Genomic DNA, 56412 nt, shown 5'->3' on the forward strand with positions numbered 1-56412 from the left:
CGGGCTGGGTGGCACCGCCGAAGTCCCAGGCCCGCGCGAGGAGTTCGTGCTCACCGGCCGGAAGTTCGAGCGTCACCCGCCACATCCGCCACGACCAGGGAGAGACCTGAGGATCCAGCTCCGCCTGTACCCAGGTGCCGCCACCGTCGGCTGACACGTCGACCCGGGCGACACCTCCGCCATATCCTGCAAACGCGTAGCCCGCGACCTCGGCGTGGCCGCTGGGACACCGGGTGCCGGCGTCCGGGCTGAGGAAGTCGCAGTTCAGGGGGACGGGACCCAGCGAGATACCGGCGCCCGGCCCGGCCTGGTCGAGATCGGTGTCCGCCGGCAGCATGCGGTACGCCGTGGCCTGGAAGTAGTTGTCGGACGGATCCGCTTGGACGCTGATCCGGTGGAGCCACTTGACGCTGCGGGCACCGATCCAGCCGGGTACGACCACGCGAACGGGCGCACCGTGCACGGCGGGAAGCGGCTCACCGTTCATCTCCCAGGCGAGCAGCACCTCCTCCGAGAGCGCCTTGGCCAACGGGACCGAGCCGCCGAAGGGCTGCGCCGGCCGGGCGCGTTGGGACACGTCGGTGGCCGCGAACGCGACATGGGCGGCTCCTTCGCCGATCCCGGCCGCGTCCAGCACGTCGCGCAGGCGTACCCCGCCCCAGCGCGCAGTGGAGATGGCTCCCGGGCCCCACGGCGCCTCGCCCGGAATGTCGCGTACGGCCATGAGTTCGGCGCGCCGGTTGCCGGCACACTGCAGGGTCGCGGTCACCTCCGCCGGCTCGAACCGGTCACGCAACTGCGCCGGAGACCAGGCGGCGGGCCGTTCGACGAGGCCGTCGACCCGCAGGCGCCAGGTGTCGAGGTCGATCCGGGGCACCGGCCCGTGGCTGCGTACGTAGAAGGCGTCCAGTGGTGTGCACGGCGCCTGCGCCAGAACCTGCCGGGGCGGCTCCGCGTTGTAGGGGTCCTCCTCGTGCACCACCATGTCGCGCCGCTTGCCCCACAGACCCATGAGTGGGGCATACCCGTCCCTCACACGAAATCACGTGGCCTTCCGCCGTCGGCCACGTGCACATCCGTCCACTCCGGGTAGAAGCCGGACTCGGGGCCGCCACGCCCGAACCGGCATCAATCAGTGCGACCAATCAGTGCGGTCGGTTCCGGCGCAGGAACTCCTGGACGAGTTCGGCCCCGGCCACGGCCCCAGCCCCGGAGCCGAAGGCGGCGCCGAGCGCCAGGGCTCGGTCGCGCGCGGACGGCTCGGACAGTGTGCGCTCGACGGCGGCGCGAAGTTCGCCGGCCGGGACAGGCCGACGGGACAGATGCTGCCGCAGCACGACGGCCGCGCCACGCTCGGCGATGGTCCGGCCGATGACCAGCTGTTCCACCTGCTGCGGAACGACCACCAGCGGCACGCCGTACGCCAGTGCCTCCAGTGCGCTGTTCATCCCGCCGTGGGTGACGAACGCGGCCGTCCTGCGCAGAATCTCCAACTGGGGAACGGTTGTGCGGACCAGCGTGTTGGCCGGGGGCCTGCCGAGACGGGCAGGGTCGGTGGAGTGGCCGACGGCCAGGACGACCCGCGCCGGCAGGTCGGCGAGCGCGGTGAAGCACGTACGGAAGAACTCACCGGTGCCGGCGTGCAACGTGCCCAGCGAGACCAGGACCACGGGATCGGCACCGTCCACGTGGGCGGAGAGCTCGGCATCCAACTCGGTGTCGCGCAAGGCGTTGTTGACAGGACTGACGGGGTCGACCGGATCGACGGTGGGTCCGACGAAGTGACAGCTCTCGTCCAGGCGGGAGTTGCTGGGTTGGATCTCGCGCGGGATCGGGAACAACGTCAGGTCGCCGAACATCGGCAGCATCGGCGTACTCGGCACGACCTCCCTGCCGAACCGGCCGAGCACCCGGCGCCGGGCGCGGACCGCCCGGGGAAAGTCCGGCAGCATCAGCCGTAGCGTGTACGCCCACTCCCGGGCCGTGAGGCCCCTGAAGTCCGCCGGGCCGAGCAGCATGGTGGTCATGAACGAGATCGTCGGCAGGCCGAGACCCGCGGCGGTCACCCGCCCCCACAGGGCGTTGGAGTCGTACGCCACCGCGTCCGGGCGTTCCCGCGCGAACTCCTCCCGCAGGAACGGCACCAGCGACATCGTCGCCTCCAGCACCTTCGCGACCACCCGGACGGAGCTTCCGGACTGGGTGGCTGCGGCAATGTCGCGAGAGCCGATCGCGCCCTCCGGATAGGCCCGGAACTTCGCACCGGCACGCTCCACCGCATGCGCGAACTCACCGGTGGAGTAGTACGTCACGTCGACGCCACGGCCGACGAGTTCGCGGACCAACGGCAGGCTGGGGTTGACGTGCCCGGAGGCGGGCATCCCCGTCATCACGACCCGTCGGGAGACGCCCGCAGAGCGCCCCGGTGCGTCCCCGGTCGCCGGGCCGTCGTCGTGCTGGGCGTCGGACATGGCGGATCACCCTCCTGTGCTCACGATTCGGATGCGCGGCGTTCTCAGGTGTGCTCGGAAGGGTTCTCCCAGTAGTACGCCTCCGGGTCGTAGACGGCCGGCGTCGGGTGGGACCACGTGTTGGCCAGTCCGCCGTAGGCGAGCTCGTCCCGGCTGGGCACGTTGCGAAGGTCCTGGTGCACGACGAGCGGCGTCGGGAAGTTGGCCACCGAGCACTGGAAGAACGGCCCTTCCTCCACGTGGATCCTGATCATGTCCCACACCGTCCTGGTGCGCCGCAGCGCCTCCGGCTCCGCCAGCGCCTTCGCCAGCCCCTGCCACAGCCGATCGACCGGGCCGCCCTTGTCGGGTTCGAGCCGAGGCGGTGTGCGTTTCCACGGGCTGACGTCGGCCTCGGCGTGTTCGGCCGGCGTACCCCGTACCTTCCACCACTGTGCCTGCAGCGGTGCCCACACGCTGGGCTCGGTCGAGCAGAACCAGTAGTACAGCACGAGATGGTCGTGCAGGGTGGTGAGTCCCCAGCCGCCCTGCGACATCAGCTCGCCGCGTTCCCACTGCTCGCCGAACACCGTCGGCGGCCGCGGGTCGAGCTTGACCGAGACGCCGATCTTCTCCCAGTCCCGCTTGAGAAGCTGGTTGTACTTGACGCTCTCCTCGGTGCTGTCCGCGGAGTAGCTGATGACCACCGACAGCTTCTCGCCGTTGGGCAGGTTGCGCAGCCCGTCGCCGTCGGAGTCGACCACCCCGAGCTTGTCCAGCATCCGTTTCGCCTTCTCGGGGTCGTAGGCCGAGTAACTGTCCTTCCAGGACTTGTAGATCTTCGGCCCCTCCGGCGGTGTGTGGTACTCGATGGACTGCGTGCTGTGCGTTCCGGTGGTGATCTGCCCGGTGTTGAAGTACAACGTCTTGCGTACGTCCTCGCGGTTGTGTGCGTGCGAGAGCGCCTGGCGGAACGCAGGCGTACGGATCAGCTTCCGCATCGCCTCGTTCTCGTAGTCGTGGTTGAAGAAGAACGCCGGTGTGCCGCCGGTTCCGGTGTTCCACAGCAGGACGCGCGTCCTGCTCTTCGCCGCCGACCGCTTCAGCCCGCTGACATCGGCGAGACCGAGCGGCACGGAGGCACCCCAGGACCCGGCGTAGTCCGCCTGGCCGTTCTGCACCTGCAGCTTGCCGACCTGCGGGTCCTGGAACAACGGCATGCTGAGCACGTCGATGTACGGAAGCTGGTTGCCTTCGGGGTCGACGCACCAGTAGTAGGGGTTGCGTTCCCAGGTGACCCGTACACCCTCCCGGTAGGAACGCAGCTTCCATCCGGTCAGGGTCGGGCAGTCCGGATTCTGCGCGTAGTTCATCTTCTCGGCGTGCTGGTTGGCCCAGTCCTCGCCCGCCTTGGAGTTGTAGGTGAGGTGAAACTGCTTCAGATAGTGCCTGGGCTGGAACCACACGTCCCACTGGACGTATCGCGCCAACTGGAAGATGACGACGGGGCTCGGCGCGTCGAAGTCCATGACGAGGGTGTACGCGTCCGGCGCGGACAGCCGCATCGGCGTTCCCTTGCTCGAACGGCCACTGTCCGGCGCCTCCGCCGGATAGTCGCCGTTCAGCACAAGGTCCTTCCACCAGTACATCGCGTCGGCTGAGGTCAGCGGCGCGCCGTCGGACCAGCGCACACCCTCGCGCATGTGGAGGGTCCACTGTGACGCGTCGTCGTTGGACTCCCAGGACTCCACCAGGCCGGGCCCGAGGTCCTGGGAGTCGTTGAGCCAGCGCAGGGGTGCGTGCCCGTACATCAGGGTGGTCGGTGAGAACGTCGTGGATGCCGACGCCGGCATGCGCAGCGTTCCGCCGTACTTTCCGGTCCGCAGCCAGCGGTGCGGAACGACGTACGGCCGGCCGGGAACGCGTTTGCCGACCGCCGGCAGCTCACCGGCCCTGACTCGCTTGGCGAGGGCGGGCGCCTCGTGCAGTTGCCTGGGTGCCGCCAGTGGTTTCGCCGGAGAGCCCTTGCGGTTGGCGCGCTTCGGACTTCCCGAAGGCCTTCCGCCGGCGTTCGTCGAGGATCCGGAGCAGGCGGCGATCGTGGTGGTCACCGCCGCAAGTGCGGAACCGATCAGGAGCCGACGCCTGCTGACGTTGCCACTGCGCTCATCGAGTGTGTCCACGGTCGGCCCTTCGCCAGATTGGAAACGCAACGTAGTTGGACAAGTCGCGAACAGTCAACGAGATCGGCGAAGCCTCGAATCCGCTGGCACCATCCGGCCACGCGCATCGTTGCTTGAAGCCGGCCCCGCGCCGGCGCCCGTAGGGTGTGTCGCGGAGAAGAGGTGATCGCGTGTCCGAGCGGCCGAACATCGTTTTGATCGTGGGTGAGGACATCGGCCGGATCGCCGGCTGCTACGGCGACGACTACGTGCGTACGCCCAACCTCGACCGGCTGGCCGCACGCGGGTGTCGTTACGACGAGGCGTACTCCACTTATCCGGTCTGCGCTCCGTCCCGCTCGACGATGGTGACCGGCCAGTACCCGATGAAGATCGGCACTCATCAGATGCGGTCCACGCTGCTGCATCCGCCGCGGTTGTTCACCCACGAGCTGCGCGACGCGGGCTACCACGTGAGCTGGCCGACCAAGCTGGACTTCAACTTCGAGCCGACGAGCGGCTGGCGCGACGACAACCTGGCATGGGTCGACAGGCTGCGGGCCGGTGCCATGCCGGGCCGGCCCTGGTTCGCGTACGTCAACCTCGCGATCACGCACGAGTCGTCCATGTGGCCGGACGCGGGCGAGTACGCCGACCGCGAAGGGCTGGAGCACTGGGACACCGGCAAGCCACGTCCGCCGCGGGTCACCGACCCGGCTGACGTGCCGGTGCCGTCGTATCTCCCGGACACGCGGGTCGTACGCGGCGACATAGCCCGGCACGCCGACAACATCGCCGAGCTCGACCGGCAGGTCGGGCAGGTCCTCGACGCACTGGATTCCTCCGGGCAGGCCGGCAACAGGGTCGTGGTGTTCCTGGCCGATCACGGCCGCGGCCTGCCGCGGGAGAAGCGCTGGCCCTACAGCGCAGGGATCCACATGCCGCTGCTGGTCAGCTGGCCCGGTGTCATCGAGCCCGGGAGCGTCAGCGACCGGCTGGTGTCCTGGGTTGACCTCGCGCCGACGTTCTGCTCGATCGCGGGGGCACCGATCCCTGCCGACCACGACGGAGCGGCGTTTCTCGGAGCGGCCGAGGCGGCACCGCGCGAGCACATGTTCGCCGGGCGCGACCGGATGGACGAGTCGTTCGACCGGGTTCGGGTCGTACGCGATCGGCGCTACCACTACGTGCGCAACTTCTTTCCCCGGATTCCGTACTGTCAACGGAACCTTTACATGGAGAACATGCCCACCATGCAGGAGCTTCGCCGCCTCAACGCCGCCGGCGAGCTTCACGGCACCGCGGCGAGCTTCATGCCGCCGCGCAAACCCGCCGAGGAGTTGTACGACGTGCAGGCGGATCCGGAGTGCGTGCACGACCTGGCGGGCGATCCGCAGTACGCCGGCGTACGCGTCCGGATGGCTGCGGAGCTGGACCGCTTCCTTGCCGAAATCGACGACCTGGGCGCGTATCCCGAGCGCGACCTGGTGGCGAAGGGACTGGTCGCCGACCGGATCGAGGAGTTCCGCGCCCGGCTCGCCCCGCTGCCGCCGGAGTACCAGCGGGGCTATCCGCTCGCGATCTTCGAGCCTGCCGACCTCCTCAGCTGAGGGTCCGCTTCAGCGGCCCCGTCGCGACGTAAAGATCACGAAGCGTGGTGTCGAGCGCACTGGCCTGACCTGGACGGCCGGTGTTCCGCACGCTCGCATGCGGACGCTGAGAAAGCTGTCATTCACCTCCAGTGCTACCGCGACCGTGAAAACCTCCGATTGCTCTCGATCGCAGGCCAAAAAGCTGCCGTGGGATACAGCGGTTCCGTCAGGCGTAAGGGTTATGTCAATCAGGTCGAAATGCTCCGCTGCCAGGTTCGCCAACCGCGCTCGTACACGGCCCACGGCAGCCGATCGCAACAGGGCAGGTCTGATGCGATGAGCCCGTCGAGAGTGCTGATCGACGCGTCGAACATTCATCACGGCGGCGGACTTCAGGTGGCGACGTCGTTTCTCAGCGAGTTGGCTGCGCTTCGCGCCGACCCCGGCGAGGTCGCCGCCCGTCCGTGGCTGAGAGATGTCGACATCGACGTGTCCCCTGCCGTGTCGGCGAACCTGACCGACGCCGGCGTGGAGTTGCCGCTACGTGTGGTGCGCCCTCGCGGTCCCGCCCACGTGTCCAGTTGGGTGCCGAACCGCTCTCGGGCCGAGGTGTCGTTCGTCGTACTGGGGCCGGAGTACTTCGCGGCCCGCGCGCGCCGCCGGATCGTGGGGTACGCCGACGTGACGTCCGTCTACCCCCGGCCGGCAGGCGTTCCTCCACACTCACGCGGGAGCAGGATCAAGTGGGTCGCGCGCGGGATCGTCTCGCGGCTACTGCTGAAGCGCGCCGATCGGGTCGTTGTGGAGACCGAGGCCTTCGCCGACGCCACGCGCAGGCGCATTCCGGCCTTGTCGGCGCCTGTCGACGTGGTGCCGAACTGTGTCAACCGGACGCTGCTCGAGCAGTGTCCGGTGCCACGCAGCACCACGGGTGTTCGAACCCGACTGCTGTATGTCGCCCGGGTCTACGCACACAAGAACCACGAACTGCTGGGCCAGGTGGGCGAGGAGCTCACCCGTCGCGGCCACGATGTCGAGTTCGCCGTGACCCTGAGCGAAGAGGAGTGGAAGGCGCGGACCGCCAGGTTCCGCCGACACTGCGTCAACCTGGGCCCGGTGCCCGTCTCGGGACTGGCGAAGGCGTACGCCCAAGCTGATGCCGTGGTGTTTCCCAGTCTGCTCGAGGCGTTCTCGGCCGCTCCGGTCGAGGGAGTCGCCGCCGGCAGGGTGGTGTTCGCCTCGGACCGCGACTTCGTTCGTACGACGTGCGGCGACGCGGTGGTCTACGCCGATCCCCTCGACCCCGACGACTGGGCGGACCGGATCGAGGAATGGTTGCGCGGTCCCGAGGCCGTGGAGGCGACGATCCGTGAGGCGGCGCAGGCCATGCTCGCCTCCCTGTCCGGCCCAGGCGAGCGGGCTCGCGAATACGTGCGAATCATCGACGAGGAGTTCCGTCGTGCCCGGTGATCGCCTTCTCGTCGTGAACAACCCACCCGCTTACGACAGGATCCACTGCAGGCACGTCTTCGTCGACGTCGAACCGAACGACGCTCGTGGTCGTTCGTGCTCTCCAACGGGTCCGGGCGCGTGAAACTCACCAGACTGACCAGGTCCTCCGCCGCCCGAGCGGTGGCCGGCACGGGCGCGGTCAACATGCTGTCGATGCTCCTCGGGATCGTGAGTGGCGTCATCACCGCCCGGGGACTCGGTCCCGAGGACCGTGGGGTGCTCATATCCCTTCTGGTGTGGTCCGCCACGGTGGGATCGCTGTCACTGACCGGCATCGACGAGGCGGTGATCTTCCACGCGGGTGGTTCGTCGAGTCGTGCGTGGGCGCTCAGGTCGGCGGTGGCGCGCGATGCCGCCGTACAGAGTGCTCTCGGGTGCTTGGTGCTGCTCGGGTCCGCCTGCTACATCGTGCGGCCACACGGCGTGGCCACCTGGTTGTCGGTCGTCGCGACGACGGCAGTCGTTCCGCTGAACACGTTCACCCTCCTCAGCATCGTCCCCCTGCGTGCCGGTCAGCGTATGAAGGCGTGGAACTCGGTGCGTCTCACGCAGCCGGTTGTCTATGCCTTCGGCGCTGCGGTGCTTTGGGCAGCCGGTCAGCTCACCATCCTGTCCGCGCTCGCCGCGAACCTGATCGGTGGACTTCTGCTGTCGGTGTTCCTTGTGGCGCTGGCCCGGCGCGGTGGTCGAGCTCGACTCGCGCCGGGCGAGCGACGCGCGACGACCTCCTACGGGCGAAGACTCGTCCTCGCGACGCTGCCGCAGCGGATAGGTCCACGCCTTGACCAGTTACTGCTTGGCCTGCTCTTCGCTCCGGCCGTCCTCGGCGTCTATTCGGTCGCGACCTCCATTGCGGCGGTCGTGCTCATGATCGGCACCAGCCTCGACCAGGTGCTCTTTCCCCGGTTCAGCGCGGGGCACTTCTCCCGACCGGACCTGGCGAACGCCGTCGTGGCCGGCATGGGTGCCGGGCTCGCGGTATCCCTTGCCATGGCCGCCATGGCGCGCCCCATGATCGAGCTCCTGTACGGCCGGGACTTCCTCGGGGCGGCGGAGCCACTGACGATCCTGCTTCTCGCAGCGGTCGTGCGAGTCGGGGCAAACTGCCTTGGCGCGGCCCTGAAGGCGTCGGGCACGCTGCGCGCGTATGCCTGGGCGCAGATTGCCGGCGTTCTCACGCTCGCAGGCGTCTTCCCCCTGGCTGTCGGCCTCGGGGGAGTCGGAGCAGCCATCGCGTCTCTGGCAGGAGCGTTGGTCACGTTCCTGGTGTCGTGGGGCGCGGTCGCGACGATCCAGAGCACCGGCCCAGCCCTCCGTGCACCCGTAGAGACGGACTACGTATGAGCTTCTCGCTGTCAACAGCTCTGCTGGTCGATTCCGCCGTGGTCGCCGCGTGCGGCGCGGCCTTCTTCAGGAATCGCCATCGCAGGCATTCCCATCCGGCATTCATCTACCTGATCTTCCATGTAATGCTCTTCACCTTTCGCGGTTGGGCCATCCGTCAGGGCAGCCCCACCTTCTTGGGGCTGAGCGAAGCCGAAGTCGTACGCGCGTTGCTCGCAGCGGACGTCTTCTTGTTGTCGGCCGCCTTCGGATGGCTGATGCCGACGCCTGCGAAGTGGACCGAAACACCTACATCGCCTCGCGAACTCCGACCGGCGGTCGTCACCGGCGTCGCTGTGTTCCTGATGCCGATCGGCCTGTACTTCCTGGCCACCCGCACGTACACCTCGGGCAGCGGAACGGAGAACGTTGCGCTCTCGACGTCATACGAAATTTTCGCGGTGACCTGGCCAGGACTGCTTCTGCTGGGTCTCGTGTACGTCAAGGGGTTTCGCTGGTACCTGCTCTGCCCGCTGGCGATGTACCTGTGCTTCATGGGGCTGCAAAGTCAGGACAGGTTCCGGGTCATTCTGCCGCTGATTCTGCTCGGTCAGATCTGGCTGGATCGCAAGGGACGCAGGTGGCCGACCACACTGATTGTCGCCGGGATGGTGGCCGTGTTCCCGGTCTTCGTCGCCATGGACGCCATCGGCGCCGCCTACCGCACGGGTTCCCTCACACCACAGGTCGTCAGTCAGGAGGTGAGCCGCGGGATCGGGGAGAGCTTCAGCGGTGGGTCGAACGATCAGCTTGGGCTGGATGCACTGGGTGTGGCGATGGCGCAGAGCGACCGTTACGGAGTGCCTCTTTACGGTAAAGACTATGTGAACGTGCTGTTCCTGCCCATCCCGCGGCCACTGTGGCCCGACAAACCGGTGCTGAACGAGGCAGTCGTGAAGCTCTCGACGTCGGATCGCCCGCTCAGTGCACAGGGCGCCGTCCTCACCATGCCGGGCAGTCTCTACGTCGACTTCCGCTGGGTGGGGCTCACCTTGGTCGCCTTCCTCCTGGCGCGGGCCGGTCTTTGGGTGTACTGCCGTGCCTACGCCCACGGGATGGGGACGGCTTTCCACTTCGCCTACCTACTTGTCGCCGCGTCGCTGATCCAGATCTATCGCGACAGCCTCACATCGTTGGTCACCTTCCTGTTGGTGAACAGTGCCCCCCTGGTGGTGATCCTCGTGGTGAACATGCTGCACAAGCCCCCACACCGGATCCTCGTTGCCGAGGCACAGATCAAAGGCTGAGAGAAGAGGGCGCGAACCATGATGTGGAAGGAAGCTGTACGTCGTACCTACAACGCCGGCCTCGCCCTGGGCGAGTCCGTACTGCGTCCGGCCGCGTTGTCCGACGTGCTCTTCCTGGTCGGGTCGGGACGCAGCGGCACGACTGCCCTGATGGAAGCGCTGATCGCGGGACTGGGTGCACAGCCCATCTTCGAACCGCTGCACCCCAGGATGTCGCCTGCCGCCAATCCCATCCTTCCAGTGCACGGGTATCCAAGGATCTCGCCGACTGAGGACGCTCCGGCCATGCGTGCCCTGATGAGTGGACTGTTCGAAGGCCGGCACCTGTCGAAATGGACCACCGCGCAGACTTCTTTTCGTGATCTTCGACAGACCAAGCGCCTGGTGGTCAAGGAGGTGCGTGCTGCCCGGATGCTCGGCTGGGTCGAGAATCAGTTTCCCGACGTCGCAGTGCGATACATGGTGCGGCACCCTGCGGCCGTGGTTTCGTCCATGCTGAAGGCCGACTGGGGTTCATGGCCATGGGCGCATGTCGTTCCACCCGCCGCGGCAGCACTGGGCGTGGATGCCGACGACGTGGCTCCCCGGTCCAGCCCGCACAGTCGATGGTTGACCTTGTTGTGGATCGCCGACAACGCCCTCGCAACTCGTGAACTGGCCCACGAGACGCTGAGAACCACCGTGTACTACGAAGAACTCGTGACCGAACCCGAGCGGGCACTGGCGACCGCGGCCGCGGCGTACCCCCACTTCGATCTCGGCCGTGCCGTCCGGAACCTGGACAGGCCGAGCCAGATGGCGAGTCCCGAGTACGGTCACAAGAAGCGCGACCACCGGATCCCGGCGCCGGAGAGACGAGACATGAGCAGCATGCTCCGCGATTTCGGAGTCGACATCTACGCGATGGAGGAACCCCTCCCGACGCGTCGTCTCGGTCTGTGAGGAGACGCGGCGGGCCCGCCGGGCAGGCGTCGGTCGATCCGGCTCACAAGCGTCACCGCCCACCGGTCGGGGGTGAACCTTCGTGCCAGCAATGCGCTGTTGTCCCCCATGCGCCGACGTTCGACGTCTGGCAGACAGTGCATCCTGAGCATCGCCTCGCACAGGCTCTGGGCAGAGCCCGGCTCGATCAGGTAGCCGTTCCAGTGGTCCTCGACCAGGGCGGCCGCGGCACCACACGCTGGTGTGCAGATGACCGGCAGGCCCGCCGCGCAGGCTTCATGGATGACCACACCCCAGGGCTCGAACGTACTGGGCGTGACGAATGCACCTGAGCCCCGGACTATGTCCGGCAGGTTCGACGGCTGGACGAAACCGAGGTGGCGCACTCCCGGCAGCTGCTCAAAGACCTTCTGCATGGGTCCAGTACCGCAAACGGTGAGATCCCAGGGATCGGGTACGAGGGAGGAGTATCTGCGGAACGCCTCCGCGAGCACCCCCACACCTTTGTAGTCATGGAGGCGACCCACGTAGAGGAATTCCCGACGTGAAGCTGGGACCTGCCCTGGACGCGCGGCAAACGCGTGGTAATCACCGGAAAGGCCCCCACGCCAGATGTCGTCTTCGCGGAAACCCAGCAGCCGGGCGAAGTGCGCCTGCCGTTCGCCCGGCACAAGGGCGACGTCGTAGGCCGGCCCCAAGTACCACCGGCTGGCGATGATGCCGGCGCGTTGTTTTGCCGTCCCCAGCCACTGGTTGTCCATGTAGAGAATCCGCAGCGCACGTGATCTTCTGGCGAGCCGCCGGTAGGCGGACGTGGACCAGCCGCACACGATCAACGCGTCCGGATCGATGTCGTCGCGGATCGCACCCACATCGAGATCGTCGGTGAACGTGTAGTAGCTGGCTTTCCCGGGACGGGACTCCGAAGCACTGAAGGGCGCATCGGTAGCGGATGGAAACGCCACGACGTGCAGCTCCACCTCGGGCTGCTCTGCCAGGCACTCGAGCGTGGCCTTCATGTAGCCGGTCAGCTGGTTCCACAAGACGAGTACTCGCATGTAAAGCCCTTCCCCACCGAGATCTCTGTCGCGGTGAGCGCCTTGAAGGAGCCACGGCGGGCTCACGTTCTCCGCGCCGATGTGGGCAGTCCGAACCGAAGTGCGCGGGTCCATCGCGGGCGGACGCCTACCCAGGTGACGAACTGCGGAAACACCCTGTTTGCGACATGCCGGACTTGGGAACGAGTGGAACTACGGTCTGCCATGAGTCGGCATCGCGACGGCAGGTGGATCGGCCGATGAGAAGCCGCTACAGGCCAGAGGTCGAGAATGAGAGTGAACATAGGATGTGGCTCGTCACCCACTCCCGGCTGGAAGAACTTCGACAACTCCCTCAGCCTGCGGCTCGCCAAAGTACCTTTCCTGGCGCGCCTGCTCCTGGCGACCGGCCTCACAGACAAACACCAGAACGAGTTCGTCGAATTCTGCAAGAAGGCTCACATAGAGTATGCCGACGCGACCCGCAGAATACCGCTACCCGACGGCTCGGTCGAGGTACTGTACACCTCACACATGCTCGAACACCTCGAGCCTTGGGAAGCGCGCACGTTCCTCACAGAGGCCCGACGTGTTCTGCAGGCTGACGGAATCATTCGGATAGCGGTTCCGGACCTGGGCCTCATCGTCCAGCAGTACCTGTCCCGGTGTGATGCCGACTCCTTTGTGGAGCAGACCGTCCTGGCCTCCTCGAATCCGAGGACACTCCGGCAGAGACTTCGTTACATGGTGGCCGGCAATCGGCACCATCTGTGGATGTACGACGGCCGCTCGCTCTGCCGACTTCTTCTGGAGTGCGGATTCGCCGACGCCCAGGTAGTCCCGGCGGGGGAGACCAGAATTCCCGCCCCCGGCAGCTTGGATCTGACGGAAAGAGCAGCGGAAAGTATCTACGTCGAGGCGCTCAACTCTTCGGCTTGGCAACACGCGGCGGCGGCAGTTCCGGCGAGGTAGCACCGGCGATGGCGCCTCCCGCGTTCATCCTTGCGGATGCACCAAGCGACACCGCACTTCGTGCACGAACGCTCAGGCGTGGGACGCCAGTACCTTCACTATGGCTGCGAACGTGGTCTCAGCGTAGGTCTGCCACGTGAAAGCCTCGGCACGCCGCCGGGCAGCGCGCCCCATGTCCGAACGCCTGACGGGATCATCGGCCAGTTGGCGAAGCCGGTCGGCGAGTACGTCCGGACGGCGCTCAGGCACCACGAACCCTTCGACCCCGTCGGCGACCAGGTCGGCCGCCCCCGAGGCAGGCGTCACGATCACCGGCAGCCCGTGCCCCATCGCCTCCAGCACACTCAGGCTCATGCCCTCGAACAAGCTGGGCAACACGAACACGTCGGCTGATCGGAAATAGCCGGAAACCTGCGAGCGGGGCACGGCCGCACGGTGAACCCACCCGCGACCGTACCTCGAGAAGAGTCGCGCCTGCGCCGCCGTACCACCGACCACGGAAAGGCCGGCACTTCCCGTGCGCAGACGCGCATGCGCATCAAGGAGATAGGAGAGGCCCTTGCTCTGCGTGATCCGGCCAACGTAGAGAATCTCGAGTCTCTCGGACACCTCCTTCGGGTCGTTCGAGTACTCCGCGAGATGCGCCCCATAGGGCACGACGACGATCTTTCCGCTCGGAACCCCGTACTCCTCCAGAGTGTGCGCGGCAAAGCGAGACGGCACCAGGACGAGGTCAGCCAGTTCGAACTCCTCGTCGAAGCGGGCCAGCCGCCCATGCGGCGGAAGGTCTGACGTCATGCTCGGCGCCAGGTTCGGACAGCGCTCGATTTCCGCCTCGATCGTCGCGGTACGGAATCGCGGATGAACGCTTGGCATGTTGAGCACGCGCAGGGCCGAGCGGTTGTGCCGGAAGGCCTCGAGGGCCGCCCCGTGTGAGATGACCAGCGCATCCGTTGGAACTCGTTCCAGCTCGCGGCCGGCTCGTCGACCCAGTTCACCGGATCGACGATCCATGAACCACTGACGGGTTCGCCCCAGCCGGCCGGGTGCGATCGTCCCGAGGACCTCCTGGACAGGAGCGAACGAGCGAGCCACGTGTGGCTCGACACCCGGTGGCAGGCTTCGCCGGCCCAGCACGGCGCGTACTCGGCTGGGAGCGCGGACGAGATCCGGGGGCACGAATCCCGTGCCGTAGAAGGCAAGGTGCCGCCGCGCCGCGAGGTGAGACGCGAGACGAGTCAGCTCCGCCATGGCCTCGGTGACAACACCGATGCGTGGCCACTCCGATGATGCCCGGCTCATGCCGGCTGCGGGAGGGCCTGGCGGACACGACGGTCCCCCGGGTTGCGTGGCACCTTCACCACCGGACCAGATCTTCTCCTCCACAGGGATCCCGGCGCGCCGAAGGTTACCGTACACCTACCGACGGTAGCGGCGGTTGGTTTCGCAGGACTGCTGTCGATGGTGTCGAGCCCGCGGACGATGTGAGCACCGCAGCTGTCATTTCGGTCCACCAACGGGTCCGGCGTCCCGGGGCTCGGAGTGGCACGTCAGACGCTGAGGGGCTTGCCCTTGAAGACCTGCGTGGTATGCCAGGTCACGTGTGCGTGCGCAGGTGGAGCCGTTCCCGTCCGCCTCGTAAGTTCCCGCCCGTGCAGTTCGTAGACCTGTCTGCCTGTGCTCGTACGGGCTGTGAACATGGTCGACACCTGGATCGTCAGCTCGGCCGTGAGCCCGACGGCACCGAGGTCGAACAGCTTGTGGTGCAGCGTGCACAGCGCCAGCCCGTTGTCCAGCGAGTCGGGCCCGTCGAAGGCGAACCAGCGCACGTGCGCGGCATCGATGCCGACCGTGGCACCCCCGATCTGGCCGTCGAACCCGCAGAACGCACACTGCCGGTCCCAGGCCTGCAGAACGGACGTTCTCCACACCTGGCTGCGTCGCCGCAGCGCGGCAGTCCCGCGACCAGTGTGGTCCGCATCCCGCCACGCATGAAGGAGGGCTGGATCCAGGCCGACAGCTACGAGGACGTCGGGCGCGACCGTGTCCGGGAACTGGCTGGTCACCAGCCTCCTCGCCGCCTCTTCCAGGAGAGCCGGGCGGGCACGCAGCAGATCCTCGAAGGACCGCTCCAACCTCCCCGTGACCTGGTGCTGCCGCAGCGGACCGACCTGATCCATCGGGACGTCGCGGTCGAGCACCCAGATCCCGTCCGCTTGTAGGCGAGTGAAGGGGTAGGCCGCACCTTGCGCCGCTCCAGTGCGCCGCGGCGTGCCGAACTCGCTGATCAGCTCCGCGAGCTTCTGCTCCGCCAGCGACCACGGAACCTCACTCGACCCGGTCGCCGCCATCTGCCCGAGGGCGAGGAGTACCAGCAGCGGCTTGTGTGGCGACCTCTTCCCCTTGATCTGGTGCTGGCGCAACGAACCGATCCGAGCCAGCAGGGCACTGGCGGCCTCGTCCACCTCCACCTCCCCTCCGCCCGCGCGATTCTCGCCGCCCGCTCGCAGGTGTCAACCGGCGAAGGGACGGCCCGGATGCGTGCGGTTGTACGCGGTGATGACGTCCTCGGACAGCCGGCCACGGTCGCTGACAGGTAGTCCGTTGCTGCGCGCCCAGGTGCGCACCTCGCTTGTCCGCACGCTCTGACGTCCACTGCCACCGGTGTCCGCCTCGGGGCGTTTCCGGTCGTTCCCGACAACGGAGCGGATGGCAGAGTGCAGGCTGCCCTCGATTTGTTCGCGCCGGCTCGGGCTGTCGAGCACGTCTGCTGCGGCCGCGACCAGTTCCTCGTACGAGCGAGGCTGCCCGTCGGCGAGAACCCACCGGATCAGTGCCTGAAGCTCTGCCCGGGTGTAGATCGAGATCGCATACCCGGGCTGCAGGGGCGGCCCGGCGCGGCGAGGGCCATCGAGAATAACGGCGCTGTCACCGGGAGGCTCCGGGGCAGGAAGGACCGTCGGCGGAGCGTCCTGCTCAGCGCCCGGCGCCTTCTGGCCGTCCCGTCCCTCGGCGCGGGCACGAAGGAGTCGGGTGACGCTGCGGAAGCGCCTGGCGGAGTCCGAGTCGGGTGGGAAGTACTGCACCAGACCTGGACGGCGACCGGCTGTGCCCTTGAATGGCAGGTCCTGCTTGGTGCGAGCTGCCCGGACCACTGCCGTGGCTTCGTAGTCCCGAACCCAGCAGACGATCCGCGGACCAGCCGCGCCCGCTCGTCCGACAAGAACGTTGGCGAGGTACTTTCGCGCGAGGTCCGTGCCCGACGAGTGGTACCTGGCCCAGCCGGTCACCTTGTTGTTCTTCCGGACCGGCACGTCGCGACGGCCGTTGTATGCGTGGAGGGCTGCCTCGGCTTCTTCCGGACGCAGCCAGGCCACGCTCTTGTATCCGGCCGGCACATTGTGGGACACCGCCCGGGAGTCGCCCTCGATGCGGGTCTGCCCCTGGTCGGCGGGGTCGGCATCCTCTGTGAGCAGCTCGAAGGTATCCGGGGCCGCGTACTGAACGGACGCACCGCTCCCCAACTCGTCCACCGGCTCCGGCTCCGGCTCCGGCTCCGCGCGATGCTTGCCGGTCGCCGGCGCTTGCTCGAACAGCTCCAATCCGGCCGGCTCGGGCTCGCTCCGCTCGGCTTCGGTCGGGTCAGCGTCCATCGACACTTCTTCAGTGCCTGGGAGGTCCCTGTCACCCGAAGCGGTGGGCTGGATCCTCAGTTCCTCGATCCGCTGCCAGAGTGGCTCCAGGGCCGCGTCCGGATCGCGGGTGAAGACACTTCCCCTGATCCGGACGAAGACGCAGTTACCGACCCGCTCCAGGATCGCCTGCCGGCGGATGTCGGTTTCCCACTGGTCGGGCCCGTGGTAGGGGTCACCGTCGCACTCGATGGCCAGCCGCTTGCCCCCTGGTGCTGGAAGAACGAAGTCGATCCGGTTGCGTCCGATGCGGAACTGCGGTTGCGGCCTGTAGCCGCGGAGCAGGATCGACCTCAGCACCGCACGCTCGAAGTCGCTCTCGCAACGCGCCTCGAGGTCGTCGTACGCAGTGTCGGCGACCTTCACGTTGCGGCAGTAGTCGAGGAGAAGCGCGCGGGCGTCGTCGCTTCGCAGCTCGGACGGCTCGATGGAGTGGAAGACCCACATCTGGTCCTTCGCCCGCGAGGCGGCGACGTTGATCCTGCGGTGGAACTCCCGCCTGGTGAAGGCGGCCACGGCACCGTTGTGCGGGGAAACCACGGTCGAGATCAGGACGATGTCTCGTTCGTCCCCCTGGAAGGTGTAGGAGTCACCGACGCGCAGATCGCGCCTGGCCATCTCCTCTGCGCCGATGGTCTCCCGGATCCGGTCCAGCAGGTAGAGCGCCTGCCCGCTCGTGCTCAGTAGGCTGATCACGCCGATCGTCTTGCCGCGGTACGCCGGGTCCGCCACGATCGCGCCGAGCCGTTCGACGAGGGCTTCGGCCTCAGGGACATTGACTTCGCCGAACTTTGCGAGCGTCTGGCGGATGCCGTCCGGCACATAGACCGCGTTTACCGGGTCGCCGATCCCGGCGGGAACGTCACTGCGCAGCGGCTCGATCGCACCGTCGTAGTAGGTACGACTGGAGAAGTCGATGATCGCGGGGACACAGCGGAAGTGCTCGGTCAGCAGGATCCGCTGGGGTGACCGGCGGACCGCATGGTCGTAGAGGCTGGACTCGTTGTCGAAGTGCTCGGCCGACGGCACGTCCTTCAGGAACGAACTGATCAGTCCCATCACACCGCCGACGAACGGCAGTTGGGGGCCGATCTGCTGGTCGTCGCCCACTACCACTGCTCGCGCGCCGAGGCTGAGCACCGGCAACGCGAACATGTCCGCCTGTGACGCCTCATCGACGATGACCACGTCGAACTTCGCACCACCGGCGAACTGCTCGATGGCCCGGTCGACCGTCATGACCCACACCGGGACCGCGTCCACTGCCTGCGACATGGCGGTCTGCGCGTGTGCCTGCCACATCGCGGCGTTCTTACCGGTCCCCTTACCGATCTTCCTCAGAGCCGTCGCCCAGTCGGCGAGCGCCGCCCGGCGGCGGTCGTCCAGAGCGCGCGACACCTCAAGCCATGCGGAGGCGACGACCAGCTCCTGCGTCAGCCGGCGAATCCGCTCACGAGCTTGTTCGACGCGTCGGCCGAGGCTGTCCGGGTCCACGCTTCCCACTGCGGCGTCGAACCAGGTCTGCGTCTGCCGCCACCGCCATCGGCGGAGGCAGTCGGCACCGGTTCCCTTCGGCGCGGCGGCAGTACCGGAGTCGATCTCTGCCGCCCAGCTCGGGGCGACCACCGCGAGGCGGGAACGCAGTTGTTCGTATCGCTGTACGTCAGGCCGGAGCGCGGCGAGCCGGCGTACCTCGTCCAGCAGGTCGTCCCAGCGCGGGAGGTCCGGATCGTTCCAGGCCAGATCGAGTAGGCGCCACAGGTCGCTGGCGTTCTCAGTGGCAGCACCGTGCTGAAGGTATGTCGCCACCGCGCGTACCTCGTCAGACAAGCGGTCGCTGACGAAGACCTCCCGGCACTGTCCGAGCAAGGTCGCGATGGTTCCGAGTGCGGCGGAGTCCACCGTCGTCGGGACCGACCGGGCCAGCCGAACGATCCTCGATCGCAGTGCCGGCCAGACCTGGTCGTTCCATTCCGTCGCCTCGGCCGCCTGTGCGGCAAGTGTCCCTGCCCACATCTCCGGCTCCAGCGAAGGATCCGGGGCCGGTCCGTCCAGGCGTCGCATCCACTCGGTCCACCTGGCGCGGAGTTCCTGCCGCAACCGGTCCCGGTCGAGGTAGGACAGGACGACGTCAACCTCGTCCGCCGTACGGAGGGGCCGACCGTCGACGCGACAGTCCTCGGCCAGTTTGTACTGCGCCGGGTGGAACAGCTTCTTCGGCGGCTTACCGTCCGCCAGCCGCTGCCGAAGCTCGCGCAGTCGGTCCGGAAGCTGCCAGGTCTCCGCCTGCTGCCGCTCTGCGATGCTCACCTCGTGCACACCCATGATGCGCCTGATGCCCATCAGGTCGTCGAGGAGTTCCTGGCACGCCACCTGGTGGTCCTGCCACGACTCCGCCCAGTGGGTCTCGGAGACGAGGGTGGACAGCCGCTCAGCCCAGCTGCCTTCCCGGGCGGCCAGCAGCCTGACGGCCTCCTCCACGTCGCCGCGAAGCTCCTCCACCCAGGCTTGGCCGGCAGAACGGACAGCGCCGATCTCGACTCGCTGGTCGGACAGGCGACGAATCGTCTCTCCCACCTCCGCCAGTCGCGCCCGGTCACGCCTGGCCGCATCCGCTGCAGGCAGGTCAGCCGCGACCGGAAGCTCGCGGAGCGCCTCGCGACGGTCCTCCTTCGTCAACGCCGCGGCCGACGCCAGCAGGACCGTGAACTCCTCGCTCGTCAGCGGCGCGGGCGTATCCGGAGACACCGGATCGGGGATGTCTCCGTACGCCGCCGCCTCTCGAGCCAACCAGGCCCCGACCTCCCGCGCCCCCAGCTCCACGCCTTCCAGCTCGAAGGTCGCGGACTCACCCTCGGCAATCGTCCGCAGACCGACCAACGCCTGGGCGAGGTCGCGTTCGGCCTGCTCGAGGCTTTTCGCCAGCCGGTCCCGTTCGAGCTGGGCGGCATGCTGGTCGAGCGTGGACGCACGGTCGGACAGTTCTCGCGCGGCGAGCTGAAGCTGGGTGAGCTGGTCGCTGGACCGGCCGAGAACCGCCAGGCACAGCGCCTGAACCTCCTCCGGAAGCCCATCCCGCAGGACCCGCAGCGGGTCCTCCTTCTGCGCGACCACCAGCACCCGCTTGCCGTACGCCATCAGATGGCAGATCAGGTTACGAATGGTGTGCGTCTTGCCGGTCCCCGGCGGGCCCTGCACCGCCACACTCCGGTGCAACGCGAGCCGCCGCGCGATCGACTCCTGCGCCTCGTTCGTCGCCAGCGGCATCAGCAGCCGCTCGCCGACCGGCCGCCATGCCTCCGGCCGGTCCGCGGGCATCGCCAGCCTGCTGGGCTCGTGCGCCAGGATGGACGCCAGCGAGCCGATCGTCTCGGTGCTGCCATCCAGCAGCCGGTTCCTGAACGACTCGAGGAAGCGGCGCAGCATCCGCTGCCGAGGGCGCACGAACAGTACGCCGGTGTCGTGGATGTGAGGTACGCCAGGGTCAGGAGCACCCGCCTCACGCACGACAGGATCCAGGCCCATCCGGCTCAGCGCGCGCTCGAACAGCTCACGGCGTTCCAGCTCGTCCCACACGTCGACCTCGACCAGCCCACCAGGCTGAGCCAGATCGAGGAGATGGCGAAGATGCTGCTCCGGCATGCCGGTCAGCGGATCCACCTGCAACCGCGCCGGGCCGGACGGCACCACGCTCACGGCCGGCTGCTCCGGGTCGTACTCGATCGTGACCGGGCTCACCACCAGCGGATAGCGGACGCGGTGCTCCCCGACCCGCAGCTCCATGATCCCGTGCCCCCACACGAGTTCGTCGGTCGCGGTCTGCATATCCAGAAGATGCTGCAACTCGAACAGGGTGCGATGAAGCTGGCGAACGCGTTCGATCGTGTTCGCCTCGACCGCCCACCGCCGCCACTCGTTGTCCCGCCACCACCCGAACCGAGTTCGGATGCCGTCGACGTCGTGATCCTCGATGACGGCGTCGCGGTCGATTTCCGGCTCGACGTCGGCGTGCTGCTCCGCAACGAAGGGCCGCAGATCGCGGGGAACCTTGGGCGGCTCCGGACGCACGGGCATCCCGACCCGCAACCAGTCCGCATCCTCCACTCCACGGCCGAGCTGGACAAAGGGATGTACGGGAAGGTCGGCCTGCCAGAAGGTGTGAGCCGACGGGACCGCCCGTGTGGGCTTCTCGATCTGCGACCGTACCGCCAGGAGGTACTCCACCAACGAGACAGCTCGGCCCCGAACCACCTCTGGCGACTCACCGCTGCCAGGTGTCGCCTGGTCCACCGTCATACGGCGCTCGCGATCCACCGACCGTCGCCTGGACGCCCACTGCCTTCAGGTGCCCCCAGTGCAGGCCCGTCACCCAGTCGCATTGCCCTCCCCGAGATCGCCGGGTCAATTGTAGAGCCGTCTCGTCGACCCGCCATCAACCCACTGTCGACCCGACACAGAATGACGCCATGCCAGAAGAGCCCACGGTCGACGGGGAGACGCTTCGTGAGCGCCCGCGGTGGGCTTGTCCACAGGTGCAGATCTTCGCGCGCGCCCCGTCCGCACCCACCGGTAGCCTTGCTCGCCATGGGATCGAAGGCGGTCGACTGGGAGTTCGTGAGCGACCTCGGCAAGCGTCTTCAACGCTCCGCCGACGACACCCTGCCGGACGCCTCGCGCAAGTGCGCGGACGCACAGACCACCATGATGGACGCCGGTCAGGGCGGCGGACTGCTCGTCGTGATGAGCTTCTTCTTCGCGGCGGCGTTTCTGGAGGACTCACTCGAGCGGAAGCAGACGGTGGCGGGCGAACTGAACCGCGGCGCACAGGCCTGCTCGCGTAACTGGGAGGCCACCGAGAAGGTCAACAGCTTCCACGTCGGAGGAAACTGATGGGAAACACGTACGACTCGATGGCCGGTGCGGTCTCCTCCGGCAAGGACCTCGGACAGGTCGCGTTCGCCTCCTCGCTGATTGCCTCGACGCTCGCCTTCTGGGAGCTGTGGACTCCGATGCCGTCGGAGAAGAGCGGGATCCTGCTCAACGCGCTGGGCACCATGGGTGGAGGCGGCGGGAAGATGGCCGGGATCTGGGGCAAGGCCGCACCGGTGAAGCTTCCCGGCGTCGGTGCCGCGAAGGTCGCACTCGGGATGCCTCCGCGTCTGGCGCTGATCCGAACCGACACCGCGACGATGATGGACGCCTGCTCCAAGGTCCACGAAGCCGCCAAGGTCGCCGGCCAACTCTCCGCCGACGTCGTGAAGCACGGCTCCACGATCACCGAGCAGACCTGGAAGGCCAAGGACCAGGAGCAGTTCGGCGAGCAGCTGGAGATGTACCGCATCAGTCTTGACGCCACCAAGCAGCTCGGATACGTCACCGCGTCGCTGACGGCTGTGGTCGCGATGTTGCGGTTCCTTCAGCTGGCCATCGCTGCCGCACTCATGACCGTGCTGGCCGCGTTGGCGATCGCGTGGGTTGCTGCGATGGCCATGTCGTGGGCCTTCGGAATCGGCGCGGGTGTCGCCGCCACCATCAGGAGCATCGGAACCCCGCTGGTGAGGATCTCGCAGAAGATCGTCCCGGTGATGGAGGCGATCATGGTCATGGTGGGACTGGGCCACGTGGCCATCTGCACCCTCATGACGGCCAACGCGGCAGCCGTCGACTCGTACAAGATCGGCGACATCGGAGGAGGCGGCGGTTGGGACTCCCTGCAGGACTCCGGCCTGCGGGCCGTGGAAGACCTGCTGGAGAAGTACAAGCGCAAGGGCCTGAAGGCGATCCCGGACTTCTCCGGTTTCTGATCCACGCCAATCAGTTCTGATCCACGCAACTAGTCGGGGGCGAGAGTTCCCGGAAGGGGCACCATGGCACTGGAGAGCTGGGACTTCAACGACCTGCTCCGCGATCCCGAGGCGATCGTCGCCGCGCAGCGGGAGAACCTCCAGCGCGCGCAGGAGATGGAACGCCGGATCGCCGAGCTCACCGGGTCGGCGACCAGTGACGACGAGCGGATCACCGTCACCTACACCGAGGCGAACGGTATCGAGTCCATCCAACTCGATCCGCGAGTGATGAGGATGGCGTCCGAGGACCTCGCGGCGGCCCTGGTCCAGGTCGCGAACGCCGCTCGTGCCGACATGCGCGAGCAGATGCAGCGGGTGGTGGACGAGACGATCGGGGAGGAAGGTCAACCCGACCTTGCCGAACTCGCCGCGAACGCCGCTCAGATGGAAGCCGCGATGAACGAGTTCATGCGCGACACCATGACCATGGAAAGCGACCTTCAGAACGCGATCGACCGCATGAAGCGGATGGCCGAAGGGGGCTGAACCTCGGCGTCGGAGGAGGGCGGTAGTTCGGCGTTCACGAGGCGGTCTGCTGCTCCTGCCGCAGCTTCTTCAGCCTCCACCCGAGGCCGTACCAGATGCCGAACAGGACCAGGGCCACCGCGATGACCAGCGCGTTGACCGGCCAACCGGGTTCGAACACGGAGGCCACTGCCCCGACGACGGCGGCGTACACCACGAACTTGAGGATGTGACGAGCCTGTTCGAGCTGACGCCGACGCTGAAGCGGCGCGGCGACGGACAGCACGCTGGCCTCGGAGAGTACGGGCACTGACGGATTCGAGTCCGCCGGCGTTGCCGGCGCGGGATACGGAACCCCCAGCACGGATGCGAAGGCCCGGTGCGCCTGTTGGCCCGTCCCGCCGCCCGAGGCCGCGGACGCCTCACCGAGCAGCCGGGTGCGATCGCCGCCCGACGTGGGTGTCACGTGCAGGACCTGCCGCCGCGCGAACGTCTTGGCGAAAGCCTCCAGCGCCTCGGTATCGGCGGCGTCGGCCGGCCCGACCACCTCCCCGTCCGGCTGGAAGAAGGTCACCCGGCACGTCGCGCCATCGTCTTCCCAACGCAGAACATTTGTGCCGAGCAGACGCGCGAGGAGCGGGGCGAAGCGGCCGGCGGCGTCGGCGCGCATCGGAACACTGGTCCAGCCTTCGGCGTGGCTGATGCCGGTCCGGTCACGCCATCCCGGGGCGAGAGTTCCGAGCGCCTCGACGACGACGTCGACACCGGCCGGTGCCTGCACGACTGCGGAAGTCATGTCCAGAGACTAGGCCGTTCCCCTTCGGCCCCGTAAACCCCTGCCTGCTCACGAACTAGCCGGACAGGGAGAGGCCGCCGTCATCCATCCCGTGCGGCGCTGCCCGCGACGCGCTTCGCAGACGAGCCCGAGGTCAGTGCGGGCGGGATCACGATGACGGGGCAGCGCGCGTTCCGAACGCAGTACGCACTGGCGGAACCGAGCAGGGAGTCCGGGGACGCACCCGCGCCGTGGCTGCCGATGACCAGGCCGGCGGCGTGGGCGGCCAGCGCACACAGCGTGGGCCCGGGTCGCCCGTACACCACCGCGGAACGCACCGGGGTCTCGGACGGCTCCGCCTGGCCGAGCGCGGTGTCGAGCACCTCCTTGTGCGCCCCGGCGGCGGACGCGAGCTCCTCACGCGGAGCCGGGAGCGTGCGGAACGCCGGCCGCGGGGCGAGCAGGCTGACCGACGAGGCGAGAACGCCTCGGCCAGTCTGCCCGGCGTACCGCAGTCCCCACGTCAGGGCGTACTGCGAGCCCGCGGACCCGTCGACTCCGACGACGAGCGGCCCCTCCGAGGGCACCGGCTGCCGCAACAGCGCCGCGTGAAGGTCGTGCGCGGTCAGCATTCCCACGACCTCTTCTTCGTCGGTGACCACGACCGCATCGCCGACGCTCCCGCGCAGCGCCTCCGCGGCCTCCCGGACGGTCAGATCCTTCGCCACGGTGGGCGCCGGCTTCCGGGCCACGTCGGCCACCAGCGGCGCCCGGCCGCGCTGCGACCAGCCGTACATCCGCCACAGGAGATCGGCCTCGTGGACGACGCCGACACATCGCCCCTGCTCCATCACCGGCAGATGGGCGAACCCGGCGCCGAGCATCATCCGCCACGCGGTGTCCACGTCCGTCGCGGAGTCCGCTCCCAGCACGTCGGTGCTCATCACTTCCCGTACCGGCCGTTCGGCAAGACCGTCAAGCCAGCCTTGCGGGCCGCCGGTCACCGCGCCGGTCTGCTCCGGAACGGGGACATCGGGAACGACCGCCACCGGGCACGATGCCTGGCGCAGACAGCGACTCATCGGCGAGGAGCCGAGGACGTCCGCTTCGGGCAACCGCCCGAGCACCAGGAGGGCCGCGTCGCGGGACAGGGGGAGGAGGGCCTCGACGTCGGTCTCACCCTCGACGTAGATCGGCTCGACCGCCGCCTCCAGACGGTCCCCCTCGGTGACGGCCCACTGCAGCGCATGTCTGCTCGTCGACGAGCGATCGAGGGCGACCAGGATCCGTCCGTTGTTCACGCGTCACCGCCCTGTCCTTAGCCCGGCTGGTGGGTGAGTCACCTCCAAGGTCACCCGACGCCGATCCGGCGGATCAGGGTCCAGCGGTCAGGTCTGTCCGGGACCTTCGCCACTGCCGGTTCGCCGTGGGTCGCATCACGGCCGTCGCCGGCTACGGCCTGACGAAGGGATCCCTCTTTCGCTGAGTCGTACAACCGTCACCGCCCCTCGCACGTCTTCCCAGCCAAAGTGCGGCAATCATCGAGAAAGAGAGGCTCATGATGAGTAGTCGCATCCGTATCGCAGCCATCGGGCGCGGTACCGGCCGAGGTGGGCGGGTTGGCCTCCGCATTCGCGAGTACGCAGCAGCGCTCCGCGTCCCCGGGCTGGGTCGGCTGCGAGTAGGCAGTCGCGGCCGTGGCATCGTCACCGCCGCCGCGACGGTCCTGGTCTCGATGGTCATGCTGGCCGCGGCGCCGGGGGCTTCGGCCGCCACGACGTACCAGGGCAAGGTCCTGGCGACCCTCAACGTCCGGAGTGCACCGACAACGCTCGCTTCCGACGTCGGCACGCTGCGGTCCGGGGCGACGGTCACGCTCCTGTGCAAGGTGTTCGGGCCCACCGTGGACGGCAACTACGTGTGGTACAAGCTCGGCACCGGCAGGTGGGTCACCGCACGTTACGTCGCCAATGTGGGGACCGCGCCGGGGTTCTGCGGCAACGGCAACGAGTACGACGGACGGGCTCTGGTGGCCCTGAACGTACGCAGTGGTCCGAACACCGGAAACGCGGTCGTGTCCTCGGTCCGCGCAGGGGGATACCTGGCACTCGTCTGCAAGGCCGACAGCCAGGCCGTCGACGGCAACTCCCGTTGGTACCAGCTCACCGGTGACGGCCCCGGCGCATGGGTGGCCGCGCGGTACGTGACCAACGTCGGCTCAGCACCGCCGTTCTGCTGACCACCGCTCGGAACACGGTGGTGGCGGCCTGACCCCCCCGCCACCACCGGCGGTCACCCCAAGCCCGGTCCTTTCCGCCACGTCCGGCCGGGAAGCCGGTCGCGGATCTCACGTTCCGGCGGGCTGCGTCGTCGTACCGGTGACGAGGGCCGACCGGCCACACCGAGCGGAGGGACCGACCGCGATGTCCACCCAGCGCGAGCAGGACGAAGCCAGGATCAGGCAGCGGATCGACCAGATCGTCGAGGGGATCCGAGCCAAGGACCTCGATGCCCTGAGACGGATCTACGCCACCGACGTGGTGTCCTTCGACGTCGAGCCACCCCTGCAGCACGTGGGGATCGACGCGAAGCTGAAGAACTGGGCGAAGGTGTTCACGATCTTCGAGGAAGTGTCGTACGAGGTTCGCGACCTGGCCGTCACCGCGGGCGGGGACGTCGCGTTCGGGCACTGCTTCGGCCGGCTCAGCGGCACGTTGAGCAACGGTCCGGCGACCAGCGGCATGTGGGTCCGGGGGACGTTCTGCTTCGAGAAGTCCGACGGGGAGTGGCTGATCGTCCACGACCAGGCTTCGGTGCCGTTCGACATCGCGAGCGGCAGAGGCGTGACCGACCTCGAGCCCTGACGGGTCAGCTGCCGGCCGGGCCGTCAACTCCCGCTTGCGTCAGCTCGGCCGCCACCGGGCGGGTCCAGCACTTCCAGCAGAGCCTGCCACGCCTGCTCCTCGTAGAAGCGATGCCCGCCGTCACCGATCACCAGCCGGCACCTTCGGTCGGCTCCCGACGCGGCGTAGATCGTCCGCAGGTCGTCGAACGCCCTGCGGACGGCGGCCAACGGGAAGATCGGATCGTCGCGGCCGGCGACCACGACAACCGGCTTCGGTGCGAAGAGTCCGAGTACGTCGGCCGCCTCGGCCCATCGGAGCAGGCCGGGAACGTAGTTGTCCGCGCAGTGGTAGATGTTCATGACCGAGTCCGCGTAGGTGCAGAAGGCGCAGGAGGGCATCGCGAACCGCACGCGGTCCAGCAGCGCGGCGGCGTAGATCGTCGCCGTACCGCCGCCGGAGTTTCCCATCACCCCGAGTCGGGACAGGTCGACGTCGCCCCGTTCGGTGAGGTAGTCGATACCGCGGTCCACGTCGAAAGCTCGCTCACCCACCAGCGTGCGCCCCAGCATCAGGGCCTGCATCGCGGCGTCGTGACATCCGTGCGGGGAGGTGGCCGCCTGGGCCTGCTCGCGTCGGTAGCCGAAGCTGCGCTGCTCGATGCACAGGGCGGCGAACCCGTGCCGCAGTGCGCCCAGCGCGAAGTCACGGTCACCATCGACGGCGAAGGGCACGTTCTCGTCGTCGTGTTCACGCGCGATCGAGACGTGCATCCCCGTGCTGTGCCCCTGCAGGCAGATCACGGTCGGGTAGGGCGCTGGACGATCGCGTGGTACACAGAAGTACGCCAGCACGTCCGAGTGCGGCTCGGCGGCGAAGGCCACCTTCTCCACCGTGCCCAGCTTCTGCTCGCTCCGCCACAACGTCCGTACGCGCAGCGGAAGCTGCGTGGGTTCCGGCATGCCCAGCAGCTCACGCAGCTTGGGGCGGAGCCGTTCCTGCCAGGCCGCCACGTCACCACCGGGGAAGCGCAGGGCGGGGGTGGTGTGCTGCACCAGGTACCGGTGATTCTGCGAGGGGGACAGGCTCAGCTCGCCGCGTTCCTCCCTCACCTGCGGGCCCTCCACGGCGTGCCTCCCACTCCTCGGTCCCTCGTACGACCATGGTCGGGGCCGTGGTCGGCGCACAAGAGCGACCCCTGACCGACTTCTGACAGCAGGAGCAGCAGGAACTCTCACGGTCGCCGGCGATGAGTTCTCGCCTCGGCGCGTGTCCTCAGCAGGTGAGGTCTCCCGAGACTCGTGGAAGGAACGACGATGCCGGAACTCCTGATCGACTTCATCACCTCGCTTGACGGTTACGCGTCCGCCGACGGCTGGCCGGGCTTCTGGGGGCTGGAAGGACCCGAGTACCTCTCGTGGCTGGGCGAGGCGCCGGAAGGGGACTACACGGTCCTGATGGGCGCGACCACGTACCGCGTCATGTCGGGCTTCGCCGCGGCCGGCGAGGAGGGCACAGACGTCCTCGCGGACCTGTCGAAGGTCGTCTTCTCGAGCACCCTGACCGAGCCGTTGACCTGGCCCAACTCGCGGCTCGTCTCCACAGACCCGATCGAGGCCGTACGGGAGATGAAGGAGAAGGGCTCGGAGTCCCTGCGCACCATCGGCAGCCTGACCCTGTGCCGCGCCCTGCTGAACGCCGGCCTCGTGGACCGCTTCCGGGTGGTCGTCTTCCCCGTCATCACCGGCGCCACTGGTCGCGAGCGCATCTACGACGGCTATCCCGACGTGGCACTGGAAATGATCGACAGCCGGACCTTCGACGGCCGCATCCAGCTACTGGAGTACGCCCCCAAGGTTCTGAGCGGGCCGCCCGGCACGTAGGTCAGGCGCGCCGGCGCATCCGCAGGACCGCGATGATCCCGGCCACGGCGGGAAGGGCGGCGAGGATGCCCCACAGCGGCGGGAAGATCGCTGTGCCGTACTCGCTCGCCCCGAGCAGGGTCAGCGCGAGGGTCGCGGTGACCGCGACCACGATCCAGGCGGTCACCGGCCCGCGCACACCGCGCGCCCGGGTGGCCCTGAGCGTTGCAAGCCACAGCAGCGCGTCGAGGATCGCGACGGTGTAGTAGATCAGTCCGTACGTCAGGACCGCGCCGGCGGCCGCCCTGGAGCAGTGGTACGCCGACGGCTGCACCAAACCCATCGCGGACTACGTCGAGGACGGGAAGAAGCCTCTCCGGAAGCTCTGGCCCTAGCCCAGGGAACCCGACCGCCGGCCCGGCGATCACGCCGAGGGGTGGATCCCCAGGACTGGAAGGCACTCGGCGACGCCCACGAGTTCGATGTCGTCGCGGCGGTTCTTCGACCACTGCTCGCGGGTCAGCCGCCAGCGGTGAATCTCGGCCGGCTCGCCGCGGCGGGTGTCCCAGTCGTTCCCGTTGCGCTCGTAGCCGAGCGCCTGCGAGACCCGGTTCGAGGCGTGGTTGTCGAAGAACGCGTCGCTGCCCGCGTACCGAGCCCCGATTCCGTCGAACGCCAACTGGAGTACGGCCTGGCGCATTTCCTTGCCCAGTCCGCGACCGCGAAGGTCAGGGTCGAGCCAGGAGAACGTGTGGACCGTGCCGAAGGAGGCGAAGTCGGTCCCGACCAGGTCCTGCATGCCGACCGGCTCGCCGTCGACCACCACCACGAAGTACAGCCGCCAGAAGCTGTCGGTGACCCGTCCACGGCCGGCCCACACCGCGCGGAGCCAGGACCATTCCCGCTCCGGGCTGTCCTTGTACAACGACATCGGGTCGTCGAAGGGCCAGGGCGGCGCCGTGGCCACACCCCTGCGGACCGTGGGTACGAGCCGTTCCAGCAGCTCGTCCGTCGCCCCCAGCAAGGAGAGCCGGGGCGTGTGCACCTGCACGTTCAGCGGGGGGTACGAGGACAGCCTCGTGGCGGGCGACGGCATGGGCGAAACCCTAGGAGTTGCCGCTCCAGGTCGGCACCCGAATTTCCGCCAGCCCGCGCGATCTGACGTACCTGCGACCGTCCTCCCCGCGATCAGCGAGAACGCCGTCGACGGCGCACGGTGCGGGTGGCCACCGCACCCGCTCCGGCTGCCGCGAGCAACGACGCCGGCCTGGCGAGACGGAAGTCCTACGGCCGCTGAGGACTGGCGAGGCGGCCGGCAAGGAAGTCCCGTTCGGCTTCGTTGGTGGTCGACTCCAGGGCCTGGCGATAGGCAGCGGCGGCCTCGTCGACGCGGCCAAGCCGCTGAAGGAGATCTGCCCTGATTGCCGAGAGATACTGGTAGCCCGCCAACCGGCCGTCTCTTCCCAGCTCCTCGACCTCGGCCAGCGCCCGCGCGGGTCCGCTGACCATCGCCAGCGCCACCGTGCGGTTCAGCGCCACCACCGGCGACGGCCACACCGACAGCAGTTCGTCGTACAGCGTCAGGATCTGCGGCCAGTCCGTCTGGTCGTAGGTCGGCGCCTCGGCGTAGAGCGAGGCGATCGCGGCCTGCAGCACATAGCGGCCCGGCCGCCCGCCGCGCAGGCCGTCCACGATCAGGTCGTGTGCCTCGGCGATCGCCGCGCGGTCCCACCGCGACCGGTCCTGCTCCTCCAACCGCAGCAGCCGGCCCCGGCCGTCGACCCTGGTGGCACGCCGGGCGTCGGTGACCAGCAACAGGGCGAGCAGCCCCCACACCTCCCGCTCGTCGGGCATCAGGCTCCGCAGCATCCGGGTCAGCCGCAGCGACTGGTCCACGAGGTCCGTACGCAGCAGGGACCCGCCCGACGGCGCGGTGTGGCCGGCGGTGAACAACAGATGGATCACCCCGAGAACCGCGCGCAGCCGGTCCGGCAACTCGGCCGCCTCGGGCACCCGGAAGGGGATGCGGGCGGCCGAGATCTTCTTCTTCGCCCGGGTCAACCGGGCGGCCATCGTCGGTTCCGACACGAGGAACGCGTGGGCGATGTCGCCGGTCGACACCCCGCACACCAGCCGGAGGGTGAGCGCCAGCTGCCCGTCCTGCGCCAGGGCCGGGTGACAGCACATGAAGATCAGTCGCAGCCGCTCGTCGGGTACGACGTCCGCCGGGTCGCCGGTCGCCGATTCGAAGGGGTCGTCCATGGCCGCCTCGTCCACCGAGTCCTCCGACTCCTCCGGCTCCACCAGCAACGGCAGCTTCGCGCGGAACACCCGCTCGCGTCGTACCGCGTCCATCGCCCGGCGCTTCGCCGTCGTGGTGAGCCAGGCCGCCGGGTTGTCCGGGATGCCGTCGCGGGCCCAGCTCTCCAGCGCCGCGGCATACGCCTCTTGGACGCACTCCTCGGCCAGGTCCAGGTCACGTGCGACCCGCACCGTCGCGGCGAGCACCAGGGCCCAACCGCGACGGTGCGCGTCGACGACCGCCGCCTCGACGTCGCCCGCTTCGACGTCTGCCGGGTCGGTCATGCGGTCATGCCTCCGGCAGGCCCTTGGCGAAGAATCCGGCGACGGGGCGTACCTCGACACCGCCGCCCTGCTGGGTGGCGGGGTTGCTCCGGGCGATCTTCAGGGCGGCGTCCAGGTCGGGCGCCTCGATCACGCAGAAGCCGGCGATGACCTCCTTGGCGTCGATGAACGGGCCGTCGGTGATGGCGTCGCCGCGGACCGAGGTGGCGGTGTCCCGCGGCTGGAGCGCGGCAGCGGCGAGCATCGCTCCGGAGTCGATCAGCTCCTCGGCGTGCCGGTCGTGCGCCGCGAGGTCCTCGGGGGTGGCTTCCGGGCTGTGGGCCGAGTCGTCGGCGTAGATCAGGATGGCGTACTGGGCCATGGGAGGTCTCCGTTCAGCTGGTCGGTTGGTCCGTACGCCTCTACGTCGTACGGCCAGCCCGGAATCGACAGCGCCAGTCAGCCTAGATCGCGGCCCGGCTCCGGGTTCCCCCCCGGCATGGTCACGCGTCCCGGCGCGCCAACCTCCGGCAAATCCGCAACCAACGGTTGCTGGGCCGTAGCCGTGGGTCAGCGCGGCAGCCGGCGAATCGAGAGCAGCGCGATGTCGTCCGGTACGTGTTGGTTGCCCACCAGTTGGTACATGACGGATGCGCAGACAGTCTCGGCCCGGTCGGCGCTGATGGTTCGGCGGAGAAGCTCGATGCGCTCGTCGATCGGCTCGTCACGGCGTTCGACCAGCCCGTCGGTGTAGAGGCACAGGACCGAGCCGGGCTCGAAGGTGATCCTGTTGCTGTGACGTACCTGGTCCGGGACGGCTCCGATGGCCAGATCCGTCTTGAGGTCCAGCACGGATGCCTCGTCGTCCGGGCCGACCATGATCGGCGGCAGGTGTCCGGCCACGGAGATCGACATCACGTCCAGCGACGGCTCGATGACCGCGCAGACGACGGTGGCCAGGGTGTCAGGGCCGAAGTGGTGGACGTTTCGGTCCAGCTTGGCGAGAAGAGTGGCAGGGTCCTCCGTGTCGAGACTGTACGCACGGAGATCGCTGCGTAGCCGGCCCATGACCACTGCGGCGTTCAGCCCTCGCCCGATGACGTCGCCGACCACCAGGCACAGTGCACCGGAGGGAAGGTGGAAGACGTCGTACCAGTCGCCGCCGACGCCGCCCTCTCCGGCCACGTAGCGTGCGGCGACGTCCAACCCCGGCAGCGTCGGCAGCTGGTAGGGCAACAGGCTGCGTTGCAGGGTGCCCGCGGCTGCGCGGTCGGCGTCGGAGAGCCGCGCCCGGGTCGCCAGAGCCGCTCGGGTCGCCACCAGCTGCAGCAGCTTCACGTCCTCGTCGGTGAACCGCCGGGGGCTGAGGGTTCCCACGTGCAGTACGCCGACCACGGTGCCTTCGGTCACCATGGGCACGCCCAGGAGGGATCGAATGCCCTTACGCCACAGCAACGGGTTCCACACGTTGGTGCTGTCGACGTGCTCCAGGATGATCGGATGTCGTTCGGCGGCGATCCGGCCGGCGAAGCCACTGCGCATCGGGATGCGGACGCCCTGGCGTACCTCCTCCTCGATCCCCTTCGCCGCCGTCGCCACCAGCGACTGCGACGAGTGGTCGAGCAGGAGCACTGCCGCCGTGTCCACCTTGAGCAGGTCCCTGACACGCTCGAGCAGCTCGTCCAGCAGGTCGTCGACGCTGAGCTGCGCAAGGGCCTCGTCCGTGACCGCGGCGACGCGGCGAATCCCGTGATCGCCGAAGGGGTCCGTCAGTTCGAACGTCATGCACGCGAACATTAGTTGCCCGGGAGGTTAGAGTCGCATGCTGCTGCGCCGGCTCAGCGGAGGTGGCTCGCCAGTAATGGATGGTTCAGCCGGGACTGTACGCCGCGCCATCCCGCTGCGACCCCGGGGCTGCTGGCCAGCTCGTCCGGATCCGGATGGAAGCCGAAGTCCAGGTAGACCTTGAGCGCCCACGTACGCCCCGTCGACGTCCCCAGCACGGCGCCGGGATGACTCTGCGCGAGCCGTTGCATCGCGTGCGTCATCATCGGCTTGGCGAGGCCGCGCCGCTGGTGGTCCGGATGCACCACCACCCAGTGGATGCGCCCTCGTTCCCTCGGGTTGTGGCGATCTCGCTCCCACCATGCGGTGATGCTCCCCGCGGGTTCACCTTCGAGCGTCTCCACGAAGAACATGCGATCGGACAGCGGCGCGTGGTCCGTGCCGAACTCACGAACGAACAGGTCCGGCGTCACGTCGACGTACGGCTCGGCCGCAAGGTGCAGGTCGGTCCAGGTCCGGTCGTCGCCCGCCTCGTACGTACGGAACCGATAGCCCGCCGGCAACTCGTGCTGTGGGACGTCCGCGAAGTCGTCACGGACCATCCGCACGCTTACGTTGCCACCTGTCTCGCTCATGCCGGCACATCCCGCGTCGTGATTGGCTGATCTTCCTGTACGGGTCTACACCATGGCGAGGCACCCTGACGAACTGCGACGCTGACTACTCGGAGGGCGTACGGTGTGTGGGCCGACATGGCGACGTCCGCCCAGAAGGAGGCTCCCGCGACATGTATCGCCGACTGGGGTTCGGGAAGTTGACCAGCGGCGAGTCGCTGGAACTCACGGCGGTCGATGCTCCGGATCCGGAGTGGGCAGGCCGGCTGAAGTTCTTCCTGCGTCACAAGGGTGATCCCTACGCCGGTCACATCGAGCGCGCGCTCGACCACCCGCTCGACAGCCTGCGGACGCACTTCTACGTCGGATGCGTGGACGGTGAGCCGGTCACGCACGTAATGGTGGCGGGAGCGCGTGGTTTCGGGGTCCTCGGCCACGTTTACACGCAGCCCCGGTGGCGCCGCCGCGGTGCCTTCGGCCAGCTCATGGCGGCACAGATGGAGGATGTCAGGAAGCTGGGGTTCACTCGGCTCACGCTGTCCACCGGCTACGGCTCCATGCCGTACGACGTCTACAGCTCCTTCGGGTTCCGGTCGGCGGTTCCGGAGTCAGGACAGATGTACTGGTTCGCAGAGCCCGGCAGCGACCCGGCACCGGCGGCCACGGGCGGCACGTCGATCCGGCGAACCATGTGGGACGACTGGGGCGCGCTCTGCTTCGCACTCGCACGTGCCCCCCTTGCCGGGGAGACGACCCCGAGGTCGCCGGCCCTGGGCATCGACGAGCACGGAAGCGCGGAAGGCAGTTTTCTCGGCCTGCTTGGGCAACTGGACCTTGCCGGCGTGCAATCGTACGTTGCGGAGAGTCCGGCCGGAGGAGTCGTCGGGTGGTGCCACGTGGTTCCCAGCCCACTCACGCTCGGCGGTGCGTGGCTCCTCGACCTCCATGTGCTTCCCGGATTCGACGACCTCCTCGGCGATCTCCTCGGCAAGGTCGACTGGCCGCTGCGACCCGTCGTGTTTCCGACCACGGCCGACACGCACAGGTTCGAACGCCCGATGGCCGCCGCCGGGTTCGCCAACGCAGCCGTCCTGTCGACTGGTAAGCCCGGCGGGTCGACTCACAACCTCACGCTCTGGTGGCGTACGGGCTGAGGGCAGGCGCTTGCCGTCACCGACCCGGAGAGGCACCGGATCCGCCTACTCGGTGAGCTCCGGAGCGTAGAAGGCCGGAAGTGGCTCTGGCCCGGCGTACTTCTGGCAGCTACACGGAACGGACTCGATTCCTGCCCACTTTCCCTGATCCCATCGTGCTACCTCTACGAGTGCGTGACACCTGCCTCTCTCCTCGTGGAACGAAGACGCATGCCCGCACCCACACAGGGGTTTGACCTCCTCCAGGGTGCTCCGCCGCGGGCGGCCCCAGCCAGGCAGGAAACGGCCGATCAGGATTCCCACCAGGAGTATGACGGCCCCGATAGTCAGTTCCATGACAAATTCTCCTTGAAGCTACGCAGACTGTGTCTGCCGGATGCGCTCAGTCGTTCGGGTTCGCGCGCGAAAAGGCGGCGACCTCGCGTACGGCTTCGGCGATGGCCGCGAAGTCCTTGCGCAGGACGGCGCCGTGGTTGCTGGGGACCTTCGCGCTGATCCGGATGTTGGGGTTTCGCTCGACCACCCCGTCGAGGCCGGCGCGGATGCGTTCCTGCTCATCGCCCTTGCTTCCGAACGACGTACCGGAAGCAAGCACATACCGGGCCGGGACGGCGATGTTGTCCAGCACAGGACCCAGCTCGCGCTCTCGGGAGAGCTTGCCGAGCTCGATGTTGCTGTCAGCCTGCTGTTCTGCCGTCATCCGCGGGGTGAGGCCCGTCGGGCGCAGCAGCGGCGTGAACCAGCCCATCCGCCGGAACAGCTTCCGGATTCGCTGCTCCATGGCCTCGTCGAGCCAGTCGTACGGGAACGCGCCGTCGACCAGGACCGCACCCGAGGCGCGGTCGGGATTGCGGCTTGCCCAGTGCGCCGCCACGACCGCACCGTAGGACCAGCCCACGACCAGCGCCCGCTCCACGTCCCTCGCCGCGAGGACGGCATCGACATCGCGGACGGCGGCCTCGAAGGAGTAGTCCGCCGAACGCTTCGACTTCCTGCCGCGAGCCCGCTCGTCGTAGGTGATGTGCCGCCACCCCGTCCCCAGCTCGGCTAGGACCCGCCGCCAGTACCCCTGGGTCGCGAACTGGCCGTTGAGGTAGACCACGGGGATACCGGGGCCCCCGGAGTCGGTGACAGCCAAGGCCGTGTCGTCGACCGGCACCATGCCGGTCCACTGCGAATTGGTCGAGGACGTGCTGTTGGTTGGCATGCAGCCATCTTCCGCGCCCGGCCTGACGTCGACCTGACACGGACCTGACACGGCCCGCACCGAAGACCCCGGCGACTCCGTGTGCCCAACCGTTTCTCTCGGCCGACCTCAACCACAGGGTTCGGCGCGGCCTCTGCTTGGGCTACACGGTGCCGGCAAGCCGTCGGCCAAGCCCGGAACCCCCTGGGGCTGAACGTTCGTGCGACTCGGCTACGACGGGAGCCTGCCCTTTGAGGGTATGATTATCATACCGTGGAGGTATACTATTGATGGACTTCGACTTCGAGCCAGCCAAGAGCGTGGCGAACCGGGACAAACATGGGATCGACTTCATCCAAGCGCAGGCACTTTGGGACGACCCCGGGCGGATCGGAGTCCCAGCCCGGACCGTGGACGAAGCTCGTTGGTTGTTGATCGGCCGAATCGGAGACAAGCATTGGTCGGCAGTGATCACATATCGAGGCGACACAACCAGGATCATCTCGGTACGTCGTTCCCGGCAGGAGGAGGTAGGACTCTATGAGAGCTGACGAATTCGATCGGCGCTTCGACGAGGGAGAAGATGTCTCGTCTTCCCTCGACGTTGCGGCGGCACGGCGACCTGGCCTCGAGCAGCGTCGGGTGAATGTGGACTTCCCGGTATGGATGATCGAATCGCTTGACCGTGAGGCGAGGCGACTAGGCGTCACCCGCCAATCGATCATCAAGGTATGGATTGCTGAACGCCTCGAACACCACGGCCCGGCCGCCGCGTAACCCCTCACGGAGTAGGTCACGACCCCGGCCGGGCTACCTTGAACCGCTGCAGCCGGCCGCAGTTGCTCAGCCGAGGATGAATCGAACGCGTGACACGAGGTCGCTCGACTTGGCGTGACGCGCCGCGACGGCGGCTGCGCCGGTCCTGCGATCACTGTCGAACGGGCTCACCGTCGCCTGGCCGCACCCACCGTCGTGTCGGGGCACATCACCCTTGTCCATCTCAAAGCCGCGCGCGATCAGCGCTGTTCCTGGCAGCGGCGACGACTGCCTTGCGCAGGCGGGTGAGAGCTTCCGCGCGCGCGCCGGTCAGGGAAGGCTCGACCGTGAGCTGCGCGGCGCGGATCTCGAGACGCCGGGGCAGGTTGCCGACCGCGGAGTTGATCGTCTCGAGCACGGCCGGATGGGTTCCCCACGGGCCGCCGACGATGACGGTTTCGGGATCGGCCAGGGCGGCGATGGCCACGAGGGTTCCGCCGAGGGCCTGCCCGAGCGTTCGGCGTACTGAAGCGCCACCCTGGTCGTCGGTGACGGCGGCCACCAGCCGGTCGACGTCGATTGCCGTCGAGCCGGGTTGGCGCAGGTCGAGTTGCTCGAAGACGTCGATCAGCTGGGTAGCACGACCCTCTGTTCCGACGGTGACGACATGGGAGATCTCGCCCGCCATCCCGGTGTGACCCTTCATGACCCGCCCGTCGCTGACGATCGCGCAACCAAGTCCCTCGCCGAGGAAGACGTAGGCGAAGTCCCGTGACTGCGGGCCATCGTGGTGGTCGCGTTCGGCGCGCGCCGCCCAGTTCACGTCGTTGTCGACGAGGACCGGCCCACTGACGTACGGCCCGAGAATCTCCGCCGGATCGAGCTCGCCGATCAGGAACGGCTCGTCCGGGAAACGGATCAAGCGGGCTGTGGAACGATCCACCGGGCCGGCCGCGCTGACGACCGCGAGCCGGAACGGCCCGTCGGCGCGATCACGGGCCCGTTCCGTCGCGGCAACCACCGCTGTGGCCACGGCCTCCGGGCGGGCCGGCCTGTCGATCTTCTCCTCGGCCCGCACCTGGGTTTCGCCGTAGGCGTCGACGCACTCTGCCACGATCCCTTCCGGCGCGATGCAGACTGCCAGGGCAGTGCCGATGTCGGCGGCGAGTGCGTAGTACGAACCGACCCGGCCGCGGCCACGTCCGCCCGCGCTCCGCTCGCCGGTGTCCACCACGAGCCCCAGCTCCACGAGCCGCCGCACACTCTCACCCGTGGTCGGCTTCGACAGACCGGTCTCGGCGGCCAACTCGGCACGCGTCATCCGGCGCCGTCGCATCAGAGCCGACAGCACATGCTCGTCGGTCAGGCCGCGCAGCAACTCCTGGGAAGGCTTGGCGGGATCCACGGGGCCATTCTAGACAGGAGCCTTGCCTGGAAAGCTGCGTACGCCTAGAGTCCCGTTCAAGTAAGGAGCCGTGACCAGAAGGAGTTGCCATGTCGGCGAGCCCTGTCACCCTGCCCCCGCTGCCGTACTGGGACCAGACGCCGGACGACCTGCCGGCGGCGATCCGCGAGATCAAGGCCGCGCTGCGTGCCCGCATCGCCGCGTCCGGTCGTACCGTCGAGCAGGTCTTCAAGGTCGTCGAGGACGGCATCCGCGCCGAGGTCGAACAGACCACCGCCGCCCGCAGGAACGGCGAGCCGATCTGGCCTGTCATCGACTACGCCGACATCGCCGCCGGGACAGTCTCGGCCGAGCAGGTGGCCCAGCTACGCCGGCGTGGGTGCCTGGTCGTACGTGGGCACTTCGAACGTGACCAGGCGCTGGCCTGGGACCGCGAAATCGTCGAGTACGTCGAGAGCAACGACTTCTTCGCCGACTACCGCGGACCGGGGGACGACTTCTTCGGCAGCGTCGGCTCCAAGCCCGAGATCTACCCCATCTACTGGTCCCCGGCCCAGATGCAGGCCCGCCAGAGCGACCGCATGGCCCGGGTGCAGGCATTCCTCAACCGTCAGTGGACGTACGCCGCTGACGGTGTCCAGTGGTTCGACCCGGACCGCGACTCCCTCTATCCCGACCGGATCCGACGCCGGCCGCCGGGCACCAACTCGGGCGGGCTCGGCGCGCATCTCGATCCCGGCACCCTCGACCTGTGGATGACGCGGTCCAGCCAGAAGGCCTTTGCTCATCTGTTCGACGGGACCGTGGAGCAGTACGACCCCTGGCAGGCGGCTCACCGAACGGTGGGCAAGCAGTACCCGGGCAGCACGATGTGCTCGGCGTTCCGCACCTTCCAGGGCTGGACCGCCCTGTCCGACATGGACCACGACCAGGGCGTACTCCACACCGTCCCGATCACCGGCGCGATGGCGTACCTGATGCTGCGGCCACTCCTGCCGGACGTGCCCGACGACGACATGTGCGGCGTCACTGTCAACCAGGTCTTTCCTGTCAGTGAGAAGTGGCACCCGCTCCTGATCGACGCTCTCACCGGCATCCCGGATGTCAAGGCCGGCGACTCCGTGTGGTGGCACTGCGACATGATCCACAGCGTCGCGCCGGTCACCGACCAGCAGGGCTGGGGCAACGTCATCTACATCCCCGCCGCGCCGTGGTGCCCACGCAACGAGGAGTACGCCGCCCAGGTGCGCGACGCGTTCTTCACCGGTTCGAGCCCGAGCGACTTCCCGGACGAGCACTACGAACGCACCTGGGCCAACCGCTTCTCACCTGACGATCTCAACCACACGGGCCGGCGCGGGCTCGGCCTCGACCAGGGCGTGCGCTGATCCTCGGGCTGCGTCAGCCGCAGGTGACCTGGGCATCGGCCCAGTCGCCACGGTCGCCGTAGCTCCCGTCCCCACCGTCGCCCATCCGGAGCGAAAGCGTGTCGACACCGGACAACGGCACGTCAACGTCGACCGTCATCCCGGCCGAAGGACGCCGGAATCGAAAACCTTCTGCCCGTCGGCGTACGCCTGGAAGCGCACCGTCGCGCCAGTGGTGTAGCCCTTGACGTGATCATCGACGCCTACGTTCGCCGTCAACCGCGCACACCTCTTGCCGAGGCTGTACGTCACCTCCCCCGGCGCGTCCAGCCCAAGACCCATAGGCATAGGCATAGGTGATACCGGCAAGGCGCAAGGGGTTACCGCCCACTTCCGTGTCGCGGGCAACCGTCCGCCGCCCGCTGAAGGCCAGTACCCAGTCCAGGCCCACTGTCCCGAAGCAGTTGCCGTTCTGCATATGGGCTTGCCGAACGCCGGAACTGTCGGCGCTTCAGAACCGGAACCGCACGATGCGGACGGACCGCTTCATGCCGGGCAGCAGGTTGAGGACGCGGTACATCCGGCGTACGTTCGCGGGCGCCTTGGCCATCAGCACCGGCGAGTCGTTCATCGGCGCATCGTCGACGTACTCCAGCCGCGGGTGCCAGTGGGCCAGTGCGGCCGGGTCGTCGAAGCCGCAGTGGAACCGGACGCCGTACTTGCGCAGCGTGGGATCCCACTTCGAGGTTCGCCACGCCCAGACCGTCACCAGGTCGAGCTGGATCTGGCCGGCGGGGAACGCATCGACGACGCCGGTCAGCAGTTGCCGCACCTCGGCCTCGGTCAGGTAGGGCACCAGGCCCTCGGCGATCATCAGCACCGGCCGGCCGCGGGGGATGCGGTCCAGCCAGGCCAGGTCGGTGACGCTGGAGCCGATCAGGTTGTAGTGGTCACGCGGCGGCAGGAGTCGTTTCCGTAGTTCGATGATGGAGGGGTAGTCCAGGTCGTACCACTCGACGGTGGCGGGTGGGTCGACCCGGTACACCCGGGCGTCGAGGCCGCAGCCAAGGTGCAGCACCACCGCATCGGGGTGATCGGAAAGGAAGGTTCGGGCCCAGTCGTCGTGGGCTTTGGCGCGCACGACGGCGGCCAGACCCAGCTGGCTGGTGCCGAATCTGCGCTTGTCGTAGTCGGGGTCGATCCCCCGCATCGCCTGCTCGGCGTACCTGTCACCGAGAATCGGGTCCGGCAGGCGGTTGTCCAGTGCCTTGGCCCTGAGGATGGGGCTGAGGGTCTTCTGCACTCCGACGAGTTCGGTGTCGCTCACACGTCGACGCTACTCTTGTTTCACGAAATTCGTGAAGTCTGCGACAAGGTCGGATTCTGTCGGGGCCACGACAAGGAAGGGGGCCGCTGGTGGGAGCGGACGAGGGCGCCGTCGCCGCCTTCCGGGAACGGTTCGCGCAGATCATGGTCGAATCCGGCATGCCCAGGATGGCCGCGCGTGTGTACGCCGCGCTGATGGTCGCCGACTCCGGCAAGCTGTCGGCCGCCGAGCTCGCCGAGCAGTTGAGCGTCGGCGCCTCGGCGATCTCGGGGGCGGTCAAGTATCTGGTGCAGGTACGGCTGGTCAAACGCGGGCGCGACCCCGGTAGCCGCCACGACTTCTGCCGCATCCACGAGCACACCTGGAGCCACTACATCAGCCAGTCCGACCCAGTTTTGGTCCGGGTGCAGGCCGGCGCCGACGAGGGCGTCGCGATCCTGGGTCCGGACTCCCCCGCCGGCCGGCGAATGGACGAGACGAGCAGGTTCTTCGCGTTCCTGCGCGAGGAGATCACGCACTCGATGGCCAAGTGGCGGCGGCTCCAGGCAGCCGAACGCGAGGCCGGGTAGCCGAGGGGTGGCGGCGCCGTCGACAACTCGGACCTGCTCCAGGAACTACACCGCCAGGACAGCCGCGCAGACGCGTTCCTTGTGGGGCGCCAGACGTTCGAGGACCTGCGCGGGTACTGGCCCCAGCAGGCCGACGACCCGACGGGCGTCGCGGACTACCTCAACCGCGTTCAGAAGTGCGTGATCTCCACGACGATGGCCGATCCCCAGTGGCAGAACACGACGATCCTGTCCGGCGACCCGGTCGAGGAGGTTCGCGCACTGAAGGCGAAGCCAGGCGCGGACATCGTGGTCACCGGAAGCATCACCCTCTGCCACACCCTGATCGAGGCCGGCATGGTCGACGAGTACCGGGTGTTCGTCTACCCGGTCGTCCAGGGGCCGCGGCCGGCGGCTGTTCCCGGACGGGTTCGCGCTGCCGGCGCTGAGGCTGCTGGACTCGAGGGCCCTCCGCTCCGGGATCACGTTCTCGCGTTACGCACCGGCCTGATGCTCTGCGGGCAGGGAGCGGGTCAGGACGATGATGCGGCGCCCGCGTCTGCCCAGGCGGCCGCGACCAGCCGGTTGATCTGTTCGCGCGTACGCCGGTAGTGATTCGGGTCGTAGCTGAACGCGTCGAACCTGAGGCTCCCTCCGCTGCCGTCGGTGTCGATGAGGCGCATCACCGCATCCTTGCCCGCGACGTCCCGCAGTGCCTGCATCGCCCGATGGTCCTGCATGGCCGCTGCGAACACCTTGAACCTGATCGAGTCCAGCGGCTGACCCTTCGGCCCCGGATAGACGATGAAGGGGTCGCCGGCCGGGAACCCGCCTCCGGCGCAGGTGTCCTGGAACGGGTCGACGTGTGAACGCGAACCGACCGAGTTGTAGAAGTTGAACCCCCAGTGCAGGAAGCCCGCCACGTCGAACGCGAACAGCTGGTGCCCGAGGACGCGATTACGAAGCGACGGCAGGCCGATGAAGCGGTTGGCGACATCCCGCTGCTGGGAGACGCAGTAGTAAACCCACAGATCGTCGATCTTCGCGTCCAGGAAGGGCCCGATCGCATTGGTGGCCACCACCGGAATCGGCACCACGCCGTTCTGGTAGAAGGCGAAGTCGCTGAGGGCATCGACGATGGTGCAGCCGGGGAGCAGGTCGGCGATCACCGCACGCGCCGCTTCGTAGGTGGCGAGCGCCTTCTTGCCGTGCGGTTCGTCGGAGACGTGGTAGATGACGTCGCCGGACCACTGCGAGGCCAGGAACTTCCGAAGCTCCGGCACGAGCTGCTCGAGGAGCTCGCGGTATGCCGGATCCGTGGCGCCGACATGCCAGCCGAACTTGTGCACGGTCTCGCCGTTTTCCTCGACGTAGATCGCCGGGGTCGCCTCGGCCCCCCACTGGGTGAAGAAGTGCGCGATCTCGACCTGGGCCAACCCGTGCTTGCGGCACAGGTCCAGCCAGCGACCGAGCTTGTCGAAGCCGAACGAATAGCGACCGGCCGAAAAGCTGATGTCGAGAAGCTGGACAGGTGTTCTCGTGGTACCACGGGCGGTGTCCAGCGGCGGGGTCCACACCGGCGTGAGTACCGACGTCGCACCCATCTCGGCAGCACGGCCGAGAAAGTTATCGATGGCGTTCCAGTGCTCTTCGCTGAAGACCGGCACGTCGTAGTAGTGCGCCAGTCCGTCGCAGTGGAACCAGTGCGTGTTGACGATGTCGAGCGGCGGGAGTTCGTACGGGAACACCTCGAACTCGACCGTGTCCTCGAAGAGACGATCACCGTCGGCGGTCCGTGCCGTGATCGACACTTCGTGAATCCCGGCATCCGCCGCGTCGTCCACTCGCAGGTCGATCCAGACTGCGCGCCACCAACCGAACAGCGGCATGACCTCGCCGTCCACAGCCGGTCGGAGCAGGTCCGGATACAGGCCCGGCGCCTCCCGGTCGTACCGATCGTCGTGGAGTCCGGGATAGGCCATGGTGGTGCACGGGACCAGTTCGACCGTGTGCAGGGTCGCGAACCGGCTCGCGTCTCCCGCCAGTTCGAAGACGATCGGCCGGAGATCCGGAGAGCGTCCGTCGAGCGGCGGCCTGAACGCCACCTGTACGGACCCGGTCTCACGAAGGAAGAGGCTCTGCGGGATGGACCGGTCGAGCGGACGCGGATCACCATCGGTGTAGACCTTCTCCAGCGAGTCGGTGGTCACGAATGACCAACCGGTCGATGCCGTGCTCATACTGGTTGACGCTCCCTCGCCTCTGGCACAGCGCGCAGATGCATGTCGCGCTGGTGCGCCACATCGTAGCCAGCGGCCGCAGTGACGAGGCAGTGTGATCTCAGCCGCAGTTGTTCTTGCTTGTGACCACCACGTCATCCGTCGACTCGGTGAGCGCGTACTTCGCGCCTTGGATGATCAGCGGGATCTGGATCTCGGACGGCGTCGATCCACGGCCGTCGCCGTTCTCGTCGTAGACCTGCTCGTAGTGCAGGTGGGCCACTCCGGTGTTGACCGAGCCGACCTCACCGATCTTCTGGCCCTGTGCGACCTTCTGGCCTTCGCCGACAGTGAACGTGGGCATGTGGATGTAGACCGAGTACCAGCCGCCACCGTGGTCGAGTTCGATCAGGCCGGAGCCCGGCGAGATGTGGGCGACGACGCCCGGCGCGGACGCAAGCACGTCCTGGCCTCGCGTGGTCCCGTCCTCGAAGAACCAGTCGATCTTGCCCTGCTCGGGGTTGTGTCCCGCGTAGGTCGTGGCGCGCCAGCGTTGCCCGCACCTGAAGGGCAACAGGAAGTTCGGTCGACCATCCGGCAGTCGGGTGGGGACGGCCGTCGGCTTGGGTTTCGGTGTCGGCTTCGGTTTCGGTTCGGGCCTGGGCTGGGGCTTGGGCACTGCCTTCGGCCTCGGCGCCGGCTTGGGTTTCGGCCTGGGCGTGGCGGTCTTCGTCGGCTTCGGTGTGGGCGTGGCCGTGCGAGTGGGCGTGGGCGTGGGCGTTTGTGTCGGCGTGCTCGCCATTGCCATCTCGGTAGCCGTCGGCAGCGGCACACGCACTCCGCTCCGGCTCGGGCGGTGGGTGACGACTCTCTGACTCGGGGTCGGCTCGTACAGCACCTTCGCCTGCGGCTCGACGGACGCGAACACGTACGAGTAGGTAAGGACACCGACGGCCGCGAGTGCGACGGCTGCCCCCGTGGTCGCGGCAAGCAGTACCTTCCGCTTGCCCCTGTGGGTGGGAGCCGGTCTCCGCCGGGTCATCGGCCGAACTCGGTGCGTGCATCCCCGTCGAACAGGCCCCTGCACGGAGCATTACCGTGATCTTTCACGCCGTCACCTCGTCATTTCGGCTGCGCGGATGGGGGAACACGCCCCCGCGACGGTCGTGTGAAGCGCATCTTGGCCGAAAATTTCAGGTCTTGGACGGTTGGGTTCCGAACTCGGCCAGTACCCACCTTCGGTGGTCGACCGACTACGACGGCCGGCGGCGGACCGTTGGTGCTCGTCAAGCGATCGTTGACAAGCGTCAACGACCACGGTCAGGGCGCGGCTGCGACCATCAGCGTCGCCGTGCTGTCTGGGTGCTCAGCCCTTCAGCCCGCTGTTGGCGACGCCCTCGATCACGTAGCGCTGCACGACGACGTACAGGATCAACACCGGGACGGCCGCCACGGTCGCCCCGGCCATCACCACGGGATAGTCGGTGGTGCACGCCCCCTGGAGGGTGGCGAGGCCGGGTGTCAGTGTCATCTTGTTCGGGCTGAAGAGCACGAACACCGGCCAGACGAAGTCGTTCCACGCGCCGAGGAAGCTCAGTACCGAAAGCGTCACCAGCCCGGGCTTGGAGAGCGGCAGCACGATCCGGGTGAAGATCGTCCACGAGTTCGCACCGTCGATAAGTGCGCTCTCCTCCAACTCGCGAGGGATCGACAGGAAGAACTGGCGGAGGAAGAAGACGCCGAACGCGCCGGCCGCACCCGGCACCACCAGTGCCCAGTAGCTGTCCAGCCAGCCGAGCCTGCTCATCGTGAGGTAGTTCGGCATGAAGAAGATGAAGCCGGGGACGAAGAGCGTGGCGATTAAGCCCGCAGGGTCCATTCACTGGGCATGACCCGGATCGGGATCGAGCGGGCGTCGGACTCGGTCTTGAACGTGGTGAGCACCATCCACAGCAACGGCAGCACGAAGATCAGCGGCTGGCGAGTCGAATGCAGTGCCACGATGCCGGCGGGAGCGTGACGGACAACTGGTCACCAGCGAGTGCGGAGACGCCGGCCTTGGGAACGACCCGGTCGGGGAAATCCTCGGAATTGACGGCACTGTGGTCCTCGTCGCCGACGACGAGGTGCTCGACCAGGCGGAGCTCGCCGAACGCGCCCAGCCGTACGGTCCAGGAGGCGGGGTCGGCCAGCGACCGGTTGGCGGCGAAGATCGCCAGCTCACCGGACTGCGCATCGTGCGTCGCGACTGCCCACACCTGCTCGACCGCACCATGGGCAGGAGTGTCGACCTGCCCATGGTCACCGCCGAGCATCAGGACGGTGCCTCGGGCGTACTTGGCGGTCAGAGCGAACGGATGGAAGATCGTCTGCCGCCACGCGGCTCCGCCCGGCACCGTCAGAATCGGCGCGATCGCGTTCACCAGTTGCGCCTGGCAGGCCACCCCGACCCGGTCCGTGTGGCGGAGCAGGGTGATCAGCAAGGATCCGACCACGACCGCGTCGAGCGCGGTGTAGACGTCCTGGATCAGCGCGGGTGCCTCGGTCACCTCGGCGGTCTGCTCCACCTCCTTCTCGGCGTGCCGGGCTGCGAACCAGACGTTCCACTCGTCGAAGGAGATGTTGATCCGCTTCTGCGAGTGCCGTTTGGCTGCCACGTGGTCCGCGGTCGAGACCACGTCGCGGATGTAGCGGTCCATGTGCGCCGAGACCGCCAGGAAGGACACGTCGTCGCCGCCGATCGGCTCGTAGTACACGTGTGCCGAGATCAGGTCGACGTCGTCGAAGCAGTGCTCGAGAACGATGCGCTCCCAGTCGCCGAAGGTCGGCATCGCCGGGTTCGAGGAGCCGCATGCGACCAGTTGCAGATCAGGGTCGAAGGTCTTGTACGCGTGCGCGACCTCCTGCGCGAGCCGGGCGTACTCCACCGGCGTCTTGTGGCCGATCTGCCACGGGCCGTCCATCTCGTTGCCCAGACACCACAGCCGTACGCCCCACGGCTTGACATGTCCGTTGCCCACACGCTGATCGGCGTACCGCGTGCCGGGGGCGCCGTTGACGTACTCGAGGTAGTCGACCGCCTCGGCCAGGCCGCGGTTGCCGAGGTTGACTGCGAGCATCGGTTCCAGCCCGACGCGGGTACACCAGGCGAGGAAGTCGTCGGTGCCTACCTGGTTGGTCTCGATGGAACGCCAGGCGAGGTCGAATACTCGAGGTCGCGACGCGCGCGGCCCCACGCCGTCCTCCCAGCGGTAGTTGGACACGAAGTTGCCGCCCGGGTAGCGGACGACGGTCGCGCCGAGTTCACGAACGAGCGCGGCGACGTCGCCGCGGAAACCGTCCTCGTCGGCCGAGGGGTGCGTGGGCTCGTAGATGCCGGTGTAGACACACCGGCCGAGGTGCTCGACGAAGGTACCGAACAGCCAGGGATTGACCAGTCCGACGGAGAAGGCCGGATCGATCGTGGAGGTCACAGGCACCGGCGACTCCTGAATAAAAATTCAACGATGTAATCGCGGTGCCGGAAGTGTGCTACAGCCCAAATGTGCTGTCAATGACTCGGCGGCGGCAATACTGGCCAGCCCTCTCCCCGGTTTCGTGGTCGCTCTCGACGTCGGGGTTGCGACGGCCGGGGGGTTCCTCAGGTCCACTCCGGACGAACCTCGTCCGGACAGATATCGTCGCGTCGCCGATCACCAGCCTCTGTGGCCGGAAGCAGAGCCGCGATCGTTTCCCTTTCCAGCTCCCGGGTTCTTCCCCTTCTTCTTCCCGTTGTTACTTCCGTGGTTGCTCCCATTGCTGTTCTGCCTGTCGTTCCCTCGGGTGGTCTTCTCTCCCGTGGTCTGGCCCGGCTGGGTCTGCTGCTCCTGCTCACGCGACTGCTGCTGTCGTCGTTGGTCCTGCGTCTGTTGTTCCTGCCGCCGCTGCTCCAGGGCCAGTTGTTCCTGGGTCTGCTCTGCGAGCTTCTTCTTCTCTTCCGCCAGTTCCTTCGCCAGTTCCTCGCGTTCCTTCTTCAACTCTTCGCGCGCCTTGTCGTCTGTCGGCTGCAAGCGGGGGAACCTGGCGGTGAGGCTGGTCACCGCGGCCAGGATGGGCTCGGTCTGCGCGCTGTCGAGCTCGCCGGCCTCGTGGGCCGCGATCGTCACCTGCACCAAACGGTCGAGTTCCGTGCGCGCCTGGTCGAACTGCCTGGCGGCGAGCGCACGGTCGACTCTGCCGAGGATGGCGTCCAGCTCGGGCACGGTCTCAGCAGGCGCGCCCGCGCCGCCGCAGCCGGTGGCCAGCAGCAGTGACAGCCCCAGCCCGGCGAGGCGTAGACCGTGCCGTCTCCAAGGACGTACGAGGCTCATCGGTCTCCCTCCACAGCGTCGTGCAGGTCCTGCAGGGGCTTCTGTACTCGGTCCGGTACACCGGCCGGAGTGTCTCGCTGCGGGGGACGGCCACTGAGGGTGTTGCTCCAGAGGGTCACACCGAGCACGAGGACGAGCGCCAGCACCGCAGCCGTTGCCCATCTCCAGGCAAGGCCGGCCCTCCGTGCAAGGCCCGCCGGCCGGGAAACGGCACCCAGCCCCGTTGTCCGTAGTTGTCCGGCGGCGGCCGTCACCACCGCACTGCCTGGCAGCGAGCCGGCCGTCGAGCGGGTCGCAGGAGACTCTCCGACGTCGGTTCGCCCCGTGAAACCAGGCTTCGCGGGCTCCGTCTCGGCGGCGAGTCGACGCAGGCTGTCCACCGCCTCCACGGTGGTTGGACGGTCGGCAGGGTCCAGGGCGGTCATGGCCAGAAGAAGGTCGCGCCAGCCGGCAGGCAGTGTCGACGGCATCGGAGGTGGTGTCGTCAGGCGGGCAAGTGCCGCTTCGGCGGGCGAGCCGTCGTACGCGCGCTCGCCGGTCAGCGCCTCCAACAACACCAGACCGAGCGAGTAGACGTCGGTCGCCGGAGAGACCGGCTCGCCACGTACCTGCTCGGGCGCGATGTAGGCGGCGGTTCCCACGGCGGTCCCCGTCGCGGTGTGGCCAGTGGAGGCCGACAGCAACCGGGCGATTCCGAAGTCGGTGAGCAGTGCGCGGTCATCCTCGGCCAGCAGCACATTGGCCGGCTTGACGTCGCGGTGGACGATTCCGTTGTCATGGGCATAGCGAAGAGCTTCTGCCAGTTGCGCGCCGATCGCCGCCACCCGCGTCGTCGCAAGCGCCACCCCCCGGCAACAGTCGGCGAGACTGGGCCCGTGGACCAGCTCCATCACGAGGTACGGCTCCTCGTCGCTGGTCGCGGCGTCGAGAACCGTCACCAGTCCCGGATGACTCAGCCTGCCCAGCAGGCGGGCCTCGTCGGCGAACCGCGCCCGGTCGCGTTCCTCCACCGAGGCTTGCCGCAGCAGCTTGACCGCCACTTCGCGCTCCAGGACCCGATCACACGCGCAATACACCTCCGCGGTGCCGCCCTGACCGATCAGTGAACGCAACACGTAGCGGCCCCCGAGGACGGCCGATCGCCTCATAGCCGGATTGCTCACCTGGTTCCTCTCCCGCACACCCCACGCAGGCTCCGTGCGCCGCGGCCATGCGGGCGGGGCAGGCCGCCCGTCTCACCTACCCCAATCTGGCGAGCCATCCCCCTAACCGCCTCTTGATCTTGGCCGCCGGCGGCCACCGTGGGTTTGGGTTCCAGAAGGCCGTTGACCCCCCCCCCCGTCGACCAGGCGATACTCCTGCCGAGCCTCCTGCTCGGCCGAACCATGCCCGAAGCCCAGTTCGTCGGCGGCCGACTGGAGAGGTGGACCTTCGGCTACCTCGTCGACGTCCTCCTCACCCGCGACCCATCCCGAGCACGACGGCCGAATCCTCGACGACATCGCGCGCGACTGGGCCGACCGCCACGGCCGGCCCTGGACCCTCGAACTCACAGGTCCCGCCGGCGGCCGCTGGGGAACCGACGGCGAACTCATCACCCTCGACGCCCTCGACTTCTGCCGCATCCTCTCCGGACCAGGCGACGGCGCTGGGCTACTGGCTACCTCCGTTCCGTTCCAGCCAGCCCGTTCCGGGGGCTGCTGTCCGGGGGCTGCTGTCCGAGGGCTCCGCCGTGGCCAGGCGACCTGCGCTGGACACAACCCGCTGCGGGTCGCACGATATCCGGGACAATGGCGGCCTTCCGGTGTGCGCGCGGCGACCCGGACCAGCTGCGGATGAAGGGACGGTTGATGAGGACCGAACGAGGAGTTCCTTCGCGGCCGAGGGCCCGGTCATGACGGCCGAGGTCGCGCCGCACTCGAATGGCGCCGCACCGGACCCGAACGACGCACCGGGTGCCGACACCATCCGGCTCACCCTCAACGGCCAGCGCTACGAGGTCGCCGCACCGGTCGGACGTACCCTCGCCGAACTCCTCCGCAACGACCTGGGCTTCACTGGCACCAAGGTCGCGTGCGGCGAAGGACACTGCGGCGCCTGTACCGTGCAGGTCGACGGCAAACCCACGCTGTCCTGTATCACCCTCGCCCACACCGTCGACGGCGCCGAGGTCACCACCATAGAGGGGCTGCGCGAACACGCGATGGTCGACGCGTTCGTCCGCTGCGACGCACTCCAGTGCGGCTTCTGCACGCCCGGGCAGATCGTGTCCGCGACCGCCCTCGTCGCCGGCAATCCGCAGCCCAGCCGCGAGGAGATCCGGCACGCGATGGCGGGCAACATCTGCCGCTGCGGTGCCTATCCGAAGATCGAGGAGGCGATCCTGACATGGCGCGCCTGATCAGGACCGAGAAGGAAGTCGAAGGACGCTTCGAGACCATCTGGCTGGTCGTCGACGAGGACTCCCTCGACCAGTGGCCGTCCGGCCCGCTCGACGTCGTGGGCCGCCCCGCCACCCGCAAGTCCGGCCACGCCCGCGCCCGCGGCGAGGCCACCTACACTGCCGACGTCCGCCTGCCGGGGATGCTGGCCGCCGCCGTCCTGCGCTCGCCGTACGCCCACGCCCGCGTCCGCCACATCGACCTGTCCCGCGCCCTGCAGGCGCCAGGCGTGCGCGGCGCGATCGGCCCCGGCGACGCCCCCGAGGTCCAGGCCCTCGCCGGCTACCACGGCGCACCCGTCGCCGCGATCGCCGCCGACAGTGAGGGCCAGGCCCGCGCCGCCCTCACGCTCATCGACGTCGACTGGGAAGTCCTGGAACCCGTCCTCGACCCTGACGAGGCCGTACGCCGCGGCCAGCTGACTTCCGAGCCCCGCCACTACGAGCGCGGCGACTTCGATGCGGCTCTGGCCGAGGCCGCCGTCGTGATCGAGTCGGAGTACCGCACCCAGGTCGTCCTCCACAACTCCCTCGAGACCCACCAGTCGGTGTGTACGTGGGAAGGCGACACCCTGGTCGTCCACACCTCCACCCAGGACATCTGGGGCGTCCGCAACGGCGTCTCCCAGGCGCTCGGCATGCCGGCGGACAAGGTTCGGGTGATCTGCGAATACATGGGCGGCGGCTTCGGCGCCAAGAACGACCCCGGCCACTACACCTTCATCGCCGCCGAACTCGCCAAGCGCACCGGGCGACCCGTCCGCTGTGCGCTGACCCGCCGGGAGGAGAACCTCGCCGCCGGCAACCGCAACGCCACCATCCAACGCCTCACCATCGCCGCCCGCCGCGACGGCACGATCGTCGCGCTTGGCGGGGAGTTCGTCGCCGCCCTCGGCTGGGACGGCTGGATGGCCTCCACCGCCGGACCGATGCAGGGCCTGTACGCCTGCCCCAACGTCCGGACCGTCGAGTACGCCGCCCGCCTCAACACCCCGCCGATGGCGGCCTTCCGCGCACCCGGGTTCGTCGAGGGCACCTTCGGCCTGGAGTGCCTGGTCGACGAGCTCGCGGTGAAGCTGGAGATGGACCCGCTCGAGATCCGTCGCCGCAACTTCTCCCCAGCCGACCCGGCCACCGGCACCGCGTACTCCTCCAACAACCTCATGGAGTGCTACGCCCGCGCCGACAAGCACTGGGCCCGACGCCACGACGTCCGTGCCCGTAGTGAAGGGCCGTGGCGGCGAGGCGTCGGCATGGCGTCCCAGATCTGGTACGGCGGCGGCGGACCGCCCGCCTATGCGTGGGTGCGGGTCGGCTCCGATGCCCGCGCCACAGTCGTCACAGCGATGCAGGACATCGGCACCGGCACCCGCACCGCCATGTCCCAGATCGCCGCCGAGGAGCTGGGCCTGCCGCTGGGCAGCGTCGACCTCGTCCTCGGCAACACCGACCGAGGGCCGTACGCCGTCGCCGCGGCCGGCTCCTCCACTACCCCGTCGATGGGTCCCGCGATCCGCGCCGCCGCGGGCGACGCCCGCCGGCAGATCCTCGACATCGCCGCCCAACGCTACGAACGCGACCCCGACCAGCTGACGCTGCGCGGCGGCCGCATCGAGGCCGCCGACGGCGAGTCCTGGCCGGTCGGCGAGGTCCTCGGGCTGCTCGGCAACGCCCAGATCCTCGGCAAGGGCGCGCGTGGCCCGAACCCCACCGGCATGGGCGTGCACACCTTCGGCGTCCAGGTCGCCGAGGTGGCGGTGGACGTCGAGACCGGCGAGGTACGGGTCGAACGCCTCGCCGCGATCCACGACGTCGGCCGCGTCATCAACCCGCTCGGCGCCTCCAGCCAGCTCGAGGGCGGCGTCATCCAGGGCATCGGCCACACCCTGTCCGAGGAACGCCTGCTCGATCCGACCACCGGGCAGATCCTCACCCAGACGCTGGACGCCTACCGCATGCCCACGATCGCCGACGTACCCGAGATCATCACCGAGCTCGTCGACGTACCCGACCCCAACCTCACCAGCCTCGGCGCCAAGGGACTCGGCGAACCACCGATCATCCCGGTCGCGGCAGCGATCGCCAACGCCATCCGCGACGCGACCGGCGCCGACGTCCACGAACTCCCCCTCGACCGCGAGGAGATGCTGCGCGCCCTCCGCGACGCGGCCGACCGACAAGCAGCGAAGGAACGCCATGAAGCTCCGGCGACTGTCTAGCCTCGCCGACGCCGAGTCCAGCGAGGCTGGGCTCGGCACCGGTTCGGTGGCCCTGGCCGGCGGTACCGAGGTTGTCCCGCTGCTGCGCGACGGGCTGCTCGCGGCCGACACCCTCGTCGACGTCCGCGCCGTGCTGCCACGCGAGATCACCCCGTACGACGGCGGGGTGCGGATCGGTGCGGGTACGACGCTCGCGGAGCTGGAACACGCCGACGCCTCGACCGGCCTGCCCGATGCCCTTCGGGAGGCATGCCGACTGTCGGCGTCGCCGCAGGTCCGCAACATGGGCACCATCGCGGGCAACCTCCTGCAGGCGACCCGCTGCTGGTACTGGCGACTCGGACACGACTGCTGGCTGGCAGGCGGCGAGAAGTGCCTGGCCCGCGACGGACGCAGCGACGAACACGCGGTGTTCGGCAACAGCCGCTGCGCCTCGGCGCACCCCTCCGACCCGGCCGCGGCGCTGCTCGCGCTGGAGGCGACGGTGCGTACGTCACGGCGGGAACTGCCCATCGCCGACCTGTACCGGCTCCCCACCGACGACGACCGGGCTGTCACCGCGTTGGAACCGGGCGAGCTGATCCTGGAGATCGACGTGCCGCGGCCCGATGCCAGTACCTACCTGAAGGCGATGGACCGCAAGCGGTACGCGTTCGCCCTGGTCGGCGTCGCGGCGGTCCGGTCCGATGAGGCTGTGCGGGTCGCACTCGCCGGGGTAGCCCCGGTGCCGTGGCTGGTCGAGTCGCCCGACGGCGATGCGGTCGGCTTCGGCGACGCCACGCCACTGCCTGGGTCGGCGTACAAGATCGAGCTCGCCCAGGCACTGGTCCGCCGCGCCAAGGACGTCATCTCCGAGGCCGTCTGACAGCCCGAGCACGGGGCCCGCCTCGGCACAGATGCTGCGCCGCGACCTGCCATAGGTAGGCAGGGTAAGCGCCGGTCGTACCGGTTCTGCGGGTCCGTGGGGCGGGTTTCACACATGCTCACGCACGTGGGGGGCGTGGTCGCGATCGTCTTCGGCCTGTTCCTGTGGCACCTTGCCGGGAAGGCGACTTGAGCCCGAGGACGACGCCTTGGTGCCGGCCCGCAGGGCATGGCCGCGCGGAGGCGTCCGGTGCCTGTTCGGCTGGCGTCTGCTGACGTGGTTGTTGACCAGCCCGCATGATGGGCGCATGGCCGACGAGGTGCGCGCGGTGTTCGTCTTCGACCGGGACCACGACGCCCTGGTCTTCCGGTCGCTGGAACACGCGACCGGCTACATGGAGGCTATCGACGTCGAAGAGGGTGAGTACGTAGCCCTGTTCACCGAGACCGGCGGCATCGTCAACGCCACCACCACGGCAGAACGAGTCGTGCTGACCGTCACGGGCGAACGCGATGAAGCAGACCTGCGGGCGCGCCTACGTGACCACCAACGACGGATGCGCACACCCGAACCGATCACCGATCCCGTCGCGTTCGCCAGCGACTACCTGCGGCGTGAGCGGGAGTGGGAGTGGGCGCACCGCTGGCCCCGGTGGCCGGCCTGGCTGGACCGGCGCTTGCACGGGGAGCATCCGCCAAAGGCGTAGAGTCCCCGGCGGCCACTCGATGCGAGCTGTCGGCGCACCGTTCGGTGGGGCTGCTCGGATGCAGCGGGGTCGGTGCGAGCTACGCAAGGACAAGGAATCGCCTGGAAGTCCGGGGGCGAGGAGGCCAGGCTAGGAGGCATGCGTGGCATGAACTACGTCGTGGCTACCGAAAGGCTCGGTTGGCCGTCCACTCCGCGCGGACTCGCCAGGATCCTGCCAGGAGAAGCGCAGACGCGCCTCAGGTATGAAGACGAACCGGAACGGCCTACGGCAACGTGCCATCTCCAACCTGCTCAGACAGAACCCGCTCTCTGCGGTTACCTATGGGAGATTCTGGTTCCCGTCCCTGGCGCGCCCGCGTGGACGGACCTTCACCCTGATCTGCGAGGCGACATGTGTGAGGAAGACGCGGGTTACGGTCGCGAAGATCCACGGGGCCGCAGCTACCGGTACACCTATGACTGATCACGACGCTCAGCATGGAAGGGTCGTAGGTCCTGTGGTGGTCTTCTTCGACGACGGCGACGTGGTTGTCGGCGAGGATCCGTCGGAGTTCGATGTCGATTTCATGCACTACGTCGAATGGCACGGCGGCTATGACGGACTGGCGAGGCCCCTTCGGCTGGAGGGCGGCGATGGCAGGCACTACGCCGAACGGTTTGGACTGGCGTCGGAAGTACCGCACGAGGAAGAACTGCGTACCCGGATCCGTGAGTGCTACCGCATCCACCGACCTGGCATGCCTCACCCCGACATCGCCGACCTACGCGAATACCTACGAGCAGTCGCTGCCGACGAACCCGACGATCCTCGAGCGTCCTGGTCCCTGTGGGACCACATGAAGTCCTGGCTGCGGTCGAACTGAATCCGTCTCGACACGGCTCCAAGCTCCCGTGGCGCGCGCCCGACGACTACTTCTGACAGACCGCCTTACGAGCGTCGATGAGTACCGCGCATGGGCCAGTGGGCCCTGGGATCACGGTGTCCCTGGGGCCCGGCCTGACGGACCTAGTGATCAGGTCTCGCGGTTCGTTGTGGTCACGCCGGGGGGCCCTGCGCTGTCAGCACCGTTCTTCGACGACGAGGAGCGAGCGGTGACTGTCGTCCTTGAACTCGCCGAGGAAGTAGTCGGTGAAGTCGCCGGACGATGGGCGCTTCACGCCTTTGAGGTACGGACGGATCGTGACCAGGAATGCCTCTCGCTCCTCCACCGGGACGTCACGAACTTCCGGTCCCAGCGCGTGGAGGACACGGACATCGGGGTCGCGCATCAGGTGTTCGACCCTGGAGACCCTGACCTCGCCGCGACGAAGACGCCACCGCACTCCTTGCTCGTCGGTGTATTCACCGCCCTCAAGCGCAGAGGGGAAAGAAACCCATTCCGCAGGCGGTCCCGGATCGGCGGCCACGACAGCCTCCACTACTTCGGCGAAGGTCACACGCCGTTCAGCCTTCTTCTTGCGTCCCACCTAGCCATGGTCCTGCCTGAGCAGGTGCCCTGCCAACCAGCCCTGGCTGACGGCGAGCGAGGTACGTGCGCAGTCAGAACGTGTGTGTCCGGCGCAGGTGCCGCGGGCGGCCGTCGGGATCGGCGACGGTGCGGTACGCCAGGCCGGCCCACCTCATGGTCGAGGGTGAAAGCCGCGGCAGCTGGTAGGGCCGCAGCCGGCCGGGTGGCCGCAAACCGGTGCGTTCGCTGTCGTGCCAGTGCTGCAGCCGCTGCGCTGCTTCGGCGAAGGCGGTGAACAGTGACCCGGGATCGACCAGGTCAGCATCGTCACCGGGGTCGCGGTCGAGGTGTTCGCGGGCGAGTTCCAGGCGAAGGTTTCGGGCGAAGACGCGGGCGCCGTCACCGTGACGATCCACAACGCGCGGTTCCCGAATGTCGCGGACCTGGTCGATCACCGCGCACGACAGCTCGGAGTCGTGCGTCCAGGAACGGCGGTTGAAGTTGTCGGAGCCGACCGAGGCCCACACGTCGTCGATCACGCACACTTTGGCGTGGACGTATACGGGGTTGCTGTGGTGGTTCTCGATCCCGTACACGCCGACGCGGCCGGGAGCGGCTGCGTTGAGTAGGTCGAGCGCTTGCCGGCGTCCGACCAGGTTCATCGGGAGGCTCAGCCG

The 56412-nt window shown here is 68.2% G+C and carries 54 protein-coding genes (2 of these 54 only partly in view); 24 read left to right on the plus strand and 30 right to left on the minus strand.

Annotated elements, in window-relative coordinates; genetic code table 11:
- The 3 genes from BLU27_RS04455 to BLU27_RS04465 form a co-directional block, all read right to left on the minus strand.
- Positions 1-1012, minus strand: the 5' portion of a protein-coding gene (locus BLU27_RS04455) for a sulfite oxidase (RefSeq protein WP_197681678.1). 77 nt of this gene lie to the left of the window's left edge; only the first 1012 of its 1089 coding nucleotides appear in the window; its start codon is at positions 1010-1012; its stop codon lies beyond the left edge, outside the window.
- A gap of 133 nt (positions 1013-1145) precedes the next feature.
- Entirely contained in the window at positions 1146-2471 is a 1326-nt protein-coding gene (locus tag BLU27_RS04460) for a macrolide family glycosyltransferase (protein ID WP_197681679.1), read from the minus strand.
- 44 nt (positions 2472-2515) lie between these two features.
- Positions 2516-4633 carry an ABC transporter substrate-binding protein gene (locus BLU27_RS04465; protein WP_092650793.1) on the minus strand — a complete coding sequence of 706 codons (2118 nt, stop codon included), beginning with the start codon at positions 4631-4633 and terminating at the stop codon, positions 2516-2518.
- Positions 4634-4803: 170 nt separating this feature from the next.
- Here BLU27_RS04465 and BLU27_RS04470 point away from each other — a divergent pair, with 170 nt between their 5' ends.
- The 5 genes from BLU27_RS04470 to BLU27_RS04490 all read left to right on the plus strand — a co-directional run bounded on the left by BLU27_RS04470 (position 4804) and on the right by BLU27_RS04490 (position 11288).
- Complete coding sequence (locus tag BLU27_RS04470) at positions 4804-6222, plus strand: sulfatase family protein (protein WP_172804867.1); 1419 nt, start codon at positions 4804-4806, stop codon at positions 6220-6222.
- A gap of 318 nt (positions 6223-6540) precedes the next feature.
- Positions 6541-7674 (plus strand): glycosyltransferase, encoded by a 1134-nt coding sequence (locus tag BLU27_RS04475; protein ID WP_157728211.1) that lies wholly within the window; start codon positions 6541-6543, stop codon positions 7672-7674.
- Between the two features lie 120 nt (positions 7675-7794).
- Positions 7795-9060, plus strand: coding sequence for a lipopolysaccharide biosynthesis protein (locus BLU27_RS04480; RefSeq protein ID WP_206744632.1), 1266 nt, complete (start codon positions 7795-7797; stop codon positions 9058-9060).
- The gene (locus BLU27_RS04485; RefSeq protein ID WP_092650801.1) at positions 9057-10346 is read left to right on the plus strand and encodes a hypothetical protein; all 1290 of its coding nucleotides are present in this window, start codon (positions 9057-9059) and stop codon (positions 10344-10346) included. Before BLU27_RS04480 ends, BLU27_RS04485 begins: the two co-directional genes overlap by 4 nt.
- A gap of 18 nt (positions 10347-10364) precedes the next feature.
- Positions 10365-11288, plus strand: coding sequence for a sulfotransferase (locus tag BLU27_RS04490; protein WP_092650803.1), 924 nt, complete (start codon positions 10365-10367; stop codon positions 11286-11288).
- Here BLU27_RS04490 and BLU27_RS04495 read toward each other — a convergent pair.
- Positions 11243-12346 carry a glycosyltransferase family 4 protein gene (locus BLU27_RS04495; RefSeq protein WP_157728213.1) on the minus strand — a complete coding sequence of 368 codons (1104 nt, stop codon included), beginning with the start codon at positions 12344-12346 and terminating at the stop codon, positions 11243-11245. The genes BLU27_RS04490 and BLU27_RS04495 overlap by 46 nt on opposite strands.
- Positions 12347-12616: 270 nt before the next feature.
- On the opposite strand from BLU27_RS04495, the gene BLU27_RS04500 reads away from it, so the two are divergent.
- Positions 12617-13297 carry a class I SAM-dependent methyltransferase gene (locus BLU27_RS04500; protein WP_092650807.1) on the plus strand — a complete coding sequence of 227 codons (681 nt, stop codon included), beginning with the start codon at positions 12617-12619 and terminating at the stop codon, positions 13295-13297.
- Positions 13298-13369: 72 nt separating this feature from the next.
- Here the strand turns inward: BLU27_RS04500 and BLU27_RS04505 are convergent, their stop codons facing one another.
- From BLU27_RS04505 to BLU27_RS04515, 3 genes are all read right to left on the minus strand, one after another.
- The gene (locus tag BLU27_RS04505) at positions 13370-14548 is read right to left on the minus strand and encodes a glycosyltransferase family 4 protein (RefSeq protein WP_157728214.1); all 1179 of its coding nucleotides are present in this window, start codon (positions 14546-14548) and stop codon (positions 13370-13372) included.
- A gap of 299 nt (positions 14549-14847) precedes the next feature.
- A complete protein-coding gene (locus BLU27_RS04510) occupies positions 14848-15762 on the minus strand; it encodes a phosphorothioated DNA-binding restriction endonuclease (protein WP_197681680.1) in 915 nt (304 codons plus the stop codon).
- Between the two features lie 48 nt (positions 15763-15810).
- The gene (locus BLU27_RS04515) at positions 15811-21213 is read right to left on the minus strand and encodes an AAA domain-containing protein (RefSeq protein ID WP_197681681.1); all 5403 of its coding nucleotides are present in this window, start codon (positions 21211-21213) and stop codon (positions 15811-15813) included.
- Positions 21214-21573: 360 nt separating this feature from the next.
- Here BLU27_RS04515 and BLU27_RS04520 point away from each other — a divergent pair, with 360 nt between their 5' ends.
- The 3 genes from BLU27_RS04520 to BLU27_RS04530 all read left to right on the plus strand — a co-directional run bounded on the left by BLU27_RS04520 (position 21574) and on the right by BLU27_RS04530 (position 23321).
- On the plus strand, positions 21574-21879 hold the full coding sequence (locus BLU27_RS04520) for a hypothetical protein (RefSeq protein ID WP_092650815.1): 306 nt from the start codon (positions 21574-21576) through the stop codon (positions 21877-21879).
- Positions 21879-22793 (plus strand): hypothetical protein, encoded by a 915-nt coding sequence (locus tag BLU27_RS04525; protein ID WP_092650817.1) that lies wholly within the window; start codon positions 21879-21881, stop codon positions 22791-22793. Before BLU27_RS04520 ends, BLU27_RS04525 begins: the two co-directional genes overlap by 1 nt.
- A gap of 63 nt (positions 22794-22856) precedes the next feature.
- A complete protein-coding gene (locus BLU27_RS04530) occupies positions 22857-23321 on the plus strand; it encodes a YbaB/EbfC family nucleoid-associated protein (protein ID WP_092650819.1) in 465 nt (154 codons plus the stop codon).
- Between the two features lie 34 nt (positions 23322-23355).
- Here BLU27_RS04530 and BLU27_RS04535 read toward each other — a convergent pair whose 3' ends face one another.
- Positions 23356-23970, minus strand: coding sequence for a hypothetical protein (locus BLU27_RS04535; protein WP_206744633.1), 615 nt, complete (start codon positions 23968-23970; stop codon positions 23356-23358).
- A gap of 206 nt (positions 23971-24176) precedes the next feature.
- Complete coding sequence (locus BLU27_RS04540; RefSeq protein ID WP_092650823.1) at positions 24177-25376, minus strand: universal stress protein; 1200 nt, start codon at positions 25374-25376, stop codon at positions 24177-24179.
- 260 nt (positions 25377-25636) lie between these two features.
- Here BLU27_RS04540 and BLU27_RS04545 point away from each other — a divergent pair, with 260 nt between their 5' ends.
- Both BLU27_RS04545 and BLU27_RS04550 read left to right on the plus strand, forming a co-directional pair.
- Positions 25637-26314: an SH3 domain-containing protein gene (locus BLU27_RS04545; protein WP_172804869.1), complete on the plus strand. Its 678-nt coding sequence runs from the start codon at positions 25637-25639 to the stop codon at positions 26312-26314.
- A 184-nt stretch (positions 26315-26498) separates the two neighbouring features.
- On the plus strand, positions 26499-26939 hold the full coding sequence (locus tag BLU27_RS04550) for a YybH family protein (protein WP_092650827.1): 441 nt from the start codon (positions 26499-26501) through the stop codon (positions 26937-26939).
- A gap of 23 nt (positions 26940-26962) precedes the next feature.
- Here the strand turns inward: BLU27_RS04550 and BLU27_RS04555 are convergent, their stop codons facing one another.
- The gene (locus tag BLU27_RS04555) at positions 26963-28045 is read right to left on the minus strand and encodes an alpha/beta hydrolase family protein (RefSeq protein WP_092650829.1); all 1083 of its coding nucleotides are present in this window, start codon (positions 28043-28045) and stop codon (positions 26963-26965) included.
- A gap of 189 nt (positions 28046-28234) precedes the next feature.
- On the opposite strand from BLU27_RS04555, the gene BLU27_RS04560 reads away from it, so the two are divergent.
- On the plus strand, positions 28235-28801 hold the full coding sequence (locus BLU27_RS04560) for a dihydrofolate reductase family protein (RefSeq protein ID WP_092650831.1): 567 nt from the start codon (positions 28235-28237) through the stop codon (positions 28799-28801).
- A 1-nt stretch (position 28802) separates the two neighbouring features.
- Here BLU27_RS04560 and BLU27_RS04565 read toward each other — a convergent pair whose 3' ends face one another.
- The 6 genes from BLU27_RS04565 to BLU27_RS04590 form a co-directional block, all read right to left on the minus strand.
- Positions 28803-29123, minus strand: a complete 321-nt coding sequence (locus BLU27_RS04565; RefSeq protein ID WP_092650833.1) for a hypothetical protein — start codon at positions 29121-29123, stop codon at positions 28803-28805.
- A gap of 81 nt (positions 29124-29204) precedes the next feature.
- Positions 29205-29876, minus strand: a complete 672-nt coding sequence (locus BLU27_RS04570) for a GNAT family N-acetyltransferase (RefSeq protein WP_092650835.1) — start codon at positions 29874-29876, stop codon at positions 29205-29207.
- A 188-nt stretch (positions 29877-30064) separates the two neighbouring features.
- Positions 30065-31366, minus strand: a complete 1302-nt coding sequence (locus BLU27_RS04575; RefSeq protein ID WP_092650837.1) for an RNA polymerase sigma factor — start codon at positions 31364-31366, stop codon at positions 30065-30067.
- 4 nt (positions 31367-31370) lie between these two features.
- A complete protein-coding gene (locus BLU27_RS04580) occupies positions 31371-31727 on the minus strand; it encodes a YciI family protein (RefSeq protein WP_092650839.1) in 357 nt (118 codons plus the stop codon).
- A gap of 188 nt (positions 31728-31915) precedes the next feature.
- Complete coding sequence (locus BLU27_RS04585) at positions 31916-33130, minus strand: PP2C family protein-serine/threonine phosphatase (RefSeq protein ID WP_092650841.1); 1215 nt, start codon at positions 33128-33130, stop codon at positions 31916-31918.
- A 53-nt stretch (positions 33131-33183) separates the two neighbouring features.
- A complete protein-coding gene (locus BLU27_RS04590) occupies positions 33184-33765 on the minus strand; it encodes a GNAT family N-acetyltransferase (RefSeq protein ID WP_092650843.1) in 582 nt (193 codons plus the stop codon).
- A gap of 152 nt (positions 33766-33917) precedes the next feature.
- Between BLU27_RS04590 and BLU27_RS04595 the strand changes: the two genes are divergently transcribed.
- On the plus strand, positions 33918-34898 hold the full coding sequence (locus BLU27_RS04595; protein WP_092650845.1) for a GNAT family N-acetyltransferase: 981 nt from the start codon (positions 33918-33920) through the stop codon (positions 34896-34898).
- A 382-nt stretch (positions 34899-35280) separates the two neighbouring features.
- Here the strand turns inward: BLU27_RS04595 and BLU27_RS04600 are convergent, their stop codons facing one another.
- Positions 35281-36105 (minus strand): alpha/beta fold hydrolase, encoded by an 825-nt coding sequence (locus BLU27_RS04600; protein WP_092650847.1) that lies wholly within the window; start codon positions 36103-36105, stop codon positions 35281-35283.
- A 269-nt stretch (positions 36106-36374) separates the two neighbouring features.
- Here BLU27_RS04600 and BLU27_RS31100 point away from each other — a divergent pair, with 269 nt between their 5' ends.
- Both BLU27_RS31100 and brnA read left to right on the plus strand, forming a co-directional pair.
- A complete protein-coding gene (locus tag BLU27_RS31100) occupies positions 36375-36635 on the plus strand; it encodes a BrnT family toxin (protein ID WP_092650849.1) in 261 nt (86 codons plus the stop codon).
- Positions 36625-36861 (plus strand): type II toxin-antitoxin system BrnA family antitoxin, encoded by a 237-nt coding sequence (gene brnA, locus BLU27_RS04610; protein WP_092650851.1) that lies wholly within the window; start codon positions 36625-36627, stop codon positions 36859-36861. Before BLU27_RS31100 ends, brnA begins: the two co-directional genes overlap by 11 nt.
- Before the next feature lie 223 nt (positions 36862-37084).
- On the opposite strand, the gene BLU27_RS04615 is transcribed toward brnA, so the two are convergent.
- Positions 37085-38245: an ROK family transcriptional regulator gene (locus tag BLU27_RS04615; protein ID WP_092650853.1), complete on the minus strand. Its 1161-nt coding sequence runs from the start codon at positions 38243-38245 to the stop codon at positions 37085-37087.
- A gap of 89 nt (positions 38246-38334) precedes the next feature.
- Here BLU27_RS04615 and BLU27_RS04620 point away from each other — a divergent pair, with 89 nt between their 5' ends.
- Entirely contained in the window at positions 38335-39633 is a 1299-nt protein-coding gene (locus BLU27_RS04620) for a DUF1479 domain-containing protein (RefSeq protein WP_092650855.1), read from the plus strand.
- Positions 39634-39646: 13 nt separating this feature from the next.
- On the opposite strand, the gene BLU27_RS30775 is transcribed toward BLU27_RS04620, so the two are convergent.
- The 3 genes from BLU27_RS30775 to BLU27_RS04635 form a co-directional block, all read right to left on the minus strand.
- Positions 39647-39772, minus strand: coding sequence for an NPCBM/NEW2 domain-containing protein (locus BLU27_RS30775; protein WP_092650857.1), 126 nt, complete (start codon positions 39770-39772; stop codon positions 39647-39649).
- On the minus strand, positions 39769-39960 hold the full coding sequence (locus tag BLU27_RS30780; RefSeq protein WP_157728217.1) for an NPCBM/NEW2 domain-containing protein: 192 nt from the start codon (positions 39958-39960) through the stop codon (positions 39769-39771). Before BLU27_RS30780 ends, BLU27_RS30775 begins: the two co-directional genes overlap by 4 nt.
- 163 nt (positions 39961-40123) lie before the next feature.
- Complete coding sequence (locus tag BLU27_RS04635) at positions 40124-40939, minus strand: class I SAM-dependent methyltransferase (protein ID WP_092650861.1); 816 nt, start codon at positions 40937-40939, stop codon at positions 40124-40126.
- Positions 40940-41028: 89 nt separating this feature from the next.
- Between BLU27_RS04635 and BLU27_RS04640 the strand changes: the two genes are divergently transcribed.
- On the plus strand, positions 41029-41508 hold the full coding sequence (locus tag BLU27_RS04640; protein ID WP_197681682.1) for a GbsR/MarR family transcriptional regulator: 480 nt from the start codon (positions 41029-41031) through the stop codon (positions 41506-41508).
- Between the two features lie 33 nt (positions 41509-41541).
- Positions 41542-42099, plus strand: a complete 558-nt coding sequence (locus tag BLU27_RS04645) for a dihydrofolate reductase family protein (RefSeq protein ID WP_197681875.1) — start codon at positions 41542-41544, stop codon at positions 42097-42099.
- Here BLU27_RS04645 and BLU27_RS04650 read toward each other — a convergent pair.
- A complete protein-coding gene (locus tag BLU27_RS04650; protein ID WP_092650863.1) occupies positions 42021-43727 on the minus strand; it encodes a DUF4091 domain-containing protein in 1707 nt (568 codons plus the stop codon). The genes BLU27_RS04645 and BLU27_RS04650 overlap by 79 nt on opposite strands.
- Before the next feature lie 100 nt (positions 43728-43827).
- Entirely contained in the window at positions 43828-44280 is a 453-nt protein-coding gene (locus BLU27_RS04655) for a M23 family metallopeptidase (RefSeq protein ID WP_157728218.1), read from the minus strand.
- Positions 44281-44311: 31 nt separating this feature from the next.
- Between BLU27_RS04655 and BLU27_RS04660 the strand changes: the two genes are divergently transcribed.
- Complete coding sequence (locus tag BLU27_RS04660; RefSeq protein WP_092650867.1) at positions 44312-44581, plus strand: hypothetical protein; 270 nt, start codon at positions 44312-44314, stop codon at positions 44579-44581.
- Positions 44582-45072: 491 nt separating this feature from the next.
- Here BLU27_RS04660 and BLU27_RS04665 read toward each other — a convergent pair whose 3' ends face one another.
- The 5 genes from BLU27_RS04665 to BLU27_RS04680 form a co-directional block, all read right to left on the minus strand.
- Complete coding sequence (locus tag BLU27_RS04665) at positions 45073-45585, minus strand: carbohydrate ABC transporter permease (protein WP_241827782.1); 513 nt, start codon at positions 45583-45585, stop codon at positions 45073-45075.
- Entirely contained in the window at positions 45567-45707 is a 141-nt protein-coding gene (locus BLU27_RS30210) for a hypothetical protein (RefSeq protein ID WP_241827783.1), read from the minus strand. Before BLU27_RS30210 ends, BLU27_RS04665 begins: the two co-directional genes overlap by 19 nt.
- Entirely contained in the window at positions 45677-47185 is a 1509-nt protein-coding gene (gene arfA / locus BLU27_RS04670) for an arabinosylfuranosidase ArfA (protein WP_092650869.1), read from the minus strand. The genes BLU27_RS30210 and arfA overlap by 31 nt, the downstream gene beginning before the upstream one ends.
- Before the next feature lie 213 nt (positions 47186-47398).
- Positions 47399-48055, minus strand: a complete 657-nt coding sequence (locus BLU27_RS04675) for a hypothetical protein (RefSeq protein WP_092650871.1) — start codon at positions 48053-48055, stop codon at positions 47399-47401.
- The gene (locus BLU27_RS04680; RefSeq protein ID WP_092650873.1) at positions 48052-49203 is read right to left on the minus strand and encodes a serine/threonine-protein kinase; all 1152 of its coding nucleotides are present in this window, start codon (positions 49201-49203) and stop codon (positions 48052-48054) included. Before BLU27_RS04680 ends, BLU27_RS04675 begins: the two co-directional genes overlap by 4 nt.
- 746 nt (positions 49204-49949) lie before the next feature.
- On the opposite strand from BLU27_RS04680, the gene BLU27_RS04685 reads away from it, so the two are divergent.
- From BLU27_RS04685 to BLU27_RS04705, 5 genes are all read left to right on the plus strand, one after another.
- Complete coding sequence (locus BLU27_RS04685; RefSeq protein ID WP_092650875.1) at positions 49950-50456, plus strand: (2Fe-2S)-binding protein; 507 nt, start codon at positions 49950-49952, stop codon at positions 50454-50456.
- Positions 50444-52714: a xanthine dehydrogenase family protein molybdopterin-binding subunit gene (locus BLU27_RS04690; RefSeq protein ID WP_092650877.1), complete on the plus strand. Its 2271-nt coding sequence runs from the start codon at positions 50444-50446 to the stop codon at positions 52712-52714. Before BLU27_RS04685 ends, BLU27_RS04690 begins: the two co-directional genes overlap by 13 nt.
- Positions 52692-53579 (plus strand): FAD binding domain-containing protein, encoded by an 888-nt coding sequence (locus BLU27_RS04695; RefSeq protein WP_092650879.1) that lies wholly within the window; start codon positions 52692-52694, stop codon positions 53577-53579. The genes BLU27_RS04690 and BLU27_RS04695 overlap by 23 nt, the downstream gene beginning before the upstream one ends.
- 307 nt (positions 53580-53886) lie before the next feature.
- Positions 53887-54285, plus strand: coding sequence for a hypothetical protein (locus tag BLU27_RS04700; RefSeq protein ID WP_092650881.1), 399 nt, complete (start codon positions 53887-53889; stop codon positions 54283-54285).
- Positions 54286-54682: 397 nt separating this feature from the next.
- Positions 54683-55150, plus strand: a complete 468-nt coding sequence (locus BLU27_RS04705) for a hypothetical protein (protein WP_157728219.1) — start codon at positions 54683-54685, stop codon at positions 55148-55150.
- 196 nt (positions 55151-55346) lie between these two features.
- On the opposite strand, the gene BLU27_RS28780 is transcribed toward BLU27_RS04705, so the two are convergent.
- Complete coding sequence (locus BLU27_RS28780) at positions 55347-55754, minus strand: hypothetical protein (protein WP_157728220.1); 408 nt, start codon at positions 55752-55754, stop codon at positions 55347-55349.
- Between the two features lie 73 nt (positions 55755-55827).
- Positions 55828-56412: the end of a phospholipase D family protein gene (locus tag BLU27_RS04715; RefSeq protein ID WP_092650887.1), read on the minus strand. 1020 nt of this gene lie beyond the right edge of the window; 585 of the gene's 1605 nt are visible here — the last part of the coding sequence; its start codon lies off the right edge, out of view; the stop codon is at positions 55828-55830.

Source organism: Actinopolymorpha singaporensis, from assembly GCF_900104745.1.
GTDB classification, from domain to species: domain Bacteria; phylum Actinomycetota; class Actinomycetes; order Propionibacteriales; family Actinopolymorphaceae; genus Actinopolymorpha; species Actinopolymorpha singaporensis.

What these genes read in the sequence shown, in the direction of transcription:
- BLU27_RS04700 (WP_092650881.1), top strand. Translation starts at nt 53,887, where the DNA reads ATGGCCGACGAGGTGCGCGCGGTGTTCGTCTTCGACCGGGACCACGAC.
- BLU27_RS04485 (WP_092650801.1), top strand. Translation starts at nt 9,057, where the DNA reads ATGAGCTTCTCGCTGTCAACAGCTCTGCTGGTCGATTCCGCCGTGGTC.
- BLU27_RS04585 (WP_092650841.1), bottom strand. Translation starts at nt 33,130, where the DNA reads ATGACGTTCGAACTGACGGACCCCTTCGGCGATCACGGGATTCGCCGC.
- BLU27_RS04590 (WP_092650843.1), bottom strand. Translation starts at nt 33,765, where the DNA reads ATGAGCGAGACAGGTGGCAACGTAAGCGTGCGGATGGTCCGTGACGAC.
- BLU27_RS04560 (WP_092650831.1), top strand. Translation starts at nt 28,235, where the DNA reads ATGCCGGAACTCCTGATCGACTTCATCACCTCGCTTGACGGTTACGCG.
- BLU27_RS04490 (WP_092650803.1), top strand. Translation starts at nt 10,365, where the DNA reads ATGATGTGGAAGGAAGCTGTACGTCGTACCTACAACGCCGGCCTCGCC.
- BLU27_RS04525 (WP_092650817.1), top strand. Translation starts at nt 21,879, where the DNA reads ATGGGAAACACGTACGACTCGATGGCCGGTGCGGTCTCCTCCGGCAAG.
- BLU27_RS04600 (WP_092650847.1), bottom strand. Translation starts at nt 36,105, where the DNA reads ATGCCAACCAACAGCACGTCCTCGACCAATTCGCAGTGGACCGGCATG.
- BLU27_RS04665 (WP_241827782.1), bottom strand. Translation starts at nt 45,585, where the DNA reads ATGGACCCTGCGGGCTTAATCGCCACGCTCTTCGTCCCCGGCTTCATC.
- BLU27_RS04685 (WP_092650875.1), top strand. Translation starts at nt 49,950, where the DNA reads ATGACGGCCGAGGTCGCGCCGCACTCGAATGGCGCCGCACCGGACCCG.
- BLU27_RS04565 (WP_092650833.1), bottom strand. Translation starts at nt 29,123, where the DNA reads ATGGGTTTGGTGCAGCCGTCGGCGTACCACTGCTCCAGGGCGGCCGCC.
- BLU27_RS31100 (WP_092650849.1), top strand. Translation starts at nt 36,375, where the DNA reads ATGGACTTCGACTTCGAGCCAGCCAAGAGCGTGGCGAACCGGGACAAA.
- BLU27_RS04475 (WP_157728211.1), top strand. Translation starts at nt 6,541, where the DNA reads ATGAGCCCGTCGAGAGTGCTGATCGACGCGTCGAACATTCATCACGGC.
- BLU27_RS04500 (WP_092650807.1), top strand. Translation starts at nt 12,617, where the DNA reads ATGAGAGTGAACATAGGATGTGGCTCGTCACCCACTCCCGGCTGGAAG.
- BLU27_RS04620 (WP_092650855.1), top strand. Translation starts at nt 38,335, where the DNA reads ATGTCGGCGAGCCCTGTCACCCTGCCCCCGCTGCCGTACTGGGACCAG.
- brnA (WP_092650851.1), top strand. Translation starts at nt 36,625, where the DNA reads ATGAGAGCTGACGAATTCGATCGGCGCTTCGACGAGGGAGAAGATGTC.
- BLU27_RS04520 (WP_092650815.1), top strand. Translation starts at nt 21,574, where the DNA reads ATGGGATCGAAGGCGGTCGACTGGGAGTTCGTGAGCGACCTCGGCAAG.
- BLU27_RS04650 (WP_092650863.1), bottom strand. Translation starts at nt 43,727, where the DNA reads ATGAGCACGGCATCGACCGGTTGGTCATTCGTGACCACCGACTCGCTG.
- BLU27_RS04545 (WP_172804869.1), top strand. Translation starts at nt 25,637, where the DNA reads ATGAGTAGTCGCATCCGTATCGCAGCCATCGGGCGCGGTACCGGCCGA.
- BLU27_RS04675 (WP_092650871.1), bottom strand. Translation starts at nt 48,055, where the DNA reads ATGAGCCTCGTACGTCCTTGGAGACGGCACGGTCTACGCCTCGCCGGG.
- BLU27_RS04580 (WP_092650839.1), bottom strand. Translation starts at nt 31,727, where the DNA reads ATGGCCCAGTACGCCATCCTGATCTACGCCGACGACTCGGCCCACAGC.
- BLU27_RS04530 (WP_092650819.1), top strand. Translation starts at nt 22,857, where the DNA reads ATGGCACTGGAGAGCTGGGACTTCAACGACCTGCTCCGCGATCCCGAG.
- BLU27_RS04460 (WP_197681679.1), bottom strand. Translation starts at nt 2,471, where the DNA reads ATGTCCGACGCCCAGCACGACGACGGCCCGGCGACCGGGGACGCACCG.
- BLU27_RS04495 (WP_157728213.1), bottom strand. Translation starts at nt 12,346, where the DNA reads ATGCGAGTACTCGTCTTGTGGAACCAGCTGACCGGCTACATGAAGGCC.
- BLU27_RS04550 (WP_092650827.1), top strand. Translation starts at nt 26,499, where the DNA reads ATGTCCACCCAGCGCGAGCAGGACGAAGCCAGGATCAGGCAGCGGATC.
- BLU27_RS04535 (WP_206744633.1), bottom strand. Translation starts at nt 23,970, where the DNA reads ATGCGCGCCGACGCCGCCGGCCGCTTCGCCCCGCTCCTCGCGCGTCTG.
- BLU27_RS04505 (WP_157728214.1), bottom strand. Translation starts at nt 14,548, where the DNA reads ATGGCGGAGCTGACTCGTCTCGCGTCTCACCTCGCGGCGCGGCGGCAC.
- BLU27_RS04680 (WP_092650873.1), bottom strand. Translation starts at nt 49,203, where the DNA reads ATGAGGCGATCGGCCGTCCTCGGGGGCCGCTACGTGTTGCGTTCACTG.
- BLU27_RS04690 (WP_092650877.1), top strand. Translation starts at nt 50,444, where the DNA reads ATGGCGCGCCTGATCAGGACCGAGAAGGAAGTCGAAGGACGCTTCGAG.
- BLU27_RS04570 (WP_092650835.1), bottom strand. Translation starts at nt 29,876, where the DNA reads ATGCCGTCGCCCGCCACGAGGCTGTCCTCGTACCCCCCGCTGAACGTG.
- BLU27_RS04575 (WP_092650837.1), bottom strand. Translation starts at nt 31,366, where the DNA reads ATGACCGACCCGGCAGACGTCGAAGCGGGCGACGTCGAGGCGGCGGTC.
- BLU27_RS30775 (WP_092650857.1), bottom strand. Translation starts at nt 39,772, where the DNA reads ATGACGGTCGACGTTGACGTGCCGTTGTCCGGTGTCGACACGCTTTCG.
- BLU27_RS30780 (WP_157728217.1), bottom strand. Translation starts at nt 39,960, where the DNA reads ATGCCTATGGGTCTTGGGCTGGACGCGCCGGGGGAGGTGACGTACAGC.
- BLU27_RS04595 (WP_092650845.1), top strand. Translation starts at nt 33,918, where the DNA reads ATGTATCGCCGACTGGGGTTCGGGAAGTTGACCAGCGGCGAGTCGCTG.
- BLU27_RS04695 (WP_092650879.1), top strand. Translation starts at nt 52,692, where the DNA reads ATGAAGCTCCGGCGACTGTCTAGCCTCGCCGACGCCGAGTCCAGCGAG.